The organism is Amycolatopsis sp. MEPSY49 (genome assembly GCF_051337345.1).
Classification (GTDB): Bacteria; Actinomycetota; Actinomycetes; order Mycobacteriales; family Pseudonocardiaceae; genus Amycolatopsis.
Genome location: NZ_JBDLYJ010000001.1, coordinates 330,639 through 386,320, shown reverse-complemented (window position 1 = coordinate 386,320; position 55,682 = coordinate 330,639). Strand labels below are relative to the sequence as shown.

Annotated in this window: 55 protein-coding genes and 1 tRNA gene (2 of these 56 cut by a window edge); 37 read left to right on the top strand and 19 right to left on the bottom strand. The window is 70.8% G+C overall.

Going from position 1 to position 55,682, the window contains the following annotated elements:
• The 3 genes from ABFJ78_RS01995 to ABFJ78_RS01985 all read left to right on the top strand — a co-directional run.
• A protein-coding gene (locus tag ABFJ78_RS01995; protein WP_436385359.1) for a UDP-glucose dehydrogenase family protein crosses the window boundary here: on the top strand, positions 1–515 show its final stretch. It extends 838 nt beyond the left edge of the window; only the last 515 of its 1,353 coding nucleotides appear in the window; the start codon falls outside the window, past its left edge; it ends in the stop codon at positions 513–515.
• Positions 516–649: 134 nt separating this feature from the next.
• Positions 650–1,033, top strand: coding sequence for a VOC family protein (locus ABFJ78_RS01990; RefSeq protein WP_436383838.1), 384 nt, complete (start codon positions 650–652; stop codon positions 1,031–1,033).
• A 30-nt stretch (positions 1,034–1,063) separates the two neighbouring features.
• The gene (locus ABFJ78_RS01985) at positions 1,064–2,830 is read left to right on the top strand and encodes a gamma-glutamyltransferase family protein (RefSeq protein WP_436383837.1); all 1,767 of its coding nucleotides are present in this window, start codon (positions 1,064–1,066) and stop codon (positions 2,828–2,830) included.
• On the opposite strand, the gene ABFJ78_RS01980 is transcribed toward ABFJ78_RS01985, so the two are convergent.
• Genes ABFJ78_RS01980 through ABFJ78_RS01965 form a run of 4 tightly spaced genes read right to left on the bottom strand, consistent with a single transcriptional unit; the run spans position 2,827 to position 4,985 of the window.
• Positions 2,827–3,204 (bottom strand): hypothetical protein, encoded by a 378-nt coding sequence (locus ABFJ78_RS01980; protein WP_436383835.1) that lies wholly within the window; start codon positions 3,202–3,204, stop codon positions 2,827–2,829. The two genes, ABFJ78_RS01985 and ABFJ78_RS01980, sit on opposite strands and share 4 nt — an antisense overlap.
• A gap of 45 nt (positions 3,205–3,249) precedes the next feature.
• Positions 3,250–4,137 (bottom strand): VOC family protein, encoded by an 888-nt coding sequence (locus ABFJ78_RS01975; protein ID WP_436383834.1) that lies wholly within the window; start codon positions 4,135–4,137, stop codon positions 3,250–3,252.
• Positions 4,130–4,654 (bottom strand): RNA polymerase sigma factor, encoded by a 525-nt coding sequence (locus ABFJ78_RS01970; RefSeq protein ID WP_364383981.1) that lies wholly within the window; start codon positions 4,652–4,654, stop codon positions 4,130–4,132. Before ABFJ78_RS01970 ends, ABFJ78_RS01975 begins: the two co-directional genes overlap by 8 nt.
• Before the next feature lie 4 nt (positions 4,655–4,658).
• Complete coding sequence (locus tag ABFJ78_RS01965) at positions 4,659–4,985, bottom strand: hypothetical protein (protein ID WP_086675050.1); 327 nt, start codon at positions 4,983–4,985, stop codon at positions 4,659–4,661.
• A 111-nt stretch (positions 4,986–5,096) separates the two neighbouring features.
• On the opposite strand from ABFJ78_RS01965, the gene ABFJ78_RS01960 reads away from it, so the two are divergent.
• Both ABFJ78_RS01960 and ABFJ78_RS01955 read left to right on the top strand, forming a co-directional pair.
• On the top strand, positions 5,097–5,924 hold the full coding sequence (locus tag ABFJ78_RS01960) for a helix-turn-helix domain-containing protein (protein ID WP_436383833.1): 828 nt from the start codon (positions 5,097–5,099) through the stop codon (positions 5,922–5,924).
• On the top strand, positions 5,921–6,139 hold the full coding sequence (locus ABFJ78_RS01955; RefSeq protein ID WP_436383832.1) for a DUF397 domain-containing protein: 219 nt from the start codon (positions 5,921–5,923) through the stop codon (positions 6,137–6,139). Before ABFJ78_RS01960 ends, ABFJ78_RS01955 begins: the two co-directional genes overlap by 4 nt.
• Here the strand turns inward: ABFJ78_RS01955 and ABFJ78_RS01950 are convergent.
• Complete coding sequence (locus ABFJ78_RS01950; protein ID WP_436383831.1) at positions 6,105–7,529, bottom strand: MFS transporter; 1,425 nt, start codon at positions 7,527–7,529, stop codon at positions 6,105–6,107. The genes ABFJ78_RS01955 and ABFJ78_RS01950 overlap by 35 nt on opposite strands.
• A gap of 101 nt (positions 7,530–7,630) precedes the next feature.
• On the opposite strand from ABFJ78_RS01950, the gene ABFJ78_RS01945 reads away from it, so the two are divergent.
• From ABFJ78_RS01945 to ABFJ78_RS01925, 5 genes are all read left to right on the top strand, one after another.
• A complete protein-coding gene (locus ABFJ78_RS01945; protein ID WP_436383830.1) occupies positions 7,631–8,464 on the top strand; it encodes a helix-turn-helix transcriptional regulator in 834 nt (277 codons plus the stop codon).
• A gap of 67 nt (positions 8,465–8,531) precedes the next feature.
• Positions 8,532–9,638, top strand: coding sequence for a sensor histidine kinase (locus ABFJ78_RS01940; protein ID WP_436383829.1), 1,107 nt, complete (start codon positions 8,532–8,534; stop codon positions 9,636–9,638).
• Complete coding sequence (locus ABFJ78_RS01935) at positions 9,635–10,303, top strand: response regulator transcription factor (RefSeq protein ID WP_364463889.1); 669 nt, start codon at positions 9,635–9,637, stop codon at positions 10,301–10,303. The genes ABFJ78_RS01940 and ABFJ78_RS01935 overlap by 4 nt, the downstream gene beginning before the upstream one ends.
• A 197-nt stretch (positions 10,304–10,500) precedes the next feature.
• Entirely contained in the window at positions 10,501–11,496 is a 996-nt protein-coding gene (gene gmd, locus ABFJ78_RS01930) for a GDP-mannose 4,6-dehydratase (RefSeq protein WP_436383828.1), read from the top strand.
• Entirely contained in the window at positions 11,493–12,452 is a 960-nt protein-coding gene (locus ABFJ78_RS01925) for an FkbM family methyltransferase (RefSeq protein ID WP_436383827.1), read from the top strand. Before gmd ends, ABFJ78_RS01925 begins: the two co-directional genes overlap by 4 nt.
• A 3-nt stretch (positions 12,453–12,455) precedes the next feature.
• Here ABFJ78_RS01925 and ABFJ78_RS01920 read toward each other — a convergent pair whose 3' ends face one another.
• The 6 genes from ABFJ78_RS01920 to ABFJ78_RS01895 form a co-directional block, all read right to left on the bottom strand.
• Positions 12,456–14,798 carry a glycosyltransferase gene (locus ABFJ78_RS01920; RefSeq protein WP_436383825.1) on the bottom strand — a complete coding sequence of 781 codons (2,343 nt, stop codon included), beginning with the start codon at positions 14,796–14,798 and terminating at the stop codon, positions 12,456–12,458.
• Complete coding sequence (locus ABFJ78_RS01915) at positions 14,789–15,949, bottom strand: hypothetical protein (protein ID WP_436383824.1); 1,161 nt, start codon at positions 15,947–15,949, stop codon at positions 14,789–14,791. The genes ABFJ78_RS01920 and ABFJ78_RS01915 overlap by 10 nt, the downstream gene beginning before the upstream one ends.
• Before the next feature lie 23 nt (positions 15,950–15,972).
• Complete coding sequence (locus ABFJ78_RS01910) at positions 15,973–17,265, bottom strand: alginate O-acetyltransferase AlgX-related protein (RefSeq protein WP_436383823.1); 1,293 nt, start codon at positions 17,263–17,265, stop codon at positions 15,973–15,975.
• Positions 17,262–19,991 carry a glycosyltransferase gene (locus ABFJ78_RS01905; RefSeq protein ID WP_436383822.1) on the bottom strand — a complete coding sequence of 910 codons (2,730 nt, stop codon included), beginning with the start codon at positions 19,989–19,991 and terminating at the stop codon, positions 17,262–17,264. Before ABFJ78_RS01905 ends, ABFJ78_RS01910 begins: the two co-directional genes overlap by 4 nt.
• Positions 19,984–21,198 (bottom strand): hypothetical protein, encoded by a 1,215-nt coding sequence (locus tag ABFJ78_RS01900; protein WP_436383820.1) that lies wholly within the window; start codon positions 21,196–21,198, stop codon positions 19,984–19,986. Before ABFJ78_RS01900 ends, ABFJ78_RS01905 begins: the two co-directional genes overlap by 8 nt.
• A 131-nt stretch (positions 21,199–21,329) precedes the next feature.
• Complete coding sequence (locus ABFJ78_RS01895) at positions 21,330–22,472, bottom strand: hypothetical protein (RefSeq protein ID WP_436383819.1); 1,143 nt, start codon at positions 22,470–22,472, stop codon at positions 21,330–21,332.
• Between the two features lie 121 nt (positions 22,473–22,593).
• Here ABFJ78_RS01895 and ABFJ78_RS01890 point away from each other — a divergent pair, with 121 nt between their 5' ends.
• From ABFJ78_RS01890 to ABFJ78_RS01875, 4 genes are all read left to right on the top strand, one after another.
• A complete protein-coding gene (locus ABFJ78_RS01890) occupies positions 22,594–24,390 on the top strand; it encodes a hypothetical protein (protein WP_436383818.1) in 1,797 nt (598 codons plus the stop codon).
• A 735-nt stretch (positions 24,391–25,125) separates the two neighbouring features.
• Positions 25,126–25,869 (top strand): NYN domain-containing protein, encoded by a 744-nt coding sequence (locus ABFJ78_RS01885; protein WP_436383816.1) that lies wholly within the window; start codon positions 25,126–25,128, stop codon positions 25,867–25,869.
• 229 nt (positions 25,870–26,098) lie between these two features.
• Positions 26,099–26,722: a hypothetical protein gene (locus ABFJ78_RS01880; protein ID WP_436383814.1), complete on the top strand. Its 624-nt coding sequence runs from the start codon at positions 26,099–26,101 to the stop codon at positions 26,720–26,722.
• A gap of 66 nt (positions 26,723–26,788) precedes the next feature.
• Positions 26,789–28,261 carry a serine/threonine-protein kinase gene (locus tag ABFJ78_RS01875; RefSeq protein ID WP_436383812.1) on the top strand — a complete coding sequence of 491 codons (1,473 nt, stop codon included), beginning with the start codon at positions 26,789–26,791 and terminating at the stop codon, positions 28,259–28,261.
• On the opposite strand, the gene ABFJ78_RS01870 is transcribed toward ABFJ78_RS01875, so the two are convergent.
• Complete coding sequence (locus ABFJ78_RS01870) at positions 28,246–28,920, bottom strand: alpha/beta fold hydrolase (RefSeq protein WP_436383811.1); 675 nt, start codon at positions 28,918–28,920, stop codon at positions 28,246–28,248. The two genes, ABFJ78_RS01875 and ABFJ78_RS01870, sit on opposite strands and share 16 nt — an antisense overlap.
• A gap of 135 nt (positions 28,921–29,055) precedes the next feature.
• Between ABFJ78_RS01870 and ABFJ78_RS01865 the strand changes: the two genes are divergently transcribed.
• The 3 genes from ABFJ78_RS01865 to ABFJ78_RS01855 all read left to right on the top strand — a co-directional run bounded on the left by ABFJ78_RS01865 (position 29,056) and on the right by ABFJ78_RS01855 (position 30,393).
• Complete coding sequence (locus ABFJ78_RS01865; protein ID WP_436383810.1) at positions 29,056–29,595, top strand: DUF2716 domain-containing protein; 540 nt, start codon at positions 29,056–29,058, stop codon at positions 29,593–29,595.
• 33 nt (positions 29,596–29,628) lie between these two features.
• Positions 29,629–30,030, top strand: a complete 402-nt coding sequence (locus ABFJ78_RS01860) for an immunity 7 family protein (RefSeq protein ID WP_436383809.1) — start codon at positions 29,629–29,631, stop codon at positions 30,028–30,030.
• A gap of 69 nt (positions 30,031–30,099) precedes the next feature.
• Complete coding sequence (locus ABFJ78_RS01855; protein WP_436383808.1) at positions 30,100–30,393, top strand: YiaA/YiaB family inner membrane protein; 294 nt, start codon at positions 30,100–30,102, stop codon at positions 30,391–30,393.
• 209 nt (positions 30,394–30,602) lie between these two features.
• On the opposite strand, the gene ABFJ78_RS01850 is transcribed toward ABFJ78_RS01855, so the two are convergent.
• Positions 30,603–30,675 (bottom strand) — tRNA-Gly (locus ABFJ78_RS01850).
• 188 nt (positions 30,676–30,863) lie between these two features.
• Here ABFJ78_RS01850 and ABFJ78_RS01845 point away from each other — a divergent pair.
• The 13 genes from ABFJ78_RS01845 (at position 30,864) to ABFJ78_RS01785 (ending at position 44,780) form a co-directional block, all read left to right on the top strand.
• Positions 30,864–32,408, top strand: a complete 1,545-nt coding sequence (locus ABFJ78_RS01845) for a sigma-70 family RNA polymerase sigma factor (RefSeq protein ID WP_436383807.1) — start codon at positions 30,864–30,866, stop codon at positions 32,406–32,408.
• Positions 32,409–32,512: 104 nt separating this feature from the next.
• Positions 32,513–32,947: a DUF983 domain-containing protein gene (locus ABFJ78_RS01840; RefSeq protein ID WP_436383806.1), complete on the top strand. Its 435-nt coding sequence runs from the start codon at positions 32,513–32,515 to the stop codon at positions 32,945–32,947.
• 39 nt (positions 32,948–32,986) lie between these two features.
• Complete coding sequence (locus tag ABFJ78_RS01835; protein WP_436383805.1) at positions 32,987–33,847, top strand: Fpg/Nei family DNA glycosylase; 861 nt, start codon at positions 32,987–32,989, stop codon at positions 33,845–33,847.
• A 245-nt stretch (positions 33,848–34,092) separates the two neighbouring features.
• Positions 34,093–35,409: a histidine kinase gene (locus ABFJ78_RS01830; RefSeq protein WP_436383804.1), complete on the top strand. Its 1,317-nt coding sequence runs from the start codon at positions 34,093–34,095 to the stop codon at positions 35,407–35,409.
• An 83-nt stretch (positions 35,410–35,492) separates the two neighbouring features.
• Positions 35,493–36,338, top strand: coding sequence for a S49 family peptidase (locus tag ABFJ78_RS01825; protein WP_436383803.1), 846 nt, complete (start codon positions 35,493–35,495; stop codon positions 36,336–36,338).
• Positions 36,339–36,495: 157 nt separating this feature from the next.
• On the top strand, positions 36,496–37,884 hold the full coding sequence (locus tag ABFJ78_RS01820) for a glycoside hydrolase family 16 protein (protein WP_436383802.1): 1,389 nt from the start codon (positions 36,496–36,498) through the stop codon (positions 37,882–37,884).
• Between the two features lie 82 nt (positions 37,885–37,966).
• Entirely contained in the window at positions 37,967–38,803 is an 837-nt protein-coding gene (locus ABFJ78_RS01815) for a LytR/AlgR family response regulator transcription factor (protein WP_436383801.1), read from the top strand.
• A 13-nt stretch (positions 38,804–38,816) separates the two neighbouring features.
• A complete protein-coding gene (locus tag ABFJ78_RS01810; protein ID WP_436383800.1) occupies positions 38,817–39,350 on the top strand; it encodes a hypothetical protein in 534 nt (177 codons plus the stop codon).
• Positions 39,351–39,380: 30 nt separating this feature from the next.
• On the top strand, positions 39,381–41,171 hold the full coding sequence (locus ABFJ78_RS01805) for a cation acetate symporter (protein WP_436383799.1): 1,791 nt from the start codon (positions 39,381–39,383) through the stop codon (positions 41,169–41,171).
• Positions 41,172–41,375: 204 nt separating this feature from the next.
• On the top strand, positions 41,376–41,726 hold the full coding sequence (locus tag ABFJ78_RS01800) for a DUF485 domain-containing protein (RefSeq protein WP_436383798.1): 351 nt from the start codon (positions 41,376–41,378) through the stop codon (positions 41,724–41,726).
• Positions 41,723–43,351 (top strand): solute symporter family protein, encoded by a 1,629-nt coding sequence (locus ABFJ78_RS01795; RefSeq protein ID WP_436383797.1) that lies wholly within the window; start codon positions 41,723–41,725, stop codon positions 43,349–43,351. Before ABFJ78_RS01800 ends, ABFJ78_RS01795 begins: the two co-directional genes overlap by 4 nt.
• Before the next feature lie 53 nt (positions 43,352–43,404).
• Complete coding sequence (locus ABFJ78_RS01790; protein ID WP_043791039.1) at positions 43,405–43,764, top strand: rhodanese-like domain-containing protein; 360 nt, start codon at positions 43,405–43,407, stop codon at positions 43,762–43,764.
• A gap of 38 nt (positions 43,765–43,802) precedes the next feature.
• On the top strand, positions 43,803–44,780 hold the full coding sequence (locus ABFJ78_RS01785) for a DUF4328 domain-containing protein (protein ID WP_436383796.1): 978 nt from the start codon (positions 43,803–43,805) through the stop codon (positions 44,778–44,780).
• Here ABFJ78_RS01785 and ABFJ78_RS01780 read toward each other — a convergent pair.
• Positions 44,777–45,373, bottom strand: a complete 597-nt coding sequence (locus ABFJ78_RS01780) for a TetR/AcrR family transcriptional regulator (RefSeq protein WP_436383795.1) — start codon at positions 45,371–45,373, stop codon at positions 44,777–44,779. The genes ABFJ78_RS01785 and ABFJ78_RS01780 overlap by 4 nt on opposite strands.
• 89 nt (positions 45,374–45,462) lie before the next feature.
• On the opposite strand from ABFJ78_RS01780, the gene ABFJ78_RS01775 reads away from it, so the two are divergent.
• Complete coding sequence (locus tag ABFJ78_RS01775; protein WP_436383793.1) at positions 45,463–46,812, top strand: DHA2 family efflux MFS transporter permease subunit; 1,350 nt, start codon at positions 45,463–45,465, stop codon at positions 46,810–46,812.
• Positions 46,809–47,654: a mycothiol conjugate amidase Mca gene (mca, locus tag ABFJ78_RS01770; RefSeq protein WP_436383792.1), complete on the top strand. Its 846-nt coding sequence runs from the start codon at positions 46,809–46,811 to the stop codon at positions 47,652–47,654. Before ABFJ78_RS01775 ends, mca begins: the two co-directional genes overlap by 4 nt.
• Here mca and ABFJ78_RS01765 read toward each other — a convergent pair.
• Positions 47,644–48,810, bottom strand: coding sequence for a cytochrome P450 (locus ABFJ78_RS01765; RefSeq protein WP_436383790.1), 1,167 nt, complete (start codon positions 48,808–48,810; stop codon positions 47,644–47,646). The two genes, mca and ABFJ78_RS01765, sit on opposite strands and share 11 nt — an antisense overlap.
• A gap of 53 nt (positions 48,811–48,863) precedes the next feature.
• On the opposite strand from ABFJ78_RS01765, the gene ABFJ78_RS01760 reads away from it, so the two are divergent.
• From ABFJ78_RS01760 to ABFJ78_RS01745, 4 genes are all read left to right on the top strand, one after another.
• Complete coding sequence (locus ABFJ78_RS01760; protein ID WP_436383788.1) at positions 48,864–49,745, top strand: DUF5926 family protein; 882 nt, start codon at positions 48,864–48,866, stop codon at positions 49,743–49,745.
• 686 nt (positions 49,746–50,431) lie between these two features.
• Complete coding sequence (locus ABFJ78_RS01755; protein WP_436383787.1) at positions 50,432–50,785, top strand: DUF952 domain-containing protein; 354 nt, start codon at positions 50,432–50,434, stop codon at positions 50,783–50,785.
• Positions 50,786–50,980: 195 nt separating this feature from the next.
• A complete protein-coding gene (locus ABFJ78_RS01750) occupies positions 50,981–51,493 on the top strand; it encodes a SigE family RNA polymerase sigma factor (RefSeq protein WP_436383786.1) in 513 nt (170 codons plus the stop codon).
• Positions 51,490–52,314, top strand: coding sequence for a hypothetical protein (locus ABFJ78_RS01745; protein WP_436383784.1), 825 nt, complete (start codon positions 51,490–51,492; stop codon positions 52,312–52,314). The genes ABFJ78_RS01750 and ABFJ78_RS01745 overlap by 4 nt, the downstream gene beginning before the upstream one ends.
• An 84-nt stretch (positions 52,315–52,398) precedes the next feature.
• On the opposite strand, the gene ABFJ78_RS01740 is transcribed toward ABFJ78_RS01745, so the two are convergent.
• The 3 genes from ABFJ78_RS01740 to ABFJ78_RS01730 all read right to left on the bottom strand — a co-directional run bounded on the left by ABFJ78_RS01740 (position 52,399) and on the right by ABFJ78_RS01730 (position 55,143).
• Entirely contained in the window at positions 52,399–52,953 is a 555-nt protein-coding gene (locus tag ABFJ78_RS01740) for a ferritin (protein WP_372667686.1), read from the bottom strand.
• A gap of 149 nt (positions 52,954–53,102) precedes the next feature.
• A complete protein-coding gene (locus ABFJ78_RS01735; RefSeq protein ID WP_436385358.1) occupies positions 53,103–54,290 on the bottom strand; it encodes an arginine deiminase in 1,188 nt (395 codons plus the stop codon).
• A gap of 40 nt (positions 54,291–54,330) precedes the next feature.
• Entirely contained in the window at positions 54,331–55,143 is an 813-nt protein-coding gene (locus ABFJ78_RS01730) for a CPBP family intramembrane glutamic endopeptidase (protein WP_436383783.1), read from the bottom strand.
• Positions 55,144–55,165: 22 nt separating this feature from the next.
• Here ABFJ78_RS01730 and ABFJ78_RS01725 point away from each other — a divergent pair, with 22 nt between their 5' ends.
• Positions 55,166–55,627: a PPOX class F420-dependent oxidoreductase gene (locus ABFJ78_RS01725; RefSeq protein ID WP_436383782.1), complete on the top strand. Its 462-nt coding sequence runs from the start codon at positions 55,166–55,168 to the stop codon at positions 55,625–55,627.
• On the opposite strand, the gene ABFJ78_RS01720 is transcribed toward ABFJ78_RS01725, so the two are convergent.
• A protein-coding gene (locus tag ABFJ78_RS01720; protein ID WP_436383781.1) for a DUF2470 domain-containing protein crosses the window boundary here: on the bottom strand, positions 55,619–55,682 show its 3' portion. 734 nt of this gene lie beyond the right edge of the window; 64 of the gene's 798 nt are visible here — the last part of the coding sequence; the start codon falls outside the window, past its right edge — the gene reads right to left on this strand; it ends in the stop codon at positions 55,619–55,621. The genes ABFJ78_RS01725 and ABFJ78_RS01720 overlap by 9 nt on opposite strands.

Here is a 55,682-nt window from a genome sequence, read left to right as displayed (position 1 = left end):
GCGCGCTGGTCAAGGTGGCCGAGTCGGTCAACTACGACTTCACCATGCTGACCTCGGCCATCGACGAGAACCTCGCCCAGCGCGACCGGATCGTCGCGAAGATCGCCGGCGCGGTCGGCGGCACGTTGGCCGGCGCGCGGATCGGCGTGCTGGGGCTGGCGTTCAAGGCGGGCACGAACGACCTGCGCGACTCGCCCGCGCTCGCCGTCGCCTCGGTGCTGTGCGCGCTGGGCGCCGAGCTGGTCGCCTACGACCCGGCCGTCGACGGCGAGATCGCCGGGATGACCGTGGTCGACGACGCCTACCAGGTCGCGAAGGACGCGGACGCCGTCGTCGTGCTGACCGAGTGGGCCGAGTTCAAGCACCTCGACTGGGCCGCGATGGCCGAGCTGATGGACGGCATCGACGTCGTCGACACGCGGAATCTGCTGGACCCGCGGGTGATCGTCGACGCGGGGTTGTCCTGGCAGGGCGTCGGGCGGCCGCGGGCGGCGGCGCGAATCAAGGTTTCCTGACCTTGCCGGGCCCGCTAGGGTGATCGGCACGGCATCGCGTGTCGGTCACCGGCTGGGTGAGGCATGGAGGTGGCGGGAGTGCCCCGTGGAGGCATTTCACCGTGTCAGTTTCCGTTTCCGTTGAATTGAACCATTTGATCGTCCCGTCCCGGAACAACCGGGAATCCGCCGAATTCCTGGCGAACCTGCTCGGCCTCGAAGCCGGGGAGGAATGGGGTCCGTTCATCCCCGTCGAGACGCGCAACGGCGTCCGGCTGGACTTCGCGACCGTCCCCGAAGAGGACTTGCGCCTGCAGCACTACTGCTTCTTGGTCCCGGAGGACGACTTCGACGCCGTGTTCGCACGGCTCGTCGAAACGGGCGTGACCTACCACGCCGACCCGATGGGAAAGCAGGTCGGCGAAATCAACCACAACCACGGCGGCCGTGGCGTCTACTTCCTCGATCCCGGCGGGAACGGGATGGAAATCATCACGCAGCCGTACGAGCCGGAGCGGAAGCGTCCGTCGTCCTGGTAAAAGTTCCTTAGCAATGCGTACTATCGGGGCATGTTCACGACGAGGCCCGAGCTGGCCGGCACCTTCGGGATGGTGGCATCGACGCACTGGCTGGCTTCGGCCACCGGGATGGCGGTGCTGGAGGACGGCGGCAACGCGTTCGACGCGGCGGTCGCCGCCGGGTTCGTCCTGCAGGTCGCCGAGCCGCACCTGTGCGGGCCGGCGGGCCAGGTACCCGGCCTCTTCGTGACGGCGGACGACCCGACCCCGCGGGCGCTGGCCGGCCAAGGTCCGTCGCCCGCGGGGGCCACCGTCTCGCACTTCGCGTCGCTGGGGCTGGACCTGATTCCGGGCAGCGGCCTGCTCCCGGCGACGGTCCCGGGCGCGTGGGACGCGTGGCTCCTGCTCCTTCGCGACTACGGGACGAAGTCGCTGCGGTCGGTGCTGTCGTACGCGATCGGCTACGCGCGCAACGGCGTCCCGCTGGTGTCACGGGTCGGCGACACGATCCGCGCGGTGTCCGAGCTGTTCACCGAGCACTGGCCGACGTCGGCGGCGCTGTGGATGCCGGACGGCAAGCCGGCGTCGGGCCTGCACCGGAACCCTGCCCTGGCGGACACATGGGAGCGTCTCCTGCGGGAAGCGGAGTCGGTCTCGGGCCGCGAGGCGCAGCTCGACGCGGGACGTCGTGCCTGGTCACAGGGTTTCGTCGCCGAAGAGATCGAAAAGTTCAGCCGGACCGCGTTCCGCGACGACTCGGGCCGCGACCACGCGGGCCTGCTGACCGGAGAAGACCTGGCCTCGTGGTCGGCGACGTACGAGGAACCGGCGTTCGTGGACGTCGACGACTGGCGCCTGGTCAAGATGGGCGGCTGGACCCAGGGTCCGGCGCTGCTGCAGCAGGCGTTGTTGTTGCACGGCTTCCGCGACGAGCTGTCCTATGTGGACGGGATCCCGTCGGAGCGCACGGTGCACTTGGCGACCGAAGCGGCGAAGCTGGCCTTCGCGGACCGCGAGGCTTGGTACGGCGACACGGACGTGCCGCTGGACGTGCTGCTGTCGCCGTCCTACACGGACTCCCGCCGCGCACTGATCGGCGAGTTCGCTTCGGCTGAGCTCCGCCCCGGAGACGCCCGCGGCCCGGCGCGTCTCCCGGCGATTTTGGATTCGTTGCAGGGAGTCCGGTCGGAGGGCGGCGCAACCGGCGAGCCGACGGTGGGTCCCCAGGGCCAGACGCGAGGTGACACGGTCCACCTGGACGTCGTCGACGCGGCGGGCAACCTGGTGTCGCTGACCCCGTCGGGCGGCTGGCTGCAGTCGAGCCCGACGATCCCTGCTCTCGGTTTCTGCCTGGACTCCCGTGGTCAGATGTTCTGGCTGGAGGAGGGACTGCCGAACTCCCTGGCGCCGCGCAAGCGCCCGCGGATCACGCTGTCACCGTCGCTGGCGTTGCGCGACGGGGTCCCGACGCTGGCGTTCGGCACCCCGGGTGGGGACCAGCAGGACCAGTGGCAGCTGTGTTTCTGGCTGGCCCACGTGTACGGCGGGCTGAACCTGCAGGAGTCGATCGACTCACCGGCCTGGCACACGACGGCGTTCCCGAGTTCGTTCTACCCGCGCTCGTGGAACCCGCGCGAGCTGGTGGTGGAGTCGCGACTGGAAGCGTCCACATTGGACGCACTGCGCGAGCGAGGCCACTCGCTGGTGGACGCGGGCGACTGGGCCTTGGGTCGCCTCTCAGCGGTCTCGCGCTCGGAAGGCTTGTTGCGGGCGGCGGCGAACGCCCGAGGAATGCAGGGCTACGCCGCGGGCCGCTAGAACGTCAGCGAGGCCCAGCCACCACCCTCGGCGAGCAGGGTTCGCACGCCGAGGGCGTGGTCGGCGAATCCCGCCAGATCACTGTGCAGCAACGCCATCCGCTCGTCGTCGAGTGGTGTGGTGTCGCCGGACCACAGTTCGCAGATCCAGCTCGCGGCCAGGTGCATCGAGCGCACGAGCGCGGCCACTTCGGTTCCCGCGGCCGCGGAAGCGATTTCGTCGCACGCGCCGACCAGCTCGCGCAGGCCGCGCACCGCTTCGTCCGGGCTGCCGTCCCATCCCGGCCGCGGCCAAGCCGAGGAGCCCAGTTCGAGCCACAACCGCCACCCCGCGGTCAGCTCCTCGTGGTCACGCGGCACCCATTGCCCGGCCATGCTTCGAGTGTGCGCCCGAACGCACGGCCCGGCGGATGGGATTACTCACTTCCCGGGCCGCTCCCACAGCCAGAACTCGATGCCCTGGTTGTCGGTGCAGTCGGCCGTCGTGCCGTACGGGTGGTTCTCCACCTCGCCCGCACGGCCGCCCTGCTCTCGCACTCGGGTCAACGCCGCTTCGAGGTTGTCGACCGCGTACATCAGCTTCCAGCCCACCTGGCGGTCGCCGGCCCACAACCCACCTTCGAGACCCGGGCCCGAGAAGCCCCACGCGTCCGACACCGAGCCCGGCGTGAACTGCCAGCCCAGCACCGCGCCGTAGAACGACTTCGCCGGCTCTGCCTCCGGCACCTGGAACGTGAAGTACATGGCCTCGCCGTGGCGAGCCGGGCGCGGGCCCGCGGCTGGGGAGGCCGCCTGCGAGACCAGCCAGCGCTGCCCGAACGGGTCGCGGAACGAGCCGCCGCGGCCGTACGGCGAGTCGCTCACCGGGCGGATCAGCGTCGCGCCCAGTTCGAGGGCGCGGTTCACCGAGACGTCCGGGTCCGGCACCTCGACCCGCACCGACGCGCCGCCTTCGCGCGGCGCCACGTGCCCGATCTCGGGGTACTCCTCGGCGAGCATCAGCACGGCGTCGCCGATGGCCAGCTCCGCGTGCCCGACGCGGCCGTCGTCCATCAGGATCGGCTCGCCCCGGCGGACCGCGCCGAACACCTCGACGTAGAAGTCGAGCGCGGCCCGCGCGTCGGACACGGCGAGGTACGGCGTCAGCGAGCGCAGTTCGGCGGTGGTGGCCGGTGCCTCGGATGTGGTGGTCATATCGGCTCCGTTCAAGATGACGCGACGCAGGTTGTCGCGCAGTTCGGCGGCGAAGTCCGGGTCGGGGGCGGCCCGTGCGGAGGGACGGCGAAGCGCGTCGAAAGGCTCAGGCATCGCGACCCTCCTTCTCCTCGTAGGCGCGCCGGAACGCGGCACGGGCCCGCACGAGCAACGCCTCCGTGGCGTGCACGCTGCGCCCTAGGTGGCCGGCGACTTCGGGTACGCCGAGGCCGTCGACGTACCGCAGGGTCAAGGCCGCGCGGTGGTGCGACCCGAGGGACTCGAGCACCTGTCTCGCGCGCAGGGCGTCGAGCTGCTCGTCCCACGGGTCCTCGACGTCCGGCTCGCTGTCGTGCACCAGCCGCAGCCCGCGTTCCTCACGTTCTTTGCGCCGCCAGTGGTCGGCGAGCTTGTGCCGGGCGACGCCGATCAGCCACCCGGTGCTCACTGGAGGTGCGTACTCCTTGCGACAGGCGGCGACCGCCCCGAGGAACGTCTCGGACGTCAGTTCCTCGGCGAGCGTGCGGTCACCGCACCGGGACAGCAGGTACCCGTAGACCTCCGGCAGCGCGGTCTCGTAGAGCCCGAGCAGCGCGAAGGCCGGGTCCGGTCGTACCCGTGGTTCCGTCACACCTTCATCGTCGTCCGGCGCGCGGCTTTTCCGACGGGTGAACTTTCGCTTTTTTCGGCGGCCACGTCACCCGGATGGTGACGACGTGGTCCCGCCGCCCCGGGAACAGCCGGTAGACGCTGACGACGAACGTCCCCGGACGGGCGCGCTTGCGGGACAGGTAGTCGTGCGCGCACGCGGTCCCGTACCGGACGGTCCAGCCCTGGTACCGCTCGCTGCGGTGCTCGAGGACGAACCCCATGTCGTCGACGAGTTCGGTGTATTCGTGCACCCGCGAGCCGTCGGCCTCGCGCCGGTACTCGAGCTCGTGGGGGTAGCCGTACCTGTCCATGACCTGCAGGTTCTCGACGCAAGTCAGCGCGACACGGCCCGCACACGGGAATCCCACATCGGCACACCCGCCCTACGATTCGTGGTTGATCGACAGCGAGGGGTGACCACCATGGATCGGCCGACCAAGCCGAACTACCGACGGCGCCAGCTCGGCCGCACCCTGCGCAAGCTACGCGAGGCAGCCGGGCTGAGCCAAGAGGACGCGGGACGGCCGCTGCGGTTCTCGACGTCCAAGATGAGCCGGATCGAGCAGGGGTTCATCCCGGGCTACAACGACTTCCTGGCGCTGCTCGACCGCTACGGCATCATCAGCTCGGACTACGGCGAGTACGTGCGGATGTTCGACTACGCCAAGGAGAAGGGCTGGTGGCACGCGTTCGGGCTGAGCGATCGCGGTTTCGTGAGCGTGGAGGCCGAAGCCTCCTGGATCCGGAACTACCAGCTCGGTTTCGTGCCCGGCCTGCTGCAGACCGAAGAGTACATGCGCGCGACCTTCGCCGGTGCCCGCGATCCCGTGGAAGGCGAGCTGCTCGAGAACCAGGTGCGGGTTCGGCTGCGCCGCCAGAATCGCCTGACCGAGGCGCCCGTGCTGAACCTGCACACGGTGGTTGACGAGTTCGCCCTCCGCCGCGAGCCATGCGACGCAGCGCAGCTGCGTCGCATGCTCGCGGCAGCGGAGCTGCCGAACGTTGAGATCCAGGTGCTGCCGCAGACCGTCGGCTCGCACGATGGCCTCTACAGCAACTTCATCCTCGCGGGCTTTCCCGACCGGGCGGAGCCCGACTTGGCTTATCTCTCTTACGGTTTCGGCTCGCTTCAGATCGAGAAGGAGGCGGAAGTTCGCGCTGCTAGGCTGACTTTCGACCATCTCGCCGATCGCGCCCTGGATCACGAGGACTCGCGCGAGCTCATCGCGAGGATGATCGCCGAGGTGTGATCCGAGCGGAGGCAATCATCGTGAACTGGCGTAAGAGCAGCTACAGCGGCGGCGGTGTCAACGATGACTGTGTCGAGGTGGCTTTCAACGTTGCCACCGTGGCCGCCCGGGACTCGAAAGCCCCCACGGCCGGGGCGCTCGAAGTGCCGCCGGCCGCGTGGTCCGCCTTCCTCTCCACCGTCACACCCGGGGGTCCGGCAACCGCCGCCCGGTGATCGCGACCACCGTCGCCAGCACCGCCACCACCCCGATTACCCACGCGAACGCGTCCCGGCTTCCCAGAGACCCCGAAAGCGCCGCGTACAAACTCCCCAGCGTCGCCACGCCCAAAGCAAGCGACGTCTGCTGATTGGTCGTCATCACCCCGGACCCGACCCCGGCCAGATCCGTCGGCACGTGGGACAACACGATCCGGAACAACGTCGTCATGGCCAGCGCGTTCCCGACCCCGATCGCCACCATCGACGGCGCCAGATCCAGCACCGTCACGTGCGGCCACGCCGACAACGTCGTGCACAGCAGCGCCACCATTCCAAGCGCCGTGATCGCGCCGCCCACCGGGACGACCTTCTGGCCGTACCGCGCGACCAACCTGCTGCTCAGCATCGACACCGTGAAGTACGCGACGGCCAGCGGCGTCAAAGCCACACCCGCGCCGAGCGGCCCGAAGTGCAGGCCCTCCTGCAACGTCATCGCGTACACGAACATGAACGAACCGAACGCCCCGAAGAACGGGATCGCCACCATCAAGCCACGCCGGACGCTCGGCAGCCGCATCACCGACGGCGGCAGCAACGGCGTTCCACCGAGACGCTCCTGACGCCGTTCGACGTGCACGAACGCCGCCGCGGCGAAGGGCGACACGATCAGCAGCGCGATCGTCCACGCCGGCCAGCCGAGGGCCCGGCCCTCCATCAACGGCACCAGGAACGACATCAGGGTGACCGCCAGCAGGAGCGTCCCGAGCCGGTCGACGCCCAGCGGGTTGTGCGCGCGGCTCTCGGGCAGCCGACGCGCCATCACCAGCACGACCAGCCCGATCGGCACGTTGACCAGGAAGATCGGCCGCCAGCCCGTACCGAAGAGATCCGCCGCCACCAGGGCGCCGCCCAGGAGCTGGCCGACGACCGTCGACAAGCCGCCCGTCGCACCGAAGAGACCCAGAGCGCGAGAACGCGCTTCGCCGGACGTCGTCGCCTGGATGATCGACAGCACCTGAGGCAGCAGCAACGCCGACGCCGCCCCCTGCGCGGCGCGGGCGATCACCAGCGTGGTCGCCGTCGGGGCGATTCCGCAGGCCAGGGACGTCAACGTGAACAGCCACAGGCCCGTGAGGAACAGCCGCCGCCGGCCGAACGAGTCGCCGAGGCGGCCGCCGACCACCAGCAGGACCGCGTACGCGATGCCGTACGCCGCCACGACCAGTTCCAGGGTCGCGGTGGATGCGTGGAGGTCGGCATCGATCGTCGGGAGCGCGACGTTGACGATGAAGAAGTCGATGATGGGCAGTGCCGCCCCCAGCAGCACCGTGACCAGGCCGGCGGGGGTCAGTCCCGGCCGGGCCGGGGCGCCGGAGGTGATCGGCGCGAGTTCTGTCGTGGTCATGGGTACTACGATCGCCCCGGATCCAAACTAGTACCAGTTGTCGTTTATCCAGGTATTGCGACTACCTGGTACCAGGTTCGAAGACGTGCGATCCTGGCACCATGACCACCGCCGTCGAATCCGACCTCCGTCGCCAAGAACTCGCGAGGTTCCTGCGCAGCCGGCGCGAGCGGATCACGCCCGAGCAGGTCGGGCTCCCGCTGCACGGCCGTCGGCGGACGCCGGGGCTGCGCCGGGAAGAGGTCGCGCAGCTCGCCGGCGTCGGCGTCACCTGGTACACGTGGCTGGAGCAGGGCCGCGACATCAACGCGTCCGAGCAGGTGCTGCAGGCCATCGCCCGCACGTTGCGCCTCGACCCGCACGAGCACACCCACCTCTTCCGCCTGGCCGGCGCGCCCGAGCCCGAGGGCGAGAAGGACTGCCAGGTCATCACGCCGGCGATGGAGCTGATGCTCAAGAAGCTCGAGCCGTACCCGGTCGCGGTGCGCAACGCCCGCTGCGACCTGCTGGCCTACAACCGCGGCTACACCTGGCTGATGGGCGAGGTCGACCAGATCCCGTTCGAGGACCGGAACACCCTGGTCCAGTGCCTGCTCAACCCGGAGTGGCGCAAGCGGATGCTCGACTGGGACACGAACATCCCGCGCGTGATCGCGTCCTTCCGCGCGGCGATGGCCGAGCACGTCGCCGAGCCGGCGTGGAAGAACCTGGTCAAGCGCCTCAAAGCGGAGTCGCCGCTGTTCGCCGAGCTGTGGCCGCACCACGACGTCAACTCCGAGCCGATCCGCACCAAGCGCTACCTGCACCCGGACGTCGGCCTGCTGCGGTTCAACTTCACGTACCTCTACTACGGCCGCCGCTCGGAGATCACGATGTCGACCTACACCCCGGCCGACGAGGAGACGGCGGCGAAGCTGCCCCTCATGTTCGACTGACGACGTACGCCGGGAGCGCGCTCCGAGACGGACGCGCCGCCGCCCCGCGACCGGTAGTTTTCGCGGCATGAGATGGCCGCCGTGGGTGGGACGCGTGGTGCGCACCGTCGTCGTCCTGGGCTTCGTGCTCGGCGCGACCAGCGCGTCTTCGCGATGGCAGCCCGGGGCGTCGCCGCTGACGCCGCTCGGCGCCGCGTGGCTCGCCGCGACCGTCCTCACGCTGCTGTTCGTCCACCGCTTCCCGCTGACGCTCTTCCTGGCGACGGCCGCCTCCGCGTTCGGCTACTACGCCTCCGGCCTGCCCGGCGGGCCGGTCATCCTGGTACCGACCATCGCGCTGTTCGTCCTGACCCGGCAGCGCGGGCCGCTCACCGCGGGCATCACCGGCGCGTCGGCACTGGCCGCCGCTTACGTCGTGCATGTCGTCACGACCAGGTCGTTCGCGCTGGCGGCCGGGGCCGCGTTCCTCGTCGTCTGGCTGACCGCCGTCATCGGGGTCGGGACCGCCGTCCGGTACCAGCTCGACGCGCTCGCCGCCCGGCGCGAGCAGGCCGACGAGCACCGGCACCGGCTCGCCGAGCAGGAACGGCTGCGGATCGCCCGCGAGGTCCACGACGTCGTCGCGCACAGCCTCGCCATGATCAACGTCCAGGCCGGCGTCGCCGCGCACGTCGCCGACCGGCGGCCCGAGCAGGCGAAAGAGGCGCTGCTCAACATCAAGGCGGCCAGCGCGTCCGCGCTCAACGACCTGCGCGCGACGCTGGCCGTGCTGCGCTCGGGCGAGGACAAGGCACCCGCGCCGAGCCTCGCGCAGGCCGCCGAGCTGCTGGACCACGCGCGCGACGCCGGGCTCGCGGTCGACGTCCACGGCGAGGCGGGCGACCTCCCGGCGCCCGTCGACGCGGCCGCGTACCGCATCCTGCAGGAGTCGCTGACGAACGTCGTCCGGCACGCCGACCAGCCGAAACACGTCGACGTCCGGTTCGCGCGGAAACCCGGCTCTTTCGTCATGAAAGTTCGCGACGATGGCCGCGGCACCACCCGGCCGACCCCGGGTCACGGCCTGCGGGGCATGTCCGAACGCGCCGCCGCGCTCGGCGGGCGGTGCACCGCCGGGCCGGTCGACGGCGGTTTCGAAGTGTGCGTCGAACTACCGATCGAGGGGGAAGCATGATCCGCGTCCTACTGGCCGACGACCAGGTCCTGGTCCGCGCCGGGTTCCGCGTGCTGCTGGAGACCGAAGACGGCTTCGAGGTCGTCGGCGAGGCCGGTGACGGCGAACAGGCCGTCGCCGGGGCGGTCGAGCACAAGCCGGACATCGTGGTGATGGACGTCCGGATGCCCGGGGTCGACGGCCTCGAAGCCACCCGCCGGATCACCGCGAACCCCGACCTCGCCGGGACGAAGGTGCTGGTCCTGACCACCTTCGACGTCGACGAGTACGTCTACGAAGCCCTGCGCGCGGGCGCGAGCGGGTTCTTGCTGAAGGACACCGAACCGGTCGAGCTGCTGCGCGCGCTGCGGGTCGTGGCGAGCGGGGAGGCGCTGCTGGCGCCGACGGTCACGCGCCGGCTGATCCAGGAGTTCGTCGGCCGCCCGGAGAACCGGCGCATCGACACCAGCGCCGTCCGCGAGATCACCGACCGCGAGCGCGAGGTGCTGGGCCTGGTGGCGGGCGGCATGTCGAACGACGAGATCGCGGCCCACCTGGTGATCTCCACCGCGACCGCCCGCACCCACGTCAGCCGCATCATGACGAAGATCGGCGCGCGCGACCGGGCGCAGCTGGTGGTGCTGGCCTACGAGTCGGGGCTGGTCACCCCACGTCACTCCGCCTGACCCGGCGCACCACGCGCAACGCCCGGACCAGGAACACGACGGCGAGGACACTCACCAGGCAAATCCAGATCATGGTGCCTCCTCTCCGGGCCGATGCTCTGCTCAGAAGGCGTGCGGGAGTGGGACGGCGTTCACCGACACGGCCGAAGTCACACCTTCGGGCTAAGTGACGGTTACTACCCGGCTATCCTCAGCGGGTGCGACGTGCGTTGATCACCGGAATCACCGGTCAGGATGGCCAATATCTCGCCGAGCTGCTCCACGAGCAGCAGTACGAGGTCTTCGGCCTGGTCAAGGGGCAGAACAACCCCCGAATCGACATGATCCGCACGAATTACCCGTTCGTCGAGATCGTCGAGGGTGACCTGCAGGACCTCTCCAGCCTGGTCGGGGTCCTGGAGCAGGTGCAGCCCGACGAGGTCTACAACCTCGGCGCGATCTCCTTCGTCGCCCTCAGCTTCAAGCAGGCCGAGCTGACCGCGAACGTCACCGGCCTCGGGGTGCTGCGGCTGCTCGACGCCGTCCGGATGGTCGGCGGCAGCCAGAACAACCCGATCCGCTTCTACCAGGCGTCGAGCTCGGAGATGTTCGGCAAGGTCCGCGAGTCGCCGCAGACCGAGCAGACGCCGTTCTACCCGCGCTCGCCCTACGGCGTCGCGAAGGTGTTCGGGCACGACATCACCGTGAACTACCGCGACAGCTACGGCCTCTACGCCTGCTCGGGCATCCTCTTCAACCACGAGAGCCCGCGCCGCGGCATGGAGTTCGTGACGCGCAAGGTGACGAACGCCGTCGCGCGGATCAAGCTCGGGCTGCAGGAAAAGCTGGTGCTCGGCAACCTCGACCCGCGCCGCGACTGGGGCTTCGCCGGCGACTACGTCCGCGCGATGTGGCAGATGCTGCAGCAGGACGAGCCGGGCGACTACGTCGTCGCGACCGGGCGCACGCACAGCGTCCGCAACTTCGTCGACCTGGCGTTCAAGCACGCCGGCCTCGACGACTGGGAGCGGTTCGTCGAGCAGGACCCGCGGTTCTTCCGGCCCGCCGAGGTCGACCTCCTGGTCGGCGACGCCACGAAGGCCCACACCGAGCTCGGCTGGAAGCCGGAGGTCGGCTTCGAAGACCTGGTCGCGATGATGGTCGACCACGACCTGAAGCTCGAAGCGGGGAAGGCCGGCATCTCGCTGCCATGATCAGCTACGCGCAGCAGGCCGAGGACGTGGTGCTCGCGCGCGTCTTCGCGGGGCAGGAGACCGGTCGCTATGTCGACATCGGCGCCGGGGACCCGCTCGTCGCGTCGGTGACGAAGCACTTCTACGACCTCGGCTGGCGCGGCATCAACATCGAGCCGATCCCGGCGAAGGCCCAGGAACTGCGTGCGGCCCGGCCGGACGACCTGACGCTGGACGTCGCCGTCGGCGCGCGCCCGGGCACGGCGAAGCTGCACGTCGTCGAGAACGAGTGGGGCTGGTCGACGCTCGACGACGGGCTCGCCGGCCGGTACCGCGAGGACCGCGGCTGGCGCGTGAACACCGTCGAGGTCGAGCTGACGACGCTGGCCGCCGTCCTGGACGAGCACCCGGGTGCGGTCGACTTCCTCAAGATCGACGTCGAGGGCGCCGAACGCGCGGTGATCGAGGGTGGCGACTGGACGCGGCACCGGCCGCGGGTCCTCGTCGTCGAGGCCACCGAGCCCGGGGCGGAGACGCAGACGCACGCCGAGTGGGAGCCGATGCTCCTCGACGCCGGCTACCGCTGCGGGCTCTTCGACGGCTTGAACCGCTTCTACGCGCAGTCCGACGACGCCGAAGCGCTCCAACGGCTCGCCGCGCCCGCGAACGTCTTCGACGACTTCGAGCGCTACGACGTCCTGCAGCAGGCCAAGGCGCTGGAGGAACTGCGTACCGGCCGCGCGGCCGAGATCGGCTACGCCCGCCGCATGGAAGCCGAGCTGCGGGAGCTGCAGGAGACGCACCGGCGCGCCGCCGACTACCTCGCCGAGCTGGAGCAGGCCCGCGCCGAGCAGGAGCGGCAGCGCACGCGGAGCGCCCGCTACACCGCGGGTTTGGAAGCGCGGGTCGCCGAACTGGAGGCGCAGCTCGCGGCCGCGTCCGGCCGCATCGCCGAGCTGGAAGCCCGGCGGGGCTGAGCCCTACTTCGGCAGGGCCGCCAGCCGCCGCTGCACGACGTCCGCGACCGCGTCCGGCCCGCACACGGCTTCGACGGCGGCCGCGGCCCGCTCGCCCATCGACGTCCGCAACGCGGGGTTCCCGGCGAGCGTGCGCAACCACTGCGCGGCCTGGTCGACGTCGGGTTCCGCCCACGGGTGCCCGAGCGGGTACGACGTCGTGAAACCGTTGGTGAAGCCGGGTTCGGCGTCCTTCGCGACGTACGTCTCGAAGCCCACGAGCGCGGCCGTGCCCGGCGGCATGAAGTCGAGGTTGCCGCCGTGGCCGGTGGTGACCACGGGCTTGCGCCGGGCCATCGCCTCGGCCAGGTCCAGCCCGAACGTCTCGAACCGGTGCAGCGAAAGGTAGACGTCGCACGACGCCAGTAGCAGCCCACGGTCCACTTCGGACAGTTTGCCGCCGAGCAGCGTGCCGCCGAGGGCGGTGACCTCGCGGTCGAGCCACGCCGCCGTCTCGGATTCGACGTCGAGGTCGATCGCGGCCACGGCCAGGTGCGCCCCGCCCGCCGGGAACGCCCGCCGGAACGCCGTGAGCGCTCCTCGGACGTTCTTCCGTTCGAGATCCGACGAAGGGTGGAACGTCGTGAGCACGACGAGTTCGTCCGAGGGCAGCCGGAACCGCGCGCGGTCGCCGGCGCCGTCGGCGGCCGGAACCACCTTCGGCACCACGGTGATCGGGACGTCCGTGCTCCCGCGCAGCAGGCCGGCGGCCAGCGCCGACGGCACCCACAGTTCGTCCACATCGGACAGCTGGGGGAGCCCGGTCGCGGGCACGTCCGGCAGCTCGCCGGTCCACCGCGCGATCGTGTAGCGGTCGAAGGAGTGCTTCGGGATCAACGGGAACTCGGCGGCGTCGACCAGCCACAGGTCGGCCGCGTAGTCCTTACCGCTGCGCAGGTCGGCCAGCTCGCGCGGGACGTCGTACGGCCGGTCCGGCACGCGGGTGTTGAACTCCGTGAACGTCGTCCGGGGCAGCCGCTCGGCCAGCACGGTCGCCAGCCGCCGGGTCGCGTCGGCGCTGACGCCAGCCGCGCGGACGTCGCCGAACATGTTGATCCCCGGCCGGTCCCGCGACGGCTTGACCGGCGGCGGCAGTGGCCCGCGCACAGCTTCGGCGGCGTCGCGGTACGCCGCGGCGACGACCGGCCAGGACGCGTTCTGCCGAACCCACTCGCGCGCCTTGCGGCCCGCCTCGCGCGCTTCCTCCGGCCAGGAGACGATCCGTTCGAGGTGCGCGACGAGCTCGACGGCTTCGCGCCGCGGGTCGATCGGGACCAGCCGGCAGAACTCCCGGTCGTAGTGCCGGTGCTGCGGCAGGTCGCTGGTGATGAACAGCCGGCCGAGGCCGTACGAGCGCATCATCACCGCGCTCGTCTCGCCCGCGGTCGGCCAGCGCAGGCCGATCAGCGCGTCGGTCGCGACGATCAGGTCCTGGAACTCCTCGATGTCGGGGCTCGGGATGATCCGCACCGCGTCGCCGACGCCGAGCTCGGCGATCGCGCGGTGGACGTCGGCCTCGATGTCCTTTTCGCGCGCGTGCCCGACGATCAGCAGCTTCGCCTGCGGCCAGCGGCGCCGGACCTGCGCGAACGCCAGCACGGCGACGCGGATCCGCTTGATCGCGGTGAAGCCGCCGAAGATGCCGAACACGACGTCGTCGTCGGACCAGCCGAGCTTGGCCCGGACCGCGGGGCGCTTGTGGTCGTCGTCGATGACCGGCGCGGCCGAGGCCACGGTGAACACCGGCACCTCGGGGTAGCGCTCCCGCAGGTGCCGCGCCCGGAACGGGTCGTGCACCAGCACCCCGCGGCTGGCCGAGACGATCCGCCGTTCCAGGCTCATCGTCTGCCGGTCGAGGTGCTTGACGCCGTCGACGTCGACGGCGGGCCAGCCGAGCACCAGCGCCGGGTCCGCGGGGTCGCCCCAGATCGGGCCGTGCGCGTAGGCCAGTTCGTCCTTGAACGCCGTCGACTCGATGCCGCCGTGGTAGCTCAGCGAGAAGTCCAGCAGCGACGGGTCGTGCAGCACCACCAGTCCGGGCACCGCGAGCGCCCGGTGGTAGATCCACTCGTGGAACTCGGTGTTGTTGCCCATCTGGTAGATGTCGATGGCGTCCTCGGCGTCGTCGACGTCGTCCGGGCCCAGCAGCGGTACGGGCGAGCGGGCTTCCCGCGGGTACCGGCCGACGGCGGACACGTCCGCGATGCCGGCCATCGTCTCCAGCAGTTCGAAGCTGTAGTCGGCGATGCCGCTGCGCTCGGGCGGCAGCGGCGTCCACATCCGGTGGCGCACGGCCGTCACCGCCACGCGAGCAGGCAGTACCGCTCCCGCCCGCCGGGTGCGGTGACCGGGATGTCCGCCTCGCCCGGCTGCCGGACCTCGACGTGCGAGAAGCCGGCGGCCTCGGTGAGGAACCGCAGGAAGTCCGGGTGCACCGGGCGCTGCGCGAAGGGGTCGAGGTGGAAGTCCGGGCCCGCCAAGGGCGTCTCGACGACGAGTGGCGCACCCGGCTGCAGCGCGGTGGCCGCGAGCTCGGCGAACCGCGCCAGCGCCGCCGGTTCGAGCCGTTCGGCGAACCGGAACGCGGTGATCGCGCCGAGCGAACCGGGCGTCGCCTCTTCGAGCAGGCGCATCGGGTCGGCGTCGGTCACCTGGACGTCGACGGCCGCGCATTGCTTGCGCACCAATGCGTTTTGCGACGCCGTCCGGTACCGGACGCCCGCCGCCGCGAGCACCTCCAGCCAGCCGCCGCGGGCGGGGGCCATGTCCAGCACCGCGCCGGTGGCGCCGGCCTTCCGGGCCTCCTCGATGACCGGCAGGTACGCGCGCACGGCGTCCCGCGCGCGTTCGGCGGACCCGTCGAGCAGGGCTTCCACGGCGATCTCGAGGAACGAGTCGCGGTCGGGAACCGAAGCGACGGGTTCAGGGGTCTCGGCTTCCCGGCGGGACCGGTCGAGGAGCAGGTCGACCTGCACGTTCCGCAGCCGGACCTGTTCCGCCGCGGCCAGCAGCCGCTCGAGCTGCGTCTCCAGCTCCTTGAGCCGGGCCTCGACGCCGCCGGAGTGTTCCGCCGACTCGGTGACCTGCAGCGCCAGGCCGGACAGCTGGGCCTGCAGCCCCCCGACCGCGCTGTAGAGCCGCTGGTTCAGCCCGGCCGCGAGGTTCTGGTCGTTGCGGTACAGCGATTCCAGCTCGCGGTGCAGCGACTCGGCGCGCACCAGCTCGCCGCGTTCGCCCAGCCAGCGCTGGAAGTGGCCTTCGGCGGCGCGGACTTCGTCGGACAACGCGCTGACCGCGTCGCGGGCCGCCAGGTTCGTCTCGATCTGCCACTTCAGCTGGCGCCGCCAGAGGAACCGCAGCGCGAGCCGGCCGAGCAGGTCACCGCGGCGCAGCGGGAGGTGCAGGTTGGCGTGCTGCTCCAGGCGGTCGAGAGCGTCCGCGACACGGGCGTGAGACATGCGGTGGTCCATCTGTCAGTGGGTCAGCGGAGGGGGCGGGCCGCGAGCTCGCCCAGGATGTTGTCGACGACCTGCGGGGCCAGCAGGCCGAAGTTGCCGGACGCGAGGGTGCGCTCGGCGACCTCGATCGCCACCACCTTGTTGTCGGCGAACATCTTGCCGACGGTCTTGCCGGTGTCGGCGAGCAGGGCGCTGTGGTGCTGGGCGGTCATCTGGCCGAAGGTCGCGGCGAGGTAGGGCAGCGCGCGGTAGGTGAAGGAGTCGCCGAGCAGCGCGACCGAACCCTGGTAGGTGCCGGTGCCGGTGGCGGACTGCAGCTTCAGCGGGGCCTTGAGGTCGCTGAGGACTTCCCGCGTCTGGTCGCGCTTGCCGTCGGTCAGCACCTCGTAGTGGCGCCCGCTGGTCTGGCCGGTGTGCCCGATCAGCGGCGGCAGGTCGGCCGCCAGCTGCCACGGGTCGCTCGGCTTGATCACCCAGGACGCGGTGCTGCCCGGGCTCATCGCCTCGGCCAGCGAGCGGGCCATCAGCATGCCGCCCTCGTCGGACCAGTGCGCGTCCTGCGGCCCGTACACCGGCGCGCCGACCGCCCGGCCCTGCGACTCCAGCCCGGCGCGCAGGTCGAGGATCGCGTTGTCGGCGTCGACGCGCTGCCAGAACTCGGCCGCGGTCCGCTCGCGGCAGTCCTTGCCCGCGTAGGTCGACGGCAGGTACTCCGGCGCGATCGTCGTCTTGTCCGGCGCGATGACCACGACGAACTGGCGGCCGGACGCGCGCACGCCGTCGCGCAGCCGGTCGAGCTCCGCCATGGTCTGGTCCAGCGGCTTGCTGAGGTTGCAGTGGCTGGCGATCTCGTCGCCGAGGTACAGCCAGCCGTTCTTGCCCTCGAGGACCTTCGGGTAGTTGACGACCGGCGCGGGCGTGCTCGGCTGCGCCGGGATCGGGCCCTCGGGTGCTTGCGGCTGCCCGCCCAGCGGCGGGGCTTCGCCGAAGACGCCCCGGCTGATGCCGTCGGCCGCGTGCACGGCCTGCTCGCGGAAGGCCAGGTGGTCGGTCGCCCACTGGCCCAGCTGCGGGAAGAACGACCAGCCCTGCCCGATGCTCGGGAACTCCGTCAGCGCGCGGTTTTCGAACTGGCCGGGGTGCACCCCGGCGATCGACGCGAGCACCGGCGTCGCGAAGAACACCGCGGCGCACGCCAGCGCGACGGCTTGGCGGCGGCCGTGGCGCGGCCGGTGCAGGGCGTGTTCGCGGGGCAGGAAGGCCTCGTGCACCGGGGGCAGCGAGCGCGGGGCCTGGGAAGTCTTCTGCTGGGTCATGCCGGCGGCCGGGGGTCGTCGGAACGCCGCGCCTCGAGCCGCTCGATGCGCGCGTTCTGCTGGGCGAGCTCGGCCTCGAGGATACCGAGCCGCCGGTCCTGCGCGGTGGCTTTCTCGTCGATCGTGCCCGCCAGCCCGCTGATCGCCTCGCCGGTGCTTTCGGTGAGCGTCCGCAGGATCCGGCGCTGGGTGCCGTCGTAGTGGCTCAGCGCTCGCCGGACCGCGCGGCGGAACACCGGGGCCAGCGGGAACCGGTGCGGGCTGTCCGGATCCGGCTGCCACTGCAACGCGGCTTCGGCGCGGGCCAGCGGGGAGTCCGGCCCGTGGCCGGCCTCGCCGGGATCGCGGCGGCGCCAACTCACGTACGCGGCCCGAAGCTCCGCTTCGACCCACGCGGCGGCGACGTCCATCGAGCGGACGCGCAGCACGTGGGCGCGGGCGGCCTCGCCCCGGCGCCGGGCTTCGGCGGGGTCGTCCGCGACCTCGCGCATGGCCTTCGCGGCGGCGTCGAGGTCGGGGTCGGCCCACAGTCCCTCGGGCTGGTACGGCGCCCAGCCCTCGCCGACCTCGACCATCCGGTACGGGATGGGCCAGCCGGTGCCGTCGTGGAAGAACTCCGTGGTGCTGGAGTAGTCGGTCGCGATCACGGCCAGCCCGCGCACCATCGCTTCGGCGACGGTCAGCCCGAAACCCTCGCTGCGGTGCAGGGAGACGTAGGCGTCGCTCGTCGCGTACAGGCTGTTCAGCTCTTCGAGGCTGAGGTAGGCCTCCAGCAGGTCGATGCGCTTGTCGTCGCCGATGACGTACCGCAGCCGTTCGACGGCGGCCGCGTGCAGGTGCCCGTTGGTCGCCTTGATGACCAGCCGGACGTCGTCGCGGCCGGGGAACGCGCGCCGGAACGCCGTCACCACGCCCCACGGGTTCTTGCGCTGGCCCGTGCTGTTGAAGTCGAAGGCGAACAGGAACCGGACCGGGTCGCCCGGCTTGCGCGGGACCCGCTCCGGCACGCCGGGGTCGAGCACCGGCATCGGGAACGTCTTCACCGGCACCGGCGAGTGGGGCTCGATCGCGCGGCGGGTGAAGTCGCTGATCGCCCACACCTCGTCGACCAGGTCGAAGCCGCCGTGCATCGACGTCGGGAAGTCTTCGAGCTCCCAGGCCCACAGCCCGATCCGGTAGCGCCGGTGCCCGAGCTCGGGGTGGCTGTCCAGCAGCAGGCCGGTGTAGTCGGAGTTGACCGCGAGGATGCTGACCGGGAACCGCGGCCGGCTCACGGTGTCCGGCTCGGCGAGTCCGGTGCGGACCGCCGCGGACAGCGACCGCGACTCGACGACCGACACCACCGGGATCCCCGCGGCGGCGACCACGCGGTGCGCGATCCGGCCCATCTCGCCCAGGCCCAGCTCGGCGGTGAGGTACCCGGAGACGTTGACGCCGAACTCGTCGACCGGCCCGGCCACCGGGGGCGGCTCGGTCGGCAGCGCCCAGCCGGGCAGCAGGCCTTCGTCGATCCCGTGCGTCGCGCACCACTGCCGGAAGGCCGGGCCGTCCGCGTGCTCCGGCTTGCGGAACGCCGTCTGCAAGTCGATCCGGCTCGCCCACAGCCACAGTGCGAGCCTGCTCAGCCCGGCCGAGCGGGCCATCGGGGAGCCGGGAGCGCGCAGCCAGTCGCGGAAGGCCGCGCCGCGGTCGTCGCCGAACGGCGGGGGTGGGATCTCGTCGACGACGGTGGGCGCGAACTGCGCCGGGGTCGTCGCCGCGCGGTGCGCCCGCAGCCAGGTGTCGCGGTAGAGCGTGCGCATCGGCGTGGTCAGCGGCGTGCCGTCGGGAAGCTTGTCGAAGCCGTACGGGACTTCTTCGTCGGTGTGCCCGGCCTCGGCCAGCTCCGCGGCGTACTCGTCGCACAGCTTCCGGAGCACCGGATCCGCGGAGAGGACGACCCGCGGGCGCACCGGGCACTGGCTGCTGAGCAGCCACGGCCGGTCGGGGTCGAAGCCGTGGAAGTTCAAGAACCGCAACGGGAAGCCGCCCGCGGTCACGCCGCCGTCCGGGCCCTCGGCGAGCTTGCGCTCGTGGAGGTTCCAGAAGCCGGCGGCCACGCCGGGGTCGCGCGTGACGACGTTGCGGTAGAGCGCCGGGACGCGGTCGAAGAAGTGCTCGACCGGCGGCGAGGGGTGCGAAGGCGGCGGGACCGGCGCGTACCGGCGGCCGTCCGCCCAGGCGATCAGGAACGGGCGCGCGCCCTTGCCGACCGCGACGAAGTCGTCGTGGAAAGCGCTGTCCGTAGCGCTGCGGCCGGGTTCGAGACCGTCCTGCGGGAGCGGGGCGAGCACCCGCGGCGCCAGCACGACGTCGTGTTCGGCGGCCTGCGCGGTCAGCTCGGCGAAGGGGGCGAAGACCCGGATCTGCGAGCCGAGGTAGACCGCGACATCGGCGTCTTCGAGGAGCTGGTGCAGCAGCAGGGGTTTGACCGCTTCGACCAGCTCGGACGCGGAGAACCAGGTGGCCATCCGGTGGAACTCGTCGCGGTCGAGGTCGAGCCAGTCGCCGCCGACGACGCGGCAGCCGTCCTCGGTGGTGGTGCCGGTCCCGTCGACGACGAGGACGAGGAACCCGTGGCCGGGGTGGTGCGCCCGGTAGGTCCGGGCGAGCACCCGCGCCGACGGCAGGCCGGCCCGGGTGACCACCGTGCAGGCGGTGGTCACCCGGCCGGCGCGCTCAGCCATTGGCCGGCAGCTCCGCGAGCTGGGCCGCCAGGATGTCGTCGAACACGCCGCTGATCTTGGCGAGGTCCGAACCGGACACCTCGATGCGCACGAGCGTGCCCTTGTGCACGTAGTGCGCGCGGATCACGGCGGGGAAGTCCGCCGACTTGGCGAACTGCGACGCCTTGACGCCGTCCGGCACGTCACCGGTGTACGGCTTCATCGTGAACTTGGTCTGGAGCTCGGCCAGGTCGTCGCGGGCCACGGTCGCGGCGCTGCTGGACGACGTCTGCGCGGTGAGCACCAGCGCCTTGACCGTGTCGGGGAGCCCGGCGGCGGCCATCCGCACCTTCGAGGCGCCCGCGGTCTTGTAGACGGCGTTCTCCTCCGGGGTGAGGAACCCGGCGCGCTCGACGTCCGCGAACGTCTGGATATCGGTCTTTTCGCCGGGCGGGGCCGGGAGCTTCGCGATCTCCAGGTCGTCCTTCGGCCGGACCGTGCTGGTCGGCGCGGGCGGCGACGACGAGTTCGCGACGGGCGGGTTCTCCTGGCCGCCGGAACCGTTGCCGAAGATCAGCCAGCCGCCGACGCCGAGCGCGGCGACCACCAGCACGGCGACGATGGCGATCACGGCCTTCTTCTTGCCGCCGGACGAAGTCGTCTCGAAGGTCTCCGGACCCTGGCTGACCCACTCCGGCCCCGGCGCCATCTGCGGGTACTCGCTCGCGCCCCACGGCGGGGCCGCGTTGCCGCCGGTGTTCCACGGCTGCTGCTGCGGAGGCTGCTGCTGCGGGAAGCCGCCCGAGGTCGGGCCGCCCGGCCGCAGGCCACCGGAGGCGACCGCCTGCGGGGGCACGCCCGGCACGGCCTGGGTGCGCTCGGCCGAGTCCGCCGACCACGGCGGCTGGTACGGCGGCGGCTGCTGCTGCATGCCGGACACGACCTGGGTGCGCTCGGCGCCCCCGGAGGCGTCGGCGCTGCTCACGATCTGCGTCCGGTCCGCTTCGGCGCCGCCCGGCTGCTGCTGGTGCGGCTGCCCCTGCGGCGGGCTGACCGGGGTGATGATCTGGGTGCTGTCGGCCGACGAAGCGCCCTGCGGGGCCTGCTGCGGCTCTCCGTTCACCGCGGAGGACAGCACGGCGTCTCGTCGAGCCCGGTAGTCGTCGGCCGAGATCTGGCCGGCGGCCAGCTCCTCGTCCAACCGGCGAAGTTCCTCCTGCCAGGACAAACCTGCCCCCCTTCCTCGTCGCAAACCCGTGCTCGCAGACTCACGCACATTCTGCACGCAGCGCCGACCGGTGCCGTGGCCGAGGGTCGTTTCGTGACCGGCACCCGGCCGATGTGCCCGCGGTGCCCGGATCAGCCGGGCGGCAGGACCGCGCGCAGGTCCTCCAGCACCTGGCCCAGCCGGGCGGTGAGCGCCTCGTCGCCGAGCTTCTGGGTCTGCGAGACGCCGACGTTCACGACCATGCCGCCGGAGGTGTACCAGGTCGCCCTGACCTGCGTGTCGCCCGTGGTGGCGACGGCGGTGCGCAGGTCGGACTGCACGGCGTTGAACCCGTTGGAGAGCGCGGTGGTGTAGAGCGCTTCCACGGCGGCTTCGGCGTTCGCCGGACCCGGCATCGGCACGACCATCAGCAGGTTGCTGCCCGCCGCGACGGCCGAGCCGCGGAAGACGACCTCGGTGGCGCCGTTGCGGCGCAGGACGTCGGCCGTGGGCCGGGCGAAGATGCCGAGCTCGACCGCGCGGTCGAGCGACATCGTCGAGTTGTCGGAGTTCTGCGTGCCCGGCAGCTTCGGCAGCCGGTCCTCGACGCCGCCGAGCAGCCCGGAGGCCGACGTGCTCGGCATGGTGGCGGGCCCGCTCGCCTGCCCGCTTGGTTCGTCGTCCGAGCCCAGCCACATCGTGACGCCGACGACCATGACCAGCACGAGCAGCACGCCGAGGCCGACGAACAGCCAGGTGGGCCGGCCGCGGGTGGGGTCGTTCCAGCGGTGCTTGCCGCGCGCGTCGTCCGGGTCCTGGCCCGCGGGCGGGGCGCCGCCGGGGTCGATGGGCGGGAACCGGCTCGCCGCCGCGGCGCCCGGGACCTGCCCGTCGACGGCCAGGTACCGGGTCGGGGTGATGTCGGCCGGGCTGGGCGCGGTCGTCATGTGGTCGGGGATCGGCGGCACCGCGTGCGTCGCGGGCGTCTGGAACGAGCGCGGCCCGGCCGGCTGCTTCGGCGGCCGCGCCCACGGCACCTCGACGCGCGCCGGCGGCGGGGCCGGCGGGGGCGACGTGACCGGGTTGACCGGCGGCACCGGGTGCGCCGCGGGGTTGGCGGCGGGATTGGCACTGTGCCAGGAGGGACGGCGCAGCGGCGCGGGCACCGGCGACGGCACGGTGGACCCGGACGCCTGCGCGAGCAGCTCTTCCCGCTGCTTGCGGTGCGCGGCGGGTTCGATCCGGCCGGCCGCCAGGTCCGCGTCGAGACGGCGCAGTTCTTCCTGCCAGCTCATGGTTCAGACCCCCATCCACCGTTCGGGGCATCAGTCTGGCACGCGCGGCCGACCTGCGAGGTTGCGTTTTGAAGTTGATCGGCAACGTAGCGCACGCGGCGCCGTTTCGGGAGTCCTTCTCGTGGGCACCGAGCACGGGGGAGGCGATCGAGAGGGGACGTCGTTGATCACCGACGAGCGGCCGCGGGCCGTCGTGGCCCGCGTGCGCACCGGTCCCGGGCGCGCCCGGGAAGGCGTTTTCGCCGTGCTCACCGGGTTCCTGCTCGCCGCGGTGTTCAACCTCCCGGTCGTGCTCCATCCGAAGTCGACAGTCGCGGGCGAACCGGGCGACCCGCTGCTGCAGGCTTGGCAGCTGGCGTGGCAGCACCACTTCCTCACCTCCGGCGGGGACCTCTGGACGGGCAACACGCTGTTCCCGGCGACCGGCAGCTACGCCTTTTCGGACTCCCTGCTCGGTTATCTCCCGCTGAGCTTCTTCGGCGACGGCCCGTACGCCGCGCTCCTGCGTTACAACGCCGCCTATCTCATCGCGGGCGCGCTCGCCTACGCCGGTGCGTACGTGCTCGTCCGCCAGCTCGGCGGCACCTGGCCGGCGGCGGTGCTGGCCGGCCTCGCGTTCGCCTGGGCACCGTGGCGGCTGAGCCACGCCAGCCACCTCAACATCCTGTCCACGGGCGGGATCGCGCTCGCGCTGTTCGCGCTCGCCCGGGGGCACGGCTTCTCGCTGCGGCACGGGTGGCGGCCCGAGCTGTCCCGGCCGTGGTGGGCCTTCGCCGGCTGGGTGATCGCGGCCTGGCAGATCACCCTGGGGTTCGCGATCGGACTCCCGTTCGCCTACCTGCTCGGGGTGGTCGGCGTGCTTCTGCTCGTGACGGCGGTCCGGCAGCGGCGCCGGTTCGGAGCGCGCACGGCGATCGCCGATGGCGCGGGCATCGCGGTGTTCGCCGTCGTCACCTACTTCATGACCATCCCGTACCGCCGGGTCGTCGACCAGTACGGCTTCACGCGTTCCTGGCATGAGGTGCAGCAGTTCTCCCCGCCGCCGCAGGGGCTGCTGGCCGCCCCGACGGAGACGTGGTTCTGGCAGCACGGCCCGTTCAACCTCAAGAGCGGCGTGTTCGCCGATCCGGGGTGGCTGTCGGCGACGGGTGCGTCGGAGAAGCTGCTGTTCCCCGGCCTGGCCCTGCTCGTGGTCGCGGTGGCGGGCCTGTTCGTCAGCGCGTGGCCGGTCCGCGTGCGGGCCTGGCTCGGCGCCGGCGCGGTCGCCGTGACGGTGTTCGCGCTCGGCTCGCAGTTCTTCGGCGGGTACGCCACCTACTACCTGCTCTGGCACTTCCTGCCGGGCTGGGACGCGCTGCGCACGCCGGGCCGGCTGATGCTGTGGGTGATCCTGCTGCTGGCGCTGCTCGCCGCGGGCGCGGTGACGAGGTGGGGCGAACTGGTCCGCGAACGCCCGGACGCGCCGTACCTGCGGGCGCTGATCGGCGTCACGCTGCTGCTGGCGCTGTTGGAAGGCGTGCCGGCCGAACCCCATTCGTCGCCGGCGGGCATCCCGCCGGACCTGGCCAGGACGTTCCAGGGCTCGCCGCCGCCGACGCTGATCCTGCCGGTGCGGCAGGGGCTGGGCGAGTTCAGCGAGTACGTCTACCAGCTGTGGTCGACGGACGGCTTCCCGCCGCTGGTCAACGGCCACAACGGCCTGCTGCCCCCGCAGTACGGCGAGCTCGTCCGGGCGACGAAGACGTTCCCGGACGCCCGCAGCGTCGCGGTGCTGCGGAAGTACGGCGTCGGCCAGGTCGTGCTGCTGAAGGCCGCGGCGGCCGGCGGCCCGTACGCGCAGGTGCTGACCCGGCCGCTCGACGGGCTGGGCATCACCCGCACCGACTCGACGGACCTCGTCACCTTCACCTTGCGCTAGTCACCGCTCCAGGCGTGTCAATTGACGTCCAGAGGGACGTCTAAGATGCGTTAGACATGTCTGTTTGACACTTAGACGGCTTCTGGGGTTCAATGGAGCATCTAGCGCGAGCGAGGTGACCATGACAGACATGGGGACAGCCACAGGTGCGGGCCTTGCTGAATTCTTGGACTGGGCTGTCAGGCGCGGCGAAGTCAACGTCTCCACCGGTAATGCCATGAAGGTTGCCGTCACCAAGGTGTTGGCCAGCGAAGACGATCCTGACGGTGTAGATGTCAGGACTCTGGAGGTTGAGCACGCGCTCAGTCGGTTCGAGAATCTGAACCGTACGAACTACTCGTCCGGCAGTCTGGCGACCTACAAGACTCGGTTCCGAAACGCTGTCGCTATGTACTTGGCGTGGCTCGAGAACGATCAGACGTGGAAGACGGTTATGCGGCCCCGGCGTACCGCAGGGGCATCGCGACGTCGACCAGGAGGGCCTGATAAGGCCAATGCCAGTGCAAATGAGGCAGAAGCAGCCGCAGTCCCGGACGAAGGCGCTAGCGCCGCAACCCCGAGAATGGTGTCTTACCAGATGCCACTGCGTCCGAATCTGCTTGTACAGATTCAACTGCCGGTTGATTTGACGACTGCGGACGCAGAGCGAGTCGCCGCGTTCGTGAGGAGTCTGGCCTTCGATGCCCCTGAGGACGGGGCGTACCGAGGGGGTTCAGTGGCCGGAGGGGGATCGTGATGCGGGTTGGCGTGTACGTCGACGGATACAACCTTTACTACTCTGGACGTCGGTGGTTCGGTCGCGGGGTCGCCGGCTGGAAGTGGTTGTCGCCGAAGGAGTTGGCGAGGGCGCTCATTGCGGAGCGGATCAACTGGGGGAATGCCCAGGTTGAGCGGGTTGTCTACTGCACGGCCCGCATCGATGCCGCTGAAGCCGCAGGAGCTTATGTCGATCAAGACGTGTATCTGAAGGCTTTGTTGGCAACGAAGGCGGTGGATCACGTCGAGTTTGGCAAGTATGTCGCTCGCGCGAAGCAGGTCCCGCTCGCTGTCCAACCTCGCAAAGGACGTCCGCAGGTCGTGCGTCCGTCGACGTCGTACAACCCAGGTGACTTGCCGTTGTCTGTCGGGCAAGACGGCAACGGCGGTCAGATCGTCTTGGCGACCGCACTGGTGCGCGAAGAGAAGGGCAGCGACGTCAACGTCGCGACTCACCTGCTGATGGACGTGCTTCGGGGAGTCGTCGATGCCGCTGTGGTCATCTCGAACGATTCTGACCTCGGGCTTCCGCTGAGTTTGGCTAGGGAGTACGTGCCTGTGGGCGTAGTCAATCCGTCCAATGGCTATCTTGCGGGAGCTCTGCAGGGCAAGGCTGCAGATGGCGTCGGACGTCACTGGTGGCGGCAGCTCCGTTGCCCCGACTTCACGACACATCAGATGCCGGACCCGGCAGGAGGTTTCAGGCGGCCTCTCGGATGGTGAGGAGTACTAGCTTCAGCTGGTCTAGGTTGACTTACGGTGACACCGTCGACTACTTTGAGAGTACCCACCCGGTTCCCTCGCGGAGCCGGGTTTTCTTGTGTCCGCGGTGCTTGCCACATTCGCGAATCTCCGTGCGCTAGTCACCTTCTCGGCCGCCGAAACTGTCGTACATATGTTCTAAAATGGGCGTTGTCCAGGGGAGATGCCGCCCGCGTCCGCGGGTGGCGTGATGGAGGAAGGCAGGGCCATGGCCTACATCACCCTGTCCACGTTCGTGGGCTACAGCGCTAGTAACGGACCGTCGCGGTCGTCGTTCGTCCGGCGGCAGCGCCGGCAGTACGAAGATCCGGCGCGGGCCGCGTTCAACTACTACCGGCGGGCGGCCGGCGCCGTGCGGTCCGGGCGGGCGGCGGGGCAGGACGCGACCGCGTTGCGCGCGCTCGTCAACGCCGCCGACGACCGGACGAAACCGCACTACGCGGCGATAGCCGAGGGCTGGCTGCGCTACCTCGGCCGCAAGTCGCCGCGGCTGGTGGAGGTCGGGCGCGGTCGCTGCCGGATCGGCGACCTCGAGATCGGCGTCAGCCCGCAGATGGGGCTGCGCAAGAGCGACGGCCGCCGGTACGCGACCTGGCTCTACTTCAAGGAGGAGCCGTTGACGAAGGACTCCGCGCAGCTCGCGCTGTGGGTGCTGGAGCAGGCGATGCCGGACATCCTGCCGGGCGGCCACGCCCTGGTGATCGACGTCCGGCGGAGCAAGGAGTTCCAGCTCTCCGCGCGTGACCGCGAACGGCTTCGGCCCTGGGCCCGCAGCGAGGCTTCGGCGTTCCTCACGCTCTGGGACGCCGCCTGAGCCGGGGAGGCGCCGGGCCCGTCCGGCGCCTCCCCTAGCATCGCCCCCGGACGTCAGGGGGCGACGATGCGAGTGGTCGCGGGGCGGTACGCGATCTCGGCCGAACTGGGCCGCGGCGGTATGGGCGTCGTCTGGCGCGCCGAAGACACGGTGCTCGGGCGGCCGGTCGCGCTCAAGGAGCTGGCGACGCCGCCGGGCACGAACCTCGAGCGGGTCATGCGCGAAGCCCGCACGGCCGGGCGGCTCAACGACCCCGCCGTCGTCACGGTGTACGACGTCGTCAGCGAGCGGGGCGCCACTTTCATCGTCATGGAGCTGGTCGTCGCGCCGACGCTGGCCGACGTCATCGAGCACGAAGGGCCGCTCGACAACCGCCGCGTCGCCGCGCTCGGCCTGCAGGTGCTCGGCGCGCTGGAGAGCGCGCACGCCGCGGGCATCGTGCACCGGGACGTCAAGCCCAGCAACATCATGGTGCTGCCCGGCGACCGCGTGAAGCTCGCCGACTTCGGCATCGCGCGGGCGCTGGACGACCCGTCGCTGACGCAGACCGGCGGCGTCATGGGCTCGCCCGGGTACATGGCGCCCGAGCTGTTCGCCGGGGCCGGGCCGTCGCCGGCGGCGGACCTCTGGTCCCTCGGCGCGACGCTCTTCCACGCCGCCGAGGGCCGCGCGCCCTTCCAGCGCACGACGACGGCCGCGACCCTGCACGCGATCATGTACGACCAGCCCGTGCTGGAGCGCACCCGCGGCCCGCTCGCCGACGCCGTCCGCGGGCTGCTCACCCAGTCCACTTCGGACCGCCTGACCGCGCCCGAGCTGCGCCGGCTGCTGGAGACCGCGCGCACCGGAGTTCCGGCGCCGCCGTCGCGGACCGCGTGGCTCGCCACGCCGCCACCGGCCACAGTGGACGGCCGGCCGGCGAAGAAGCGCCGCCTGCCGCTGGTCCTGACCGGGGTGGCGGTCGCGGTGATCGCGGCGCTCGGCGCGATCTTCCTCCTCAAACCGGACCGCACCACGCCCGTGCCCGTCGCCGGTCCCGCTTCGACGTCGTCCTCCGCGACGCCGACGACAACGACCAAGCACAGCACCAAGAAACCCACGCCGCCGACGTCCGCGAGTTCCACCCCACCGTCGTCGCCGACCGCGGACAAGCCGCACCCGGCCGAAGTGCCGCTGATCCGCTACCACCAGTCCGACGGCGGCCACTTCAGCGGGACGAAGAAGGTCTCCCCGCCGGCCGGGTTCACCAAGGAGGGCGTGTTCGGTTCCCTCGTCGAGAAGGCCGAGCCGGGCACGCGGAAGCTGTTCGCCTGCAAGGTGAAGGACCAGAAGGACTGGTTCACCTCGACCGACCAGAGCGGCAAGTGCGAGGGCCAGCAGGCGCTGGGCCTGCTCGGCCACCTCTACGCGAACCCGCCGTCCTGGGCGGGTGCCCGCGCGATCTACCGCTGCAACGCGGGCGCGAGCCACTTCGACTCGCTCGACGCCGGCTGCGAGGGCAAGACCAAGGAGTTCCTGCTGGGTTACGTCATCGTCTGAAGCACGTCGGCCACCAGTTCCGGTCGCGTGACGAACGGGTGGTGCGCGACCGGCAGCTCGACGACGTCGGTCGCGCGCGCGGCCTGTCGCCGCTGGGTCTCCGGCAGCGTCGCGCGGTCGTCGGCGCAGACGAGGTAGGTCGACGGGACTTCCCGCCAGGCAGCGGTTGTCACGGGCTGGCCGAAGACGGCTTCGTTCTGCGGGGTGAGCCGGGCGGCGGCACCGGCGTACGTCGGGTCGTCGAAGTCCTGGGCGAACAACGGCCGCACGAACTCCTCGCGGACGCTCGCGGTGCCGTCGCCGTGGCTGAGGTGCCACGCCGGTGGCTCGCTGCCGCCGAAGTCCGCGAGCGCCTCGCCGGCGTCCGGCAGGAACGACGTCACGTAGACGAGCCGACGGACCGCGGGGTGGTGGCCCGCTTGTGTGATCACCATCCCGCCGTATGAATGCCCGACGAGCAGAGCGGGCTCGTCGGAGGTGTCGAGCAGCGCGCGGACGGCCTCGGCGTCGTCGTGGAGATCGCCGCGCGGCTCGCGTTCACAGCTCGGCAGGACCACCGCTGAACTGCGCAAACCGCGGCCGGCGAGGACATCCGCCGTCGGCTGCCACCACCAGGCGCCGTCGCGGACGAAGGCACCGTGGACGAAGAGGACCCGCATGGTGACAATCTGGCAGAACCCACCCGGTCGAGTGACACAGTTCGCGGCGAGCGGACGAGGACTGGACAAACCGGAGGGCGAACACGAAGCTTTCGCGTGTTCTTCCGTGCCCGGCCGAAGTCAGAGGTCGTAACAGTGAATGCTGCCTGGGAAGCCGTCTCCCGCGTCGCCGACGAACCCGCCTGGTACTGGGTGTACGACAAGCTGGCGTTCTGGCCGAGCACCTACGCCCACGCCTGGCCGGGCTTCCGCGAGCCGGCGCCGTCGCGGACCTGGGACCTCTCGCCGGGCGACCTGGACCGCGCGTCGGCCGAGTTCCGCCTCGGCCCGTACGCCGTCGAAGAGCACCAGGTCGCGGCCATCGCGCTCGCCGCGTTCCGCGAGGTCTGCGGCCCGGACGGCTGGATGTGGGCGCTGCACTGGCAGCACCAGTCCTTCCGCGTCCGCCCGCACCTGATGACCGAGGGCGCGCGCTGGCCGGTGCCGGTGTTCCCGCGCGCGGACTACCACCTGTTCCTCGCGTCGGACTTCTCGTTCGGCACGCTCGGCCACCCGTGGGAGCGCACGCTCTGCGTGTTCGGCGACAAGCTCGTCACGGCGTTCGAAAAGCACGGCGAAGGTGTCCTGACGAACGTCCTGCGCCGCGACGGGAAGCCGTCCGCGCTGGCCCGCTGAGCTCGCCGTTGATCTCTTGCTACCGTTCTGCGGGTGTTCGAGTATCACGGCTGGGTGACCATCCAGGCGACCGCGAGCGGCGACGACGACGCGGCGCTCTTGGAGCGCCTGGTCGACCGCGTGCACCGCGCGATCCGCGACGCGGGTGAGTTCGACCTGGTCGACCTCCGCTGGAGCGCGGGCATGCCGATGCTGCACTTCGGCGGCTTCGACAAGCACGGCGGCAGCCTGGGCCCGGAACTGCTCGACCTCTTCACCAGGGTCGGCGAGCTGGCGGCGGGCTCATACGGCTTGCTGCACGTCTGGGACGACCAGGACCCCGAGCACGACAACGAGTTCCGCGTGTACCGCATGGCCCGGGGCCAGGTGACGGAACGCGAAGACCCGCACCTGACCCCGGTGGCCCCGACGGTCCTGGACGTCTACGAGCTGTAGCCCGATCGCAACCGGGCCTGAGTAGTACTGCTCAAGACACCCGCCCGGACCCGGCGAGACCCTCGTCACATGACGAAATCCGGAACGACGTCCCCCACCACGACGGCCTTCTACATCCAGGCGGCGATCTCGTTCGGCCTGGCGCTGGCAGCGGTCATCGGCGGCATCGCGTACCTGCCGGTCGACGGCTGGATCCGCGGTTTCCTCGCCCTCGGCGCGCTCTACCTGGTCACCTCCACCTTCACGCTCGCCAAGTGCGTCCGCGACAGACAGGAGGAGACCTCCGTGATCTCCCGCGTCGACCAGGCCCGGCTCGACAAGCTCCTCGCCGAGCACGACCCGTTCAAGGCCCCCGCCATGTAGGAACGCCCAGCGGCGCGGTGCCGCGGCCGGCATCACCCGAAGAGGTGGCATCGGGGAACGCGGCCGGAACACCAGCTGAAGACAGTTGCCTAACCGGCACGAACCCGGCCAAGAAGCAACGAAAGTCGTGTGACGGCGCTCACCCGCGAGCCGCCCGAGACGGCGAAACGCCCCTGCTCGATGTCCTGAGCAGGGGCGTTTCGATCTTGAGCGGATGACGGGATTCGAACCCGCGACCCTCACCTTGGCAAGGTGATGCGCTACCAGCTGCGCTACATCCGCACTGCGTTGCTGTTGAGGAGTACTCTATACCCTCCCGAAACTGCTCCGATGAGCGGGTCCCGAAGTGCCCTGACCCGGTGCTTCGGTGTCACAGCTGGCGTACAAGGGGTGACGACGGCTGAATCCCTCCGTATGGTGTCCCCATTCGACCGAATGGGGAGACCTTCGGGGAGGAGGTGCCGGGCCGGATGACCGAGCTGGGCACGGTGCCGCCACCAGCGGCCTCGGAATCCGACGAGCAGGCACTGCTGCAACGACTTCGAAACGGCGAAGACGCCGCCTTCGGGGAGCTGTTCGAGTTGCACGCCGCCGCCGTCCGGAGACTGGCGCAGAGCCTGGCTTCCGACCGGTCCGAAGCCGAAGACATCACCGCGGAGACGTTCTTCCGCGTGCTCCAGGCCCTTCGCCGCGGCGCCGGCCCCCGGGACTACGTCCGCGCCTACCTCCTCACCGTCGCCCGCCGCGTCTCCTGGGAGTGGCACGGCGCCCGCCGCGACGTCCCGGTGTCCGACGACGAGCTGACCTTCCGCGCCGGCGCGGGTGCCGACACGCACGCCCGCACGGCCGAGCACACGCTGATCACGACGGCCTTCACCAGCCTGCCCGAGCGCTGGCGGACCGTCCTGTGGCAGACCGAGGTCGAGGGCGAGCAGCCCGCGATGGTCGCCACCCACTTCGGGTTGAGCGCGAACGCGACCGCGGCCCTGGCCCGGCGTGCCCGGCAGGGCCTGCGCGCCGCGTACTTGCAGGCACACCTTTCGGTGAACCGCGGGCCGGATTCGTGCCGCGCGGTCGTCGAGAAGCTCGGCGGGTTCACCGCGGGCAGCGTCACCGGCGCCGAGGCGGAGCGCATCAAGGCGCACCTGCACGGCTGCTCGTCGTGCCGCGCGACCCAGGACGAGCTGCGCGACGTCTGCTCGTCGCTGCGCGCGCACGCCGGGGTGCTGGTGCTGCTGGTGCCGGCCGCGGGTGCCGCCGCGAGCGGCGGCGGCGTGCTGGCCGGGCTCGGCACGACGATCAAGGGCGTGCTGGTCGGCTCCAAGGTCAAGATCGGGCTCGCGCTGGCGTCGACCGCGGCCGTGGGTGCCGTGGGCGTCGCGGCCGGCCCGGTGCTGTTCGGGTCGACGGCCGTCCAGGACGTCGGGCTGACCGGCGGCGCGCCCGAGCTGGTCGTGGTGCCGCCCGCCGAGCCGCACCACCAGCCGCCCCCGCAGCCGCAGCAGGACCCCCGGATCGGCATCGGCGTGCTCAACGGCCGCGGCACCGGGGTCGCCGTCCCGGCGCGGCAGCGTGGCGGCGCCAAGCAGGTCGCGGCGAACGAGGTGCCGACCGTGCCGGGCGACGTCCCGGTGGGCGACGCCGGCTCGGTGCCGCAGCCGGATACGAACGGCGAGACCCCGCGCGACGACCTGACGTCGTCGACGTTCAGCACGCCCGACCACTCGTCGACGTCGCCGCGGCTCGACTCCTCGACCACGGAGATGACGAAGACCAGCGACGAGACGTCGCCGGAGAGCGCCGACGCGCCCGAGCTGTCGCCGTCCGACCGCCCGGGGGCCACCACCACGACGGCCCCGACCAAGCCGGCGCCGACCGGTGACGACCCGGGGAGCACCGAGCCGTCGACGACGGTCACGCCGACCTCGGGAAAACCGTGCCCGAGCAGCGCGTCCGACGTCACTGGGTCGAGCGAACCGGCGCAGCCGACACCGACCGCCGCTGACCAGCAGTGATCAACTTCGCCGGGTGGGATGTCCGGTTCATCCCTCGCGCGGGCGAGCCCGGGCACGGTAACGTTGTCCGTGCTCACCCTGCGGGCGCCCCGGGAGGCAACTGAATGAACCGGCTGGTACGCGGCGAAGACGGCCGCGACTGGGTGGTCCGTGCCCAGATGGAATGGCGCGCACCGGCGACGGCCGACGACTTCGAGCACGACGTCGCGGGCAGCTACGGTCCCGGCATCGCGATGATCGTGGTGACCGCGCTGCTGGCCGTGATCCTGGTCGTGTGGACGCCGAACGAGGTCAACATCCCCGCGTGGGTGCTGCTGGCCCTGCTGCTGGTGGTGCTGTTCTTCCCGCTGCGGTGGATCCTGCGCCGCCCGTGGACGGTCGTCGCGGAGACCGACGGCGACCGCGACCGGCCGTCCGAACGCTGGGTCGGCACGATCCGCGGCATGTTCACTGTGCAGGGCGAGGTCAAGAAGATCTCGAAGACGATCCAGCGGCACTCACTGCCCGATTTCGAAGGGCCGCTGCACCCGGTCGAGTAGCCGGTACCGGATTACGGCCGAAAGGGTGAGACTGGGGACATGCCCGAACTGCCCGAGGTCGAAGCGCTGGCGCACCACCTGCGTGAGAACGCGGTCGGCCAGACGATCTTCCGCATCGATGTCGCATCCCTGAGCGTCCTGAAGACGGCGACCCCGCCGTGGACGGACCTGCACGGCCGCGAGATCACCGGCGCGACCCGGCACGGTAAGCACCTCGACGTCGTCGCGGGCGACCTGCACCTGGTCGTCCACCTGGCCCGGGCGGGCTGGCTGCGCTGGTCCGACGGCCTGGCCGCGGCGCCGCTCAAGCCGGGCAAGGGCCCGATCTCGCTGCGCGTGCACCTCGAGTCCGCGACCGGTCCCGGCTTCGACCTCACCGAGGCGGGCACGAAGAAGGGTCTCGCGGTCTGGGTCGTGAAGGACCCGCAGGAGATCGCGAGCGTCGCGCGCCTCGGCCCGGACGCGCTCTCGCTGGACGCGGCCCAGCTGCGCGAGCTGTTCGCGGGCAAGAACACCCGGCTGAAGTGGGCGCTCACCGACCAGTCGCTGATCGCCGGCATCGGCAACGCCTACTCCGACGAGATCATGCACCGCGCGAAGCTCTCCCCGTACGCGACGATCGGCAAGCTCGACGACGGCGCGCTGGAGACCCTCGCGGAGGCGATCGTCGAGATCGAGTCCGACGCCGTCCAGCGCTCGGTCGGCCAGAAGGCCGCGCGCCTGAAGGGCGAGAAGCGCTCGGGCCTGCGCGTCCACGCGCGCACGGGCCTGCCGTGCCCGGTCTGTGGCGACACGATCCGCGAGATCTCGTTCGCGGACAAGTCGTTCCAGTACTGCCCGACCTGCCAGACGGGCGGGAAGCCGCTGGCCGACCGCCGGATGTCGCGGCTGCTCAAGTAAAGATTCCCCCGTTCGGCCGCACGTACTGCGCCGCGCGTCGCCGCCGCAAGATCGGGACTTGGCGAAACCGCGTTCTTCCTGGCCGTTCGCCGGAAGGAGTGGAACAGCGGGCGCCCGCCGCGTGTTGCGGACAGTGACCGTGCCGGGCCGGTTCCGACTCTCGGTAGGGTTCGCTCCACCCTCGGTCATCACAGTTGGACAGAAAGTGGGATCAGGCCTTGCACCCGGTTGGTCGAGCGCAGAGCATGGACGCCGTGTCCGGGTTTCCGCTTGCGCAGATCGTTCCGTGGGGTCTGGCGGTGCTGCTCGGCATCGTGGTGATCGTGCTGCTCGTGAAACAGCGCAAACCGGCCAGCGTGGTGGAGGACGCCATGCTGCAGGCCGTCCACCGGATGTCGAAGGCCGCCCCGAACCTCCGCTCCGGCCTGGACGAGGACGCCGCCGACAAGATCACCACCCAGCTGCTGCAGATGCTCGACTGCGTCGCCGTCGGCATCACCGACAGCGAAGGCACGCTGCTGTCGTGGGACGGCGAGGCGAACGAGCACTACGTCGACCTCGTCGACGCGATCGGCGCGGCCATCCGCAAGCACCGCCGCGAGGTCGTCGCGCACGACCGGATGCCGTGCAACCACCGCGGCACCTGCCGGATGAAGACCGCCGTCATCGTGCCGCTGCTGGTCGAGGGCGAGACCGAGGCGGCGCTGATCGTCGTCGGCCGCACCCGCGGGCGGCTGGTGCAGATGGCCGACGCCGTCGCCCAGTTCGTCTGCACCCAGTTCGAGCTGGCGCGGCTCGACGAGTCGAAGCACCAGCTCCAGCAGGCCGAGATCAAGGCGCTGCGCGCGCAGATCTCGCCGCACTTCGTCTACAACGCGCTCAACACGATCTCCGCGCTGATCCGTACGGACCCCGAAGAGGCGCGAGAGCTGCTTCAGGACTTCGCCGACTTCACGCGCTACTCGTTCCGGACGTCGGGCATGTTCACCTCGCTGGCCGAGGAGCTGCGCAACATCGACCGCTACCTGACCATCGAGAACGCCCGCTTCGGCGGCCGGCTCGAGGTGCGGATGAAGATCGCGCCCGAGGTGCTCAGCGTCGTCGTGCCGTTCCTGATCATCCAGCCGCTGGTGGAGAACGCGGTCAAGCACGGGCTGGCCAGCAAGCCCAGCGGCGGCTGCGTCACGGTGATCGCGCAGGACCACGGCACCGAGGCCCTGATCAGCGTCGAGGACGACGGCATCGGCATGGACCCGCGCCGGCTGCGGGACGTCAAGAACGCGCACAGCACCGGCGCGCACGTCGGGCTCGGCAACATCAGCCAGCGCATGCAGCAGGTCTTCGGCAGCGACTACGCGGTGATGGTCGAGACCGCGCCGGGCGCCGGCATGAAGGTGACGCTGCGGGTGCCGAAGTTCGTCCCGGGCGTCCGGCCGAACATGCCGGACTACAGCGCCGACGCCGACGCCGACGTCCCGGCCCAGGGCGGTCCGGCCCAGCTGAACGGCGCCGACGTGAACGGCGTCAACGGCACGCGCTCCGGCATCCTCCCCATGGGCTGAATCCCGCTGTGACATCCGGGGCTTCGCCCCGGGCCGGGGGCTTCGCCACCCGGACCCCCGAAAAATCCCGCTAGCCTGGCGGTATGAGCGTTACGGACAAGCTGGCTTCGCGGATCCCGGTGCTCGCCGACCGGGTCGAGCGCAAGGACGTCGTGGCCGTGGTGAAGCTGCACGGCGTGATCACGCCGTCGCCGTCACCGCTGGGCCGGGGCGCGATCAACCTGGCCGCCGTCGAGTCGGCCCTGACCAGGGCGTTCGGCCACGACCGGCTGAAGGCGGTCGCCCTGCTGATCAACTCGCCGGGCGGCGCGCCGACGCAGTCCGGGCTGGTCGCCGAGCGGATCCGCCAGCTGGCCGACGAGAAGGGCGTCCCGGTCCTGGCGTTCTGCGAGGACGTCGCCGCGTCCGGCGGCTACTGGCTGGCCTGCGCGGCCGACGAGATCTACGCGCACCGCACATCGATGGTCGGCTCGATCGGCGTGATCAGCGGCGGCTTCGGCTTCACGGGGCTGCTCGAGCGCTTCGGCATCGAGCGCCGCCTCCACACGGCGGGCGCGAACAAGTCGCGCCTCGACCCGTTCTCGCCGGAGAAGCCGGAAGACGTCGAGTGGCTGAAGAAGATGCACGCCCAGCTCCACGAGCTGTTCGTGAACTGGGTCAAGGAACGCCGCGGCGACCGCCTGGCGGACACGGAGGACCTGTTCACGGGCGACGTCTGGCTCGGCGCGAAGGCGGTCGAACTGGGGCTGATCGATGGCCTGGGCAGCCTCCGCCAGATCGTCACGGACCGCTTCCCGGACGCGGAGATCTCGGTGGCGGAGCCGAAGAAGGCCCTGCTCGCGCGTCTCGGCATCGGCGCCCCGGCCGCGGCGTCGGCGGTGCTGGAAGCGGTGACGCAGAAGGCAGCCTGGTCTCGGTTCGGCCTCTGATCCGAGTGTCCGGTTTGGGCACTTCCGGGCAGACTTTGTGACCTGGATCACCCAACCCTGGTAACGCCTCTGGAGTTGCGACAAGGGGTCAGGTCTCCTTGTCAACGGGCTTTGTTGTGAACGGCAACAAATCCGGTCGACAAGGAGGTCGTACCCGATGCCCCACTCCCGAAGACTCGCCCTCGGTGCCGTCGTCGGCGCCGCGCTCATCACCGTGCCCCTCACCCTGACCGCCGAAGCGTCGATCCCGCCGCCCGAATCCGGCTGGACCACCGTCTTCGCCGACGACTTCACCGGCGGCTCCGGCACGCTGCCCGCGAGCTCGAACTGGATCATCGACACCGGTCACGCCTACCCCGGCGGCCCCGCGAACTGGGGCACCGGCGAGATCCAGAACTACACGTCGAGCACCAGCAACCTCTCGCAGGACGGCGCCGGCAACCTCCGCATCACGCCGTTGCGCGACGGCGCCGGCAACTGGACGTCGGCGCGGATCGAGACCCAGCGCACCGACTTCAAGCCGCCCGCCGGCGGCGTCATGCGGATCGAAAGCCGGATCCAGATGCCGAACGTCACCGGCGCCGCCGCGCTCGGCTACTGGCCCGCCTTCTGGGCCCTCGGCGGCCCCTACCGCGGCAACTGGTGGAACTGGCCCGCCATCGGCGAGTTCGACATCATGGAGAACGTCAACGGGATCAACTCCGTCTGGGGCGTCCTGCACTGCGGCGTCAACCCCGGCGGCCCGTGCAACGAGACGACCGGCCTGCCCGCCAACCGCGCGTGCCCGGGCAGCAGCTGCCAGTCGGCCTTCCACACCTACCGCTTCGAGTGGGACGCGAGCACCAGCCCGCAGGTGTTCCGCTGGTTCGTCGACGGCCAGCAGTTCCACTCGGTGAGCCAGAACCAGGTCGACGCCACGACGTGGGCCAACATGACGACCCACCAGGGCTACTTCGTGCTGCTGAACGTCGCCATCGGCGGGGCGTTCCCCAACAACAACTCCGGCACCACCACGCCGGGGCCGGGGATCGTGCCCGGGCGCCCGATGGTCGTCGACTACGTCACCGTCACCACCCGCGGCGGCGGTGGCGGCACGACGACCCCGCCGACCACGACGACGCCGTCCACCGGCGGGAGCAGCGCGTACAGCACCATCCAGGCCGAGTCCTTCAGCCAGCAGTCCGGTCTGATCACCGAAGCCACCTCCGACAGCGGGGGCGGCCAGAACATCGGCGCGCTGGCCAACGGCGACTGGGCGCTGTACCCGAACATCGACTTCGGAGGCAGCGCGGCGACGAACTTCCAGGCCCGGGTCGCGTCCGGGGCGGCGTCCGGCGTGAGCGGGCTCGTCGAAGTGCGGCTCGACAGCCGGTCCAACGCCCCGATCGGCAGCTTCGCCCTCGGCGACACGGGCGGCTGGCAGAGCTGGCGGACCGTGCCGGCGAACATCAGCGCGGTCACCGGCGTGCACAACGTCTACCTGACGTTCACGAGCGGCCAGCCGGCCGATTTCGTGAACCTCAACTGGTTCACGTTCGTGCATTGAGACGAGGGCCCGCGGTCGCTGGCCGCGGGCCCTCTCACTTCAGGCAGACGGGGGCTGGACATTGCACTCGGCAATGGGCAGGATGCGTTTCACTGTGAGTGCTCACGATGACACCCGGAAGCTCGTGGTCCTGGCCGTGGACGACGAGCCGAACGGTCTTGACGAACTCGTCCACTGCCTGCGCAACAGCCCGCACGTGGCGAAGGTGTTCCCCGCGATCGACGCGTCCGAGGCGCTGCGGTTGCTGTCCACCGACGACCCGAGGCTACGCGAACGCAAGGACCGCGGCCTGCCGATCGTCGACGCCGTCTTCGCGGACATCGACATGCCCGGCCTGTCCGGCATGGAGATGTCGCGGGTGTTCGCCGCGCTGCGGCCGTCGCCGGCGCTGGTGTTCGTCACCGGCCACGCCGAGGAGGCGGTCAACGCCTTCGACCTCGGCGCGCTGGACTACGTGCTCAAGCCGTACCAGCAGGACCGCCTCGACCGCGCGATCTCGCGCGTGCTCGACAAGCTGGCCGCGGCCGCCGCGCCCCCGCCCGGCGCCATGGGCGGCGAACCGGGCGTGAAGAACGACGACGAGGTCATCCCGGTCGAGCTGGCCGGCACCACCAAGCTCATCCCGCGCTCGTCGGTCCGCTGGGTCGAGGCGCAGGGCGACTACGCGCGGCTGTTCACCACCGAAGGCAGCCACCTGGTCCGCATCCCGCTGGCCCAGCTCGAAGAGCGCTGGGAGAAGGCCGGGTTCGTCCGGATCCACCGGTCGTTCCTGGTCGCGCTGCCGCTCATCACCGAGCTGCGGATGGGCCAGGGCGGCTACCAGGTCGTGATCGGCAACGAGGAGAAGGTGCTGCCGGTCAGCCGGCGGCACACCCGCGCGCTGAAGGACCGGCTGGTCGGTTCGGGCCGGAACGGCTGAGCCGGGACCGGTCATGACCGACGACTTCTACGAGCGCCTGCCGAACGGCGTGCGAGAGCCCGATCCGACGCTCGGCAGGCGGCTCCGCCAGCAGCGGCCGCTGCCGCAGCCGACGGACCGCGCTGTCGTCGAGTCGCTGCCGCCCGCGCCGGACGACGAGCCGCCGCCGAAGCCGGAGCACCACGCGAAACCCAAGCGGGAGCGGGTGATCCTCGCCGACCCCCGCCGCGGCTCCGGCACCCTGCGTGCCCGCGTCGAGCTGGAAGAACAGACCAGCTGGGGGAAGCTGCTCGTCAAGGACCACCTGGTGAAGGTCCAGCTGCGGACGGCGCTGCTGCTGTCCGGGCTCGTCGTGGTCGTGTTCGGCTCGCTACCGGCGTTGTTCTACCTGGTGCCCGGGTTCTCCCGGTTGAGCGTGGTCGGTATCCCGGTGGCCTGGCTGATCCTCGGCGTGCTGCCGTTCCCGTTCCTGTTCGGCGTGGGAATCTGGTACAACCGGCTGGCCGAACGCAATGAACGCGCGTTCGTGGACATGATCGAAAACTAGTTTCCGCACGACTCGTGCGAGGATTCCCCCGTGCAGCTGAACCCGTGGGCCGTGACCGGCATAGTGCTGGTCGCCGTGGTGACGTTCTTCCTCGGTCACCGCTCTTCGCGTTCGGCCACGAGCACGCACGACTTCCTGGTCGCCCGGCGGACCGTCCGGTCGCGCCGCAACGCCGCGGCGATCTCCGGTGAGTACCTTTCCGCGGCGTCCTTCCTCGGCATCGCCGGAATCGTGCTCAAGGACGGCGCCGACGCGCTGTGGTTCCCGATCGGCTTCACCGCGGGTTACCTCGCGCTGATGCTCTTCGTCGCGGCGCCGCTGCGCCGGTCCGGCGCGTACACGCTGCCCGACTTCGTCGAAATGCGGCTCGGCTCGAAGGGCCTCCGCCGGTTCTCGACGGGGTTCGTCGTGTTCATCGGGATCCTCTACATGGTCCCGCAGCTGCAGGCCGCCGGCCTGACCCTGGCGACGATCCTCCCCGTGCCGGTGTGGGCGGGCGCGGTCGCGGTGATGGTCCTGGTGGCGTTCAACGTGATCGCCGGCGGCATGCGCGCGATCACCGTGGTCCAGGCCTTCCAGTACTGGCTCAAGCTGTTCGCGATCGCGGTCCCCGCGTTCGTGCTGTGCATGGTCTTCTTCGCCGGCGGCGGCCCGGACGGCTTCCGCCCGCTCGGCGCGGCCGCGCCGCCGGTGTTCCCCACCGACACCACAGTGGACGTCCAGACCGACGTCACCCTGACCGTCCGCGGCGACACCTACCTCTGGGCCTACGGCCGCACCGACAACGGCCCGGCCGCCGGGCCGACGCACTGGACGCCGCTGGCCCCGCACCAGGTTTCCGAGGGCACGAAGCTGAAGTTCATGGCCGGCACGCCGGTGCCGGTGGTCAGCGATTCGGTCGCGGAGAACGCGAACTGGCTGCACCCGGCGTCGGGCAGCCTCACCGACCTGCTCCAGACGTACTCGCTGATGTTCGCGACGTTCCTGGGCACGATGGGCCTGCCGCACGTCCTCGTCCGCTTCTACACCAACCCCGACGGCAAGGCCGCGCGCCGCACCACCGTGCACGTCCTGCTGCTGCTCGGCCTGTTCTACCTCTTCCCGACGCTGCTGGGCGCGCTGTCCCGGATGTACGTCCCGGAGCTGCTGGTCACCGGCAAGACGGACGCGGCGATCCTGCGGTTGCCCTCGGCGATGCTGCCGGGCGTCGGCGGCCAGATCCTCGGCGCGGTCACCGCGGCCGGCGCGTTCGCCGCGTTCCTCTCCAGCACGTCCGGGCTGCTGGTGAGCGTCGCCGGGGTGGTGTCGACCGACCTGCTGCCCGGCCGCGTCCGCGACTTCCGCGTCGCGACCGGGCTGGTCGCGCTGTTCCCGATCGGGCTGGCGGTCGCGCTGCGGCCGGAGGACATCTCGCTGTCGATCGGGCTGACGTTCGCGCTCGCCGCGTCGACGTTCAGCCCGCTGCTGGTGCTGGGCATCTGGTGGCGCAAGCTGTCCTGGCCGGGCGCCCTCGCCGGGATGTTCGTCGGCGGCGGCCTGGTGCTGGCCGCGCTGATCGTCAACGTCGTGAGCGGCTACACCGGCGGCTGGGCGCCGTGGTTCGTCAACCAGCCGGCGCTGATCACCGTGCCGGTCGCGTTCGTGACGACGTACTTCGTCAGCCGCGTGACCGGATATGGGCGCCCGGACCACGTGCACGACATCATGCTGCGGCTGCACGCGCCCGATCCGCTCGGCTTCATGCGCGACCGCGCGGTGGCGCGATTCGGCCAAGCCGAAGAGAAGACGCGGATCGCCGGCCGCGGCCGGCATCGCAAGTGATGATCTGACAGCCGGTCAGAAATTCTTTACCCGATCGAGTGAGTTTCGTTTCGCCAACCGGACATCGTGCGCGAATGCCTCGGCAGGTTTCTACTTAAGGTCAAGCGCCCGATTGGGGGCTTACCAACTACGCCGTCGACTCTTTACGGTCCGTTGGCTTCAAACAGTACGGCCAGTACGAGAACGGGAAGGTGGAGATCCGCTGTGAGCAGCACCGAACACGACGTCGGTGGCGCGGAGCCGCAGACCGACTGGGAGAGCATCCAGGGGAGTCCCGAATTCACGGACCTGCGTCACCGATTGCGGGTGTTCGTGTTCCCGATGACCGCGCTGTTCCTGCTCTGGTACCTGCTGTACGTGCTCCTCGCCGACTACGCGCACGGGTTCATGAGCACCAAGCTCTTCGGCAACATCACCGTCGGCCTGGTCTTCGGCCTCCTGCAGTTCGTTTCGACGTTCGTCATCACGGGGCTTTACGTGCGCTACGCCAACCGGAAGCTCGATCCGGTCGCCGACGGAATCCGCGCCCGGATCGAAGGGGAGCCGGTCGAATGACACTCGCGGCGGGCGTGGAGGGCAGCAACTCCACCCTCAACATCATCATCTTCCTGGTCTTCGTCGCGATCACGCTGGTGATCGTGTTCCGGGCCAGCCGCAACACGAAGACGGCGTCGGACTACTACGCCGCCGGGCGCGCGTTCACCGGCCCGCAGAACGGCATCGCGATTTCCGGTGACTACCTTTCCGCGGCGTCGTTCCTCGGCATCGCGGGCGCGATCGCCATCAACGGTTACGACGGCTTCCTCTATTCGATCGGCTTCCTGGTCGCGTGGCTCGTCGCGCTGCTGCTGGTCGCGGAACTGCTGCGCAACACCGGCAAGTTCACGATGGGCGACGTGCTGGCGTTCCGGATGAGGCAGACGCCGGTGCGCGCGGCCGCGGCGGTTTCGACGCTGGCCGTGTCGTTCTTCTACCTGCTCGCGCAGATGGCGGGCGCCGGTGGCCTGGTCAACCTGCTGCTCGGCATCTCCGGCGAGGCGGGGCAGGACATCGTGATCGCCGTCGTCGGCGTGATCATGATTCTCTACGTCCTCATCGGCGGGATGAAGGGCACCACGTGGGTGCAGATCATCAAGGCGGCGCTGCTGATCGTCGGCGCGTTCGCGATGACGCTGTGGGTGCTCGGCAAGTACGGCTTCAACCTGTCCGACCTGTTCCAGGCCGCCGTCGACAAGGGCGGCAAGGGCGGCGCGGCCCTGCTCGACCCGGGTAAGCAGTACGGCAAGACGGGCACGACGAAGCTCGACTTCCTGTCGCTCGGCATCGCGCTGGTGCTCGGCACGGCGGGCCTCCCGCACGTCCTGATGCGCTTCTACACGGTGCCGACCGCGCGCGACGCGCGTCGCTCGGTGGTCTGGGCGATCGTGCTGATCGGCGTCTTCTACCTGTTCACGCTGGTGCTCGGCTACGGCGCGGGCGCGATCGTCGGGCCGGACAAGATCTCGAAGGCGCCCGGCACGACGAACTCGGCGGCCCCGCTGCTGGCTCTGGAGCTGGGCGGCCCGGTGCTGCTCGGGTTCATCTCCGCGGTCGCGTTCGCGACGATCCTCGCGGTGGTCGCCGGCCTGACGATCACGGCGTCGGCGTCCTTCGCGCACGACGTCTACGCGAACGTGATCAAGAAGGGGCAGATCTCGACCGGCGGCGAGGTCCGCGTCGCCCGGATCACCGCGCTGGTGATCGGCGCGCTGGCCATCGCGGGCGGCATCCTGGCGAAGTCGCAGAACGTGGCGTTCCTGGTCGCGCTGGCGTTCGCGGTGGCGGCGTCGGCGAACCTGCCGACGATCCTGTATTCGCTGTTCTGGAAGCGGTTCAACACGCAGGGCGCGCTGTGGTCGATCTACGGCGGCCTGCTCGTCACGATCGTGCTGATCGTCTTCTCGCCGGCGGTGTCCGGCAAGCCGATCGACCCGAAGACGGGCAAGAGCGCGTCGATGATCCAGGGCGTCGACTTCCACTGGTTCCCGCTCGACAACCCGGGCCTGGTCTCCATTCCGGCCGCGTTCCTGCTCGGCTGGCTCGGCACGGTTCTGTCGAAGGAGCGCAACGCCGCGAAGTACGCGGAAATGGAGGTGCGCGCGCTGACCGGTGCGGGCGCCGAGAAAGCAGTTACGCACTGACCGCTTTGCGGGGGCGTTGACCTCACGCGCGGGCAACGCCCCCGCATGGCAGCATGGAGATCGTGGTGAGCCCTGCTGAACTGCCGACCGCCGAGGTCCGCGACCTGCCCAAGGACGGCCTCGTGCTGCTCGACGTCCGCGAAGACGACGAGTGGGCCGCCGGCCACGCGCCCGGCGCCGTGCACATCCCGATGGGGGAGCTGCCCGCCCGCGTCGGCGAGCTGGCCGACCTGCCCGACGACCAGCCGATCCACGTGATCTGCCGCAGCGGCGGCCGGTCCGCGCGGGCGGCCGCGTGGCTCAACCAGAGCGGCTGGGACGCGGTGAACGTCGCCGGCGGCATGGGCGCGTGGCAGCGCGAAGGCCGGCCGATGGTCGGCGAGCACCCCGGCATCGAACCCGAAGTGATCTAGCCTTGCAGCCGCCTCCGCCTGGGTACTGGCCGCGTCAGGTGCCGCCGCCTTCGGCGCAGCAGCTGCAGGGCCGGACGCTGGCCGCCCAGCCGGAGCCGTACCCGTACCACCGCCGTCCCCCGCACCGGCCGAAGCTGCGCTGGGTGGCGACCCCGCCCCCGGGCGCGTGGCCGCGCCGCCGGGTGGCGCCGCCCGAGCGGTACTACGGGCCGCCGTCGTACCCGGTGCCGCCGCGCTGGGGCTTCCCGAACCTGGTCTGGCGCCGTCCGACGTCGGTGCCCGGCACGGCGTCCGACGAGGTCCGGCCGATCGACCGGATGCCGGTGCTCAGCCGCAGCCTGATCGGCGTCCTGTTCGCGTTCGCCGTCCTGTCGGTGGTCGCCGCCGGCGCGGAGATCTGGCGGTACGTGCTGCTCGTCGAGGGCCGCGAGTCCGCGCTGAACCGCTCGGTGGTGGCGTTCTCCGACGGCTTCGTGCTCACTGCCGGCCTGCTGGCCTCGATCCTCGCGCTCCTGCCCGCCGGGCTGTCGCTCTGGTGGCTGCTGGTCGCCCGCCGCGCGGCGGCGGACGTCTCGGGCGACGACCCGCCGCGGCCGGTGTGGCAGGTGCTGGTCGGCGTCCTCGTGCCGGTGGCGAACCTGCCGATGGCGCTGTCGATCGCCGGCGAGCTGGAGCACGCCGTGCTGGGCCGCCCGCGCGACGTCCGGCCGAAGCCGTCGCGGCAGCTGCTCGTGTGGTGGGGCGCGTGGCTGCTGAACTGGGTCCTGCTGGGCGTGACGATCGCCTGGCGCTTCCGCGACGACGTGCAGTCGATGGCGGACAGCGTCGTCATGGTGGCGTTGACCGACCTGGCCGCGGCGTTCCTGGCCGTGATGACCGCCCTGGTCGTGCGGCGGTTCTCGGCCCTGCTGGCGCCGTCGGACGCGCTGGCCGTGCGCTCGATGCGCGTCCTGAAGGTGACGGACGCGCCGGAGCCGGAGCTCCGCAACGCGCGGCCCGCCGGCGCGGCGCGCTAGTACCCGCCCAGCACCGGTTCGAGCTGGTCGAAGGCCGCTTCCGCGGCCGGCCACAGCGCGTCGACGATGCCGTCCTTCGGCTGGTCGTCGAGGATCCGGTCGAAGACCTCTTCGAAGAGCACCCGCAGCACCGTCGCGAGGTGCGCGGCGGCGAGCCGCGGCTCGAGGCCGTCCTCGGGGTGCCGCTGGACCAGTAGTTCCGTCAGGCTCGCTTCGCGCTCGCGGTGGAGCTCGTGCAGCGCGTTCGTGAGGATCGGGCTCTGCCGGATCATGCGGGCGAACCCCTGACCGGAGAAGCCGACCAAGGCGTGCTGGGCGTCCAAGGCCTCGAAGTAGAGCTCGCGGGTGTCGTGGAAGACGCTGTCGTGGATCAGCGTCGTGGGCCAGGACGTGAAGTCCGCGCGGATGTCGAAGACCAGGTCTTCCTTGCGCGGGAAGTGGTTGGTCACGGTCATCTTGGCGACGCGCGCCTCGGCGGCGATCTCGGCGATCGTCACGTCCTCGAAGCCTTCGCGGATGAAGAGCTTCGTCGCGACGTCCGAGATGTTCTTCCTGGTCTCGTGCTTCTTCTGGGCACGGAGTCCCTCGCTCATGGCGTCACTCTACTGGGTCGGACCCAAGTTTGTGCTTGACCCAGTTCGTGGGTCGGACCTAATCTGAGGTTCGACCTAATTTCCTGGGGGTGGATGTGACTCTGACAGCGGCTCGTCCCGACGCCGCGCTGTGGCGGCTCGGCGGTGTCCTGATCATGGGCGCGGTGCTGTCGATCCTCGACGCGACGATCGTGACCGTCGGGGTCGACTCGATCGCCCGTGACCTGGGCAGCCCGGTGGCGACCGTGCAGTGGGTGGCCAGCGCGTACCTGCTCGCGGCGTCGGCGGCGATCCCGCTGTCGGGCTGGCTGGCCGACCGCTTCGGCGGCCGCGCGGTGTGGCTGACGGCGGTGGCGATCTTCACGGTGGGCACGCTGCTGTGCGGCTTCGCGTGGTCGGCACCGGCGCTGATCGCGTTCCGGGTGCTCCACGGCCTGGGCGGTGGGCTGATGCAGCCGGTCGGCCAGGCGGTGTTCGCGCAGGCGGCAGGCCCGGCGCTGGGCCGGATGATCGGCGTGATCACGCTGCCGGCGACGGTGGCCCCGGTCCTGGGCCCGCTGCTGGGCGGCGCCCTGGTCGCGGACTTCGGCTGGCGCTGGATGTTCTTCGGCGTCGTCCCGCTGGGCGTGGCGACGTTCGTGGTCGCGCGTTCGGTGCTCCCGGCCTCTTCGCCGTCCGATGCGCGTTCGCCGTTGGACGTCCGCGGGATCTTGCTGCTTTCGCCCGGTCTCGCGGCGTTCGTCTACGGCCTGGCCTCGAATGTGGCCGTCGCTTGGGTAGCGGGTGCGGTACTGCTGGTGGCGTACGGCGTCCACGCGTCCAAGGCGCCGTCGCCGGTGCTCGACCTGAAGCTGTTCCGGGACAAGGGTTTCCGGGTGGCTTCGGCCAGTACGTTCCTGCTGGGCGCGTCGCTGTACAGCTCGATGTTGCTGCTGCCGCTGTACTACGAGCAGGTGGCGCACGCGAACCCGTGGGAGGCGGGGCTGCTGCTGGCACCCCAGGCCGTCGGCTCGGCCGCGGTCCTCCTGGCGGGCGGCCGCCTCCTGGCCCGCTTCGGCCCCCGCCGGATGATGCTGGCCGGCATCGGCTTGTCCCTGCTGGGCACGGTCGCGTTCACCCAGCTCGGCTCGGCACCGAGCGGAGTCCTGTTGACGCTGTCGCTGCTGATCCGCGGAGCCGGCTTGGGCGCGGCAACCGCACCCGGCATGACGACGCTGTACGGCTCGCTGGAGCGGTCCCGCATTCCTCGGGCGGCGAGCGCGTTCAACGTGCTCAACCGCGTCGGCGGCTCACTGGGGACGGCGTTGCTGGCGGCGATCCTCCACAACGCTGCCGCACCACTGCCCACCGCGTTCGCCACGACGTTCACGTGGTCCTTGGCGCTGTCGGCGCTGACACTGATCCCGGCCGCGTTCTTTCCTGCGAGGAGCCTGCGATGACCTTCCGCCTCTTGAGCGTCCACGCCCACCCGGACGACGAGTCCAGCAAGGGCGCGGCAACGCTGGCCCGCTACGCGGCCGAAGGCGTCGACGTCCTGGTGGCGACGTGCACGGGCGGCGAGCGCGGCGACATCCTCAACCCGGCCATGGACACCCCGGAGAACCTCGCCGACCTCCCGGCGATCCGCCGCCGCGAGATGGCGGCGGCCGCCGAGATCCTGGGCATCCGCCAGCGCTTCCTCGGCATGACCGACTCCGGCCTGCCCCCAGCCGGTTCGCCATTGCCGGACGGCTGCTTCGCGGCCCTCCCGCTGCCGGTGGCAGCGAAGCCGTTGGTGGCGCTGATCCGCGAGTTCCGCCCCCAGGTGGTGATCACGTACGACGAAACGGGCGGCTACCCCCACCCGGACCACATCCGCACGCACGAAGTGACGCTGGAGGCGTTCACCGCGGCGGCCGACCCCACCCGCTACCCAGGCACCGGCGCGCCTTGGCGCCCCCAAAAGCTCTACTACCAAGCAGCCCTGAGCCGAGCGTGGTTCCAGGCCCTCCACGACGCGACCCTGGCGGCCGGCCTGGAGTCCTCAATGGCCGAAGTGCTGGCGGAATTCCCCACGGACCCACCGTTCGCGGTGACGACCAAGATCCGCTGCGAGCAGTACTTCGCAACGCGCGACCGAGCGCTTCTGGCCCACCGAACCCAGGTCGACCCAGCCCACCCGTTCTTCGCCCACTCCCGCGAGATCGAACGGAAAGTCTGGCCCCACGAGGACTATCACCTGGCTTATCCCGCGCCGGGCCCCAACCTCGAAGACGACCTCTTCACCGGAGTCACGCCGTGACTCGAAGCTCCCGCAACCCACGAATCACGAACTCCGGCCGCCGCGGCGGAGTCTCGACCAACCGCAGCCCCGGCAGCTTCTCCGTCAGCGCACTCAAAGCCGCGGCGATCTCCACCCGAGCGAGAGGAGCCCCCACGCAATAGTGAATCCCCATCCCGAACCCGAGGTGCGCGTTCGGCGTCCGCCCGATATCAAGCCGATCCGGTTCGTCGAACACCTTCGGATCCCGCGCCGCGGCCCCCAGCAGCGCGCCGATCTTCTGCCCCCGTGAAACCTCGAACCCGCAAATCGACACGTCCTCGGTGGCGGTCCGCTCGAACAGCTGCAGCGGCGCGTCGAACCGGATCAGCTCCTCCACACACGAATCCAGCAAGGAAGGAGACTCGACCAACCGCTCCCACTGGTCCCGGTGCGTGAGCAGCGCCGTGATGCCGTTGCCGAGCACGTTGACCGTCGCCTCGTGGCCCGCCATCAGCAGCAGCACCGCGGTCGCGACCAGCTCGTCCGGCGTCAGCTCGCTGCGCAGCAGGTCGCTGATGATGTCCTCCCCGGGTGAGGACGCACGTTCGGATGCCACCGACCGGACGTACGACACGAACTCGGCGGCTGCCCGCTCGGCGGCGTCGCGACCCTCCTCGGGCAGGCCGTACTCGTACATCTTCACGATCGCGTTCGACAGCTCGACCATCCGCGGCCCGTCCGTTCCGGGAACGCCCAGCAACTCGGCGATCACCGCGACCGGCAACGGCTGGGCCAGGTGCTCGAGGAGGTCCGCGCTGCCGTCGGCGGCGATCGCGGCCGCCAGGTCGTCGACCATCCGGGTGGCGAGTGTCGCGACCATGGGACGCAACCGCTGCACGTGGCCGCGGCCGAACGCGCCCGCGATCAGCCGGCGGAGCCGCGTGTGCGCCGGCGGCTCGTTCTCCAGCAGCGAGTTGCGGTGCAGCAGGTTGAACGACGCGAACCGTTCGAGGGGCTGCGCGTCCTGCCAGATCCGGCCGAGGCCGCGGTGGCGCAGCACCGCCGACGCCGAGGCGTGCGACACGGCGACGGCCAAGCCGAGCTCGTCGTGAAAATGGACGTCGCCCTGTTCGCGCAGGGCGGCGAACGCCGGGTACGGGTCTTCCAGGAACGCGGGATCGCGGGGGTCGAACACGTCGCGAGACTAACCCTTCGATAGCGTTCCAAGCCGAGCCAGAGGAGGCAGCAGTGGGCAAGGGCGCGCGCAAGAAGGGTCCCAAGCAGGCGTCGGACCGCAAGCCGAAGGTGCGCGACGTCTTCGTCGGCCAGCCGTTCGAAGGGCTGGTGGCGGAGCCCGAGCTGATCGCGCTGCGCGAGTTCGTGCCGTCCGCGACGGCCAAGCTCACCCTCGCCGACGGCGGCGACGTCACCCTCGGCACCGTGCTGCCGATGGCCGCGGCCGCGTTCGTCCGCTCGGACGGCGAGCGCTACCTCGGCCTCCAGGTGCAGACGCGCTCGTCCGACATCAGCCGCGACCTCGGCCGCTCGCTGAAGTGGCTGCTGGACGCCAAGGAGGGCGACGTCCTCGGCGTGCCGGACACGACGACCCCGCCGTCCGCCGACGAGCACGCCCGTCTCCAGGACCTGCTGACCCCGGGCGCCGAGCTCGACGTCACGCTCCACAAGGACTTCGCCTGGTGGCTCCCGGAGGACGCGGACGCGACCGGCGACGTCGCGGTCTCCCTCGAGCGCGCGAACGCCGCGATCATGCCGACCGAGCGCCTCGGCTCGGGCGCGTACTGGGTCCTCGCCGGCGAGAAGGCGCACCTGCGCTGGGTCCGCCCGGAGCCGGAGAACCTGCTGCTCCAGGCCCTGGCCCGCCTGTCCGCGGCTGGCGAGCTCAGCCTCGGCGAGGGCTCGCGCTACGCGGGCTCGTTCCGCGCGCACGGCCTCCTGGTCCCGGTGTGGGACCTCGACCCCGAGGCCCACGCCCGCGAGTGGGCGGAGGCGAAGGAAGCCCTGGGCACCCGCCTCGAGACGGCGCTGAAGTCGCTCGACACCGAGCCGCTGAACGCGGCCGAGCGCCGAGCCCGCGACGGCCTCATCGGCCGCCAGCTCACCCTGCGCTGACCCAAGCAACGACGACCGCCGGCCGGGCCCCCGCTCGGCGGCGGGTCGATCAATCTCGCCGCGCGGCCCGGCCACGGGCGGCCACCAGGCGGCAACCGCCCAGCCGCACCGACAACGGCCAGCGGACCGCAATGGCCCGGTCGCGCTGGCGGCGGCCACCAGGCGGCAATGGCCCGGTCGCGCCGACGGCGGCCACCGCGCGCGGTGGTGCCCTCGCCCTGCCCAGCTAGCAACTCCGAGCGGCCGGCCACCGCGCGGCAGCCGCTCTGCGGCGGCGCAGCCGGCAACCCCGGTGACTGGTCTGCGAGCGGTAGCCGACTCGCCGCGCCCAACAGCGGCCACCGGGCGGTAGTGGTCTCGCCGCGCCCAGCCAGCACCCGGCAGCCGCGCCACCGCACCTCGGTCGGCCACCCGAAGGCCGGCCGCCCGACGCCCAGCCGGTGATGCCGCCCGGCCGGCGGCCGAGCGGCCCGGTCCGGCGGACCGCCGCGGCCGGTCGGCGGCATCGATGGTCACCAGCCGGCCCGCCCGCCGCAGCCGGACGACCCCTCGAAAACTTTCGTCGGAAAGCACCGAACCGCCGCCCCGTCCCGGTGACCGGAAACCAGCTCAATGAGCGTTCAACCAGGCCTTATGTGGCGCACGAGACACCGCCGCCGGAACGCCGCGGTGGGACGATTCTCCGCGTGATACTCCACATCTGCGGGGCGGCCGAGTGGGCCGAAGTGGGCGAAGGCGGCGAGTACCGGCCGCCGTCACTGGGGGATGTCGGATTCGTGCACTGCTCCGACTTCGGCACGGCGCACCTGCCCGCCAACGCGCTCTACCGGGGCCGCGCCGATCTGGTGCTGCTCGAGATCGACCCGGACAAGCTCGGCGTGCCCGTCCGGTGGGAAGACGGCGAGCCGCCGCATCCTGCCGGCGTCTGGTTCCCGCACGTCTATGGTCCGATCCCGCACTCCGCCGTCGTCGGGGTGCACGAATTCAAAGAAACCGCGGATGGTGGCTTCCGGCTGCCCGCCGCGCTTGCCCGCCGCTGAGGTGGGCAACTCATCACCCGCCCGCGCGTCTCGGAAATCGGGCGGGAACGCGGGCAACCTGAGGGGGCTGTGATGCGTGTTGGGGAGGAAAGCGGCTCAACCCCGATGGGAGGCGATACGGTGACGGCTGCGGCACCCGTCTTCACCGGGGGAGATACCTGGGTGACCAATGCAGGCCGAGGGAGGGCCGCGACGTTGCCGGGTGAGTTGACCGACTTCGGTGACTTCGTGCAGGCCACCCTGCCGGGGTTGCTGCGGTATGGCCACGCCCTCACCGGCAACCCGCACGACGCCGCGGACCTGGTCCAGACCGTGCTCGAAAAGATGGGTTCGCGCTGGGCCTACGTGCACGAGAAGACCGGCGACCCGCTGGCCTACGTGCGCCGGTCGATGGCGAACGCGCACGTCAGCCGCTGGCGGCGGACGCGGCGCGAGAACCTCGTCGCCGATCTGCCGGACACCAGCCCGCACGTGCCGGACGACCCGTTCGAGCACGAGCCGCTGTGGCGCGCGTTACGAACGCTGCCGCCGAGACAACGGGCCGTCATGGTCCTGCGTTACTACGAAGGGCTCTCCGAAGCGGAGATCGCCAGTGCCCTCGGGGTCACGCAGGGCACCGTCAAGAGCCAGGCCAGCAAGGCGATCGCGTCGCTGCGGATGAAACTCACCGCGGCCGACATCCAAGGCGAAGGGAGTGACGCGGGTTGAACATCTCCGAGGACGAGCTGGAGCAGCGCCTGCGCGCGCTGTTCGCCGACGAGCGGCTGGACCTGCCGCCGCCGCCGGACGCCGGCACGGCCATCGTCGCCGGGGCGCGGCGACGTCGGCGCCGCCGCCAGGGCGTGCTCGCCGCGACCGGGGTCGCCGCCGCCGTCGTGGCCGTCTCGGGCGGGCTCACCATGGTCCACCTCCACGGCGAGGACGGCACCGCGGTGATGTCCGCCGACGGCTCTTCCATCAGCGTCAAGCCACCCGAGAACCTCACGGCCGGGCGGCAGCCCGACCCCTCGGTCCCGGGTCCGACCAGCACCCAGGACATCCAGGTCTCGGTGCCGCCCGCCTCGCCGACGTCGAAGGCCTCGCGGCCGCCGTCGGCCCAGTCGTCGTCGAAGCTGCCGCCCGTGCTCAGCGGGCCGCTGCTCGACCCGGACGGCTTCGGCACCCTCAAGCTCGGCATGTCCGAGGCCCAGATCGCCGCGCAGGGCATCACGCTCAGCGACGCGCAGGCCGGCGGCAGCTGCACCGTCTACACCGCGCAGGGCGGTGGCGTGCCGACGGCCGCGACCGTGGTGGTCTCGAAGGCGCTCGGGCTCGCGGTCGTCACGCCGACCCAAACCGCGCGTACCGCCGAAGGCATCGGTGCCGGGTCGACCAAGGAGCAGGTGCTCGCGGCCTACCCCGGGGCGAAGGACGAAACGGGGGGCGTCGTGGCTCCGGTCACCACCGGCGCCGACTACCACTTCCGGCTCGGCGACTCCGGGGTCGTGCAGACCAGCCTCGCGAGCGTCAACCAGGACTGCGCCGGCTGACCCGCCGGCCGCATGCGGAAACCCGGGCTGTCCACAGGGGGAGAGCCCGGGTTTCCGATTTTTGAAGTACTACAGCTCGAAGACTTACAGGGCCCCGCCGGCGACCGGCGGCATCCCGGAGTCGCGGCCGCCGTCGCCGACGGACTCGCGGTACAGGTGGTTCTCGACCTCGAACAGGTTGCCGTTCGCGCGCTTGACGACGTTCAGCAGCGTGTTCATCTGCGAGATCTCTTCGACCTGCTCCTTGAGGAACCACTGCGTGAACTGCTCGCTGATGTAGTCCTCTTCGGCGCGCGCGGCCTTGGCCATCGCGGAGATGTCGGTCGCGACTTCCTTCTCCTGCTCGAGCGCGAGCTCGATGACCTCGGTGACGCCGGAGAAATCGTTGCGCACTTCGCCCGTGCCGGGGATCTCGACGTGGTGGTCGCGGTCGAGCATGTACTGCACGAGCGCCATCGCGTGGTTGCGCTCTTCGACGGACTGCTTGTAGAAGTGCTTAGCCAGCTGCGGCAGGTCCTCGGCGTCGAACCACACCGCGAGCGCGATGTACTGCTGGGACGCGTTGAACTCGTTGTGGATCTGCGCCTGCAGCAGTTCGAAGAACTTCGAGCGCGGTTCTTTCTTCTTGGTGAGGGCCATGCAGACCAGAATAGATCAAGATTGGCGCGAATGCCACTCGGGACTGGTGATCTCGACCCTATTAGGGTTACCATTCCTAAAGAAGACAAACCTTATTTAAGTAAGCCTTCCCTAAATTGTCGTACACATTTAGGGAAGGCTTACTTCGTTCACTTCAGCGGTTCGCGGCGGATCGGGCACGACATGCACCGCGGCCCGCCCCGCCCGGAGCCCAGCTCCGAACCCGCGATCGGCAGCACCTCGATGCCGGCCGCCTCGAGCCGCTCGTTCGTCTCGACGTTCCGCTCGTACCCCACGACCACGCCCGGCGCCAGCGCGAGGGTGTTGTTGCCGTCGTCCCACTGCTCGCGCTCGGCCGTCACCGGGTCGAGGCCGGTGTCGATGACGCGCAGCCGGTCGATTTCCATCGCCTCCGCCGCGGCCGCCAGGAACGGCGCCGGGCCGGCCACCTTGACGCCGCCGTCACCGGTCGGGCGCAGCGTGAACGCCGTCAGCGAGTCACGCGCGAGCGGGTACATCACCACCGCGTCGGCGTCGACCATCGTGCACACCGTGTCCAGGTGCATGGTCGCGCGGGACTGCTCGATGGGCACCGCCAGCACGGTGTGTGCGATGCCGTCGGCGAACACCGACCGCGCGAGCGACTCCGCGCCCGCCGCCGTCGTCCGCTCGCCGACGCCGATGGCGAGGACGCCCGGCGCCAGCAGCATCACGTCGCCGCCCTCGATCGGCGCGGAATGGGCGCCGTACGCGCGGGCCGCGTGCCGGAAGTACGGGTGGTAGGCGTAGATCAGGTCCAGCACCGCGGTCTCGCGGCGACGCGCCGGCATGGTCAGCGACGAGATCGCCACCCGGTCGGCGATCCACGCCGACGAGTCGCGCGTGAACAGCAGGTTCGGCAGCGGGTCGACGGCGAAGTCGTGCGGGTGGTTCATCATCCGCACCAGCGACGCGCCCTCCGCGGACGGCAGCTCCTCGAACGTCATCCCGGCCATCAGCACTTCGGCGAGCCCGCCCGCGTCGACGCCGGAGAGGTGCGACCGCAGCGAGTCGGCGAGGTCGCCGCCGAGGCGCCGGTCGTCGACCGCCGCGTGCACGCCGGCCGCGTGGGCGCGGTCGTCGTCCAGCGCCGTCCGCAGGGCGTCGGCCAGCAGCAGCACCTCGACGCCGCGGCTGCGCAGCACCTCGGCGAACGCGTCGTGCTCGGCCTGGGCCCGGTCGACCCACGGGATCGAGTCGAACAGGAGCTGGTCGTTGTTGCGGGGCGTCAGCCTTTTGAGCTCGTTGCCGGGCCGGTGCAGCAGCACCGCGCGCAGGGGTCCGACTTCGCTGTCCACCCGGGGAGGTGTCGTTTCGTCGATCACCCAGCGAGCGTACTCAGGGCAACCAGGAAACGTGACCTTTGAGCAGCGAATATCCGACGAACGACACGAAGTCGAAGAGCGTGTGCGCGGCGACGAGCGGCCACAGCCGGTTCGTCTTCTGCCACAGCCGGCCGAACACCAGGCCCATGACGAAGTTCCCGACGAACCCGCCGAACCCCTGGTACAGGTGGTACGACCCGCGCAGCACGGCCGCGCCGAACACTGCGGTGTTCTCCCGGACGCCGAGCTGGCGCAGCCGCGTCAGCAGGTACCCGATGACCAGGACCTCTTCGGCGAACGCGTTGCCGAACGCCGAAAGCGTCAGCGTGACCGGCCGCCACCACGTGTCGCCCAAAGTGGACGGTTGCACCGCCAGGCTGAAGCCCAGGTGGTAGGAGATGAAGTACAGCGCCAGGCCGGGAATCCCGATCAGCGCCGCGAGCCCGAGCGTCAGCAACGCGTCCCGCCGCGGCGACCGGCGGTCCAGCCCGACCTGCGCCATCTTGATGCCCGCGCGCCACAGGAAGTACAGCCCGAGCGCGCCCCATCCGACCAGCTGGGCGGCCGAGAGCAGCTGCTTCAGCAGGTCGATCAGGCTCGCCGCGGCCTGCGGCACGTTGAGCTGGACCTGCTGCTGGGCCAGCGGCACCGGCTGCAGCAGCGAGTCCACAAGGGACAGCAGGCTGCGCACGCCGGACAGGCCGAGCGTGATCCCGAAGACGATCAGCAGCTCGACCTTGATCGCCCGGCGTTCGGCCGGGTCTTCGATCGCGCCGGGGAACTCGGGGCGGGCCGGGGCCAGCCACGATCGCGCGGTGAACGTCATGCCCGCACGCTACCGTCGGGATATGCCGAGGAGCATCGCCACCAACGAAACCGTCGACCGCGCCGCGCTGGTCGAGTTCCTGTCCACCCGCCACCGCGCGATCCTGCTGACCACGAAGGCCGACGGCGGGCCGCAGCTTTCGCCGGTCACGTGCGGCGTCGACGCCGAGGGCAGGCTCGTCATCTCGACCTACCCGAAGCGCGCGAAGATCGTGAACATCAAGCGCAACCCGAAGGTCTCCGCCTGCATCCTGTCCGACGAATGGAACGACCGGTGGGTCCAGCTGAACGGCACCGCCGAGGTGCTGGACATCCCCGATTCCGTCGAGCCGCTCGTCGAGTACTTCCGCGCCATTTCCGGCGAACACCCGGACTGGGACGAATACCGCGAAGCGATGGTCAAGCAGGGCAAGAGCATCATCCGCGTGACGATCGAGAGCTGGGGCCCGATCGCCAAGGGCGGGTTCCCCGCCGAACTAGCCTGACGCGCCGCCGCGCAGGAACGGGCAGCCGACCAGCCGCCGCAGCTCCATCGCGAGC

Bases quoted from the DNA above. Each gene is read 5' to 3' on its own strand.
- ABFJ78_RS01985 (WP_436383837.1), top strand. From the start codon at position 1,064: ATGTTCACGACGAGGCCCGAGCTGGCCGGCACCTTCGGGATGGTGGCA.
- ABFJ78_RS01980 (WP_436383835.1), bottom strand. From the start codon at position 3,204: ATGGCCGGGCAATGGGTGCCGCGTGACCACGAGGAGCTGACCGCGGGG.
- ABFJ78_RS01975 (WP_436383834.1), bottom strand. From the start codon at position 4,137: ATGCCTGAGCCTTTCGACGCGCTTCGCCGTCCCTCCGCACGGGCCGCC.
- ABFJ78_RS01965 (WP_086675050.1), bottom strand. From the start codon at position 4,985: ATGGACAGGTACGGCTACCCCCACGAGCTCGAGTACCGGCGCGAGGCC.
- ABFJ78_RS01960 (WP_436383833.1), top strand. From the start codon at position 5,097: ATGGATCGGCCGACCAAGCCGAACTACCGACGGCGCCAGCTCGGCCGC.
- ABFJ78_RS01950 (WP_436383831.1), bottom strand. From the start codon at position 7,529: ATGACCACGACAGAACTCGCGCCGATCACCTCCGGCGCCCCGGCCCGG.
- ABFJ78_RS01945 (WP_436383830.1), top strand. From the start codon at position 7,631: ATGACCACCGCCGTCGAATCCGACCTCCGTCGCCAAGAACTCGCGAGG.
- ABFJ78_RS01940 (WP_436383829.1), top strand. From the start codon at position 8,532: ATGAGATGGCCGCCGTGGGTGGGACGCGTGGTGCGCACCGTCGTCGTC.
- ABFJ78_RS01935 (WP_364463889.1), top strand. From the start codon at position 9,635: ATGATCCGCGTCCTACTGGCCGACGACCAGGTCCTGGTCCGCGCCGGG.
- ABFJ78_RS01925 (WP_436383827.1), top strand. From the start codon at position 11,493: ATGATCAGCTACGCGCAGCAGGCCGAGGACGTGGTGCTCGCGCGCGTC.
- ABFJ78_RS01915 (WP_436383824.1), bottom strand. From the start codon at position 15,949: ATGTCTCACGCCCGTGTCGCGGACGCTCTCGACCGCCTGGAGCAGCAC.
- ABFJ78_RS01910 (WP_436383823.1), bottom strand. From the start codon at position 17,265: ATGACCCAGCAGAAGACTTCCCAGGCCCCGCGCTCGCTGCCCCCGGTG.
- ABFJ78_RS01905 (WP_436383822.1), bottom strand. From the start codon at position 19,991: ATGGCTGAGCGCGCCGGCCGGGTGACCACCGCCTGCACGGTGGTCACC.
- ABFJ78_RS01895 (WP_436383819.1), bottom strand. From the start codon at position 22,472: ATGAGCTGGCAGGAAGAACTGCGCCGTCTCGACGCGGACCTGGCGGCC.
- ABFJ78_RS01885 (WP_436383816.1), top strand. From the start codon at position 25,126: ATGCGGGTTGGCGTGTACGTCGACGGATACAACCTTTACTACTCTGGA.
- ABFJ78_RS01880 (WP_436383814.1), top strand. From the start codon at position 26,099: ATGGAGGAAGGCAGGGCCATGGCCTACATCACCCTGTCCACGTTCGTG.
- ABFJ78_RS01875 (WP_436383812.1), top strand. From the start codon at position 26,789: ATGCGAGTGGTCGCGGGGCGGTACGCGATCTCGGCCGAACTGGGCCGC.
- ABFJ78_RS01870 (WP_436383811.1), bottom strand. From the start codon at position 28,920: ATGCGGGTCCTCTTCGTCCACGGTGCCTTCGTCCGCGACGGCGCCTGG.
- ABFJ78_RS01855 (WP_436383808.1), top strand. From the start codon at position 30,100: ATGACGAAATCCGGAACGACGTCCCCCACCACGACGGCCTTCTACATC.
- ABFJ78_RS01845 (WP_436383807.1), top strand. From the start codon at position 30,864: ATGACCGAGCTGGGCACGGTGCCGCCACCAGCGGCCTCGGAATCCGAC.
- ABFJ78_RS01840 (WP_436383806.1), top strand. From the start codon at position 32,513: ATGAACCGGCTGGTACGCGGCGAAGACGGCCGCGACTGGGTGGTCCGT.
- ABFJ78_RS01835 (WP_436383805.1), top strand. From the start codon at position 32,987: ATGCCCGAACTGCCCGAGGTCGAAGCGCTGGCGCACCACCTGCGTGAG.
- ABFJ78_RS01830 (WP_436383804.1), top strand. From the start codon at position 34,093: ATGGACGCCGTGTCCGGGTTTCCGCTTGCGCAGATCGTTCCGTGGGGT.
- ABFJ78_RS01825 (WP_436383803.1), top strand. From the start codon at position 35,493: ATGAGCGTTACGGACAAGCTGGCTTCGCGGATCCCGGTGCTCGCCGAC.
- ABFJ78_RS01820 (WP_436383802.1), top strand. From the start codon at position 36,496: ATGCCCCACTCCCGAAGACTCGCCCTCGGTGCCGTCGTCGGCGCCGCG.
- ABFJ78_RS01815 (WP_436383801.1), top strand. From the start codon at position 37,967: ATGCGTTTCACTGTGAGTGCTCACGATGACACCCGGAAGCTCGTGGTC.
- ABFJ78_RS01810 (WP_436383800.1), top strand. From the start codon at position 38,817: ATGACCGACGACTTCTACGAGCGCCTGCCGAACGGCGTGCGAGAGCCC.
- ABFJ78_RS01795 (WP_436383797.1), top strand. From the start codon at position 41,723: ATGACACTCGCGGCGGGCGTGGAGGGCAGCAACTCCACCCTCAACATC.
- ABFJ78_RS01790 (WP_043791039.1), top strand. From the start codon at position 43,405: ATGGAGATCGTGGTGAGCCCTGCTGAACTGCCGACCGCCGAGGTCCGC.
- ABFJ78_RS01780 (WP_436383795.1), bottom strand. From the start codon at position 45,373: ATGAGCGAGGGACTCCGTGCCCAGAAGAAGCACGAGACCAGGAAGAAC.
- mca (WP_436383792.1), top strand. From the start codon at position 46,809: ATGACCTTCCGCCTCTTGAGCGTCCACGCCCACCCGGACGACGAGTCC.
- ABFJ78_RS01740 (WP_372667686.1), bottom strand. From the start codon at position 52,953: ATGGCCCTCACCAAGAAGAAAGAACCGCGCTCGAAGTTCTTCGAACTG.
- ABFJ78_RS01730 (WP_436383783.1), bottom strand. From the start codon at position 55,143: ATGACGTTCACCGCGCGATCGTGGCTGGCCCCGGCCCGCCCCGAGTTC.
- ABFJ78_RS01725 (WP_436383782.1), top strand. From the start codon at position 55,166: ATGCCGAGGAGCATCGCCACCAACGAAACCGTCGACCGCGCCGCGCTG.